Annotated in this window: 47 protein-coding genes and 1 tRNA gene (1 of these 48 running past the window's edge); 27 read left to right on the forward strand and 21 right to left on the reverse strand. The window is 69.3% G+C overall.

The window, feature by feature from the left end; translation table 11 throughout:
• Positions 1–87 precede the first annotated feature (87 nt).
• The 6 genes from AAEX60_RS11695 (at position 88) to mtnN (ending at position 8,910) form a co-directional block, all read left to right on the forward strand.
• Positions 88–591: a TOBE domain-containing protein gene (locus AAEX60_RS11695; protein WP_342103689.1), complete on the forward strand. Its 504-nt coding sequence runs from the start codon at positions 88–90 to the stop codon at positions 589–591.
• Between the two features lie 1,155 nt (positions 592–1,746).
• Positions 1,747–3,231, forward strand: a complete 1,485-nt coding sequence (locus tag AAEX60_RS11700) for a mycothione reductase (protein WP_342103690.1) — start codon at positions 1,747–1,749, stop codon at positions 3,229–3,231.
• Positions 3,228–4,436, forward strand: a complete 1,209-nt coding sequence (locus AAEX60_RS11705) for a glycoside hydrolase family 3 N-terminal domain-containing protein (protein ID WP_342103692.1) — start codon at positions 3,228–3,230, stop codon at positions 4,434–4,436. Before AAEX60_RS11700 ends, AAEX60_RS11705 begins: the two co-directional genes overlap by 4 nt.
• Positions 4,437–4,700: 264 nt before the next feature.
• A complete protein-coding gene (gene leuS, locus AAEX60_RS11710) occupies positions 4,701–7,628 on the forward strand; it encodes a leucine--tRNA ligase (protein ID WP_342103693.1) in 2,928 nt (975 codons plus the stop codon).
• Between the two features lie 140 nt (positions 7,629–7,768).
• Positions 7,769–8,227, forward strand: a complete 459-nt coding sequence (locus AAEX60_RS11715) for an S-ribosylhomocysteine lyase (RefSeq protein WP_342103695.1) — start codon at positions 7,769–7,771, stop codon at positions 8,225–8,227.
• The gene (gene mtnN, locus AAEX60_RS11720) at positions 8,224–8,910 is read left to right on the forward strand and encodes a 5'-methylthioadenosine/S-adenosylhomocysteine nucleosidase (protein WP_342103696.1); all 687 of its coding nucleotides are present in this window, start codon (positions 8,224–8,226) and stop codon (positions 8,908–8,910) included. The genes AAEX60_RS11715 and mtnN overlap by 4 nt, the downstream gene beginning before the upstream one ends.
• 201 nt (positions 8,911–9,111) lie before the next feature.
• Here mtnN and AAEX60_RS11725 read toward each other — a convergent pair whose 3' ends face one another.
• The 8 genes from AAEX60_RS11725 to mshD form a co-directional block, all read right to left on the reverse strand.
• A complete protein-coding gene (locus AAEX60_RS11725; protein ID WP_342103697.1) occupies positions 9,112–9,987 on the reverse strand; it encodes a sucrase ferredoxin in 876 nt (291 codons plus the stop codon).
• Positions 9,988–10,330: 343 nt separating this feature from the next.
• The gene (gene pstB / locus AAEX60_RS11730) at positions 10,331–11,107 is read right to left on the reverse strand and encodes a phosphate ABC transporter ATP-binding protein PstB (RefSeq protein ID WP_342103700.1); all 777 of its coding nucleotides are present in this window, start codon (positions 11,105–11,107) and stop codon (positions 10,331–10,333) included.
• A 21-nt stretch (positions 11,108–11,128) separates the two neighbouring features.
• The gene (gene pstA / locus AAEX60_RS11735) at positions 11,129–12,298 is read right to left on the reverse strand and encodes a phosphate ABC transporter permease PstA (RefSeq protein ID WP_342103701.1); all 1,170 of its coding nucleotides are present in this window, start codon (positions 12,296–12,298) and stop codon (positions 11,129–11,131) included.
• A complete protein-coding gene (gene pstC, locus AAEX60_RS11740) occupies positions 12,295–13,215 on the reverse strand; it encodes a phosphate ABC transporter permease subunit PstC (RefSeq protein ID WP_446721319.1) in 921 nt (306 codons plus the stop codon). Before pstC ends, pstA begins: the two co-directional genes overlap by 4 nt.
• Before the next feature lie 313 nt (positions 13,216–13,528).
• A complete protein-coding gene (gene pstS / locus AAEX60_RS11745) occupies positions 13,529–14,707 on the reverse strand; it encodes a phosphate ABC transporter substrate-binding protein PstS (protein ID WP_342103760.1) in 1,179 nt (392 codons plus the stop codon).
• Between the two features lie 168 nt (positions 14,708–14,875).
• Positions 14,876–15,757 carry an NUDIX hydrolase gene (locus AAEX60_RS11750; protein ID WP_342103703.1) on the reverse strand — a complete coding sequence of 294 codons (882 nt, stop codon included), beginning with the start codon at positions 15,755–15,757 and terminating at the stop codon, positions 14,876–14,878.
• A gap of 115 nt (positions 15,758–15,872) precedes the next feature.
• Positions 15,873–17,981: an RNA degradosome polyphosphate kinase gene (locus AAEX60_RS11755; RefSeq protein WP_342103704.1), complete on the reverse strand. Its 2,109-nt coding sequence runs from the start codon at positions 17,979–17,981 to the stop codon at positions 15,873–15,875.
• Positions 17,982–17,990: 9 nt separating this feature from the next.
• Positions 17,991–18,881 (reverse strand): mycothiol synthase, encoded by an 891-nt coding sequence (mshD, locus tag AAEX60_RS11760; protein ID WP_342103706.1) that lies wholly within the window; start codon positions 18,879–18,881, stop codon positions 17,991–17,993.
• A gap of 83 nt (positions 18,882–18,964) precedes the next feature.
• On the opposite strand from mshD, the gene AAEX60_RS11765 reads away from it, so the two are divergent.
• Positions 18,965–19,618, forward strand: coding sequence for a hypothetical protein (locus AAEX60_RS11765; protein WP_342103707.1), 654 nt, complete (start codon positions 18,965–18,967; stop codon positions 19,616–19,618).
• A 6-nt stretch (positions 19,619–19,624) separates the two neighbouring features.
• Here the strand turns inward: AAEX60_RS11765 and AAEX60_RS11770 are convergent, their stop codons facing one another.
• On the reverse strand, positions 19,625–20,602 hold the full coding sequence (locus tag AAEX60_RS11770; protein ID WP_342103708.1) for an NADase-type glycan-binding domain-containing protein: 978 nt from the start codon (positions 20,600–20,602) through the stop codon (positions 19,625–19,627).
• Between the two features lie 107 nt (positions 20,603–20,709).
• Here AAEX60_RS11770 and AAEX60_RS11775 point away from each other — a divergent pair, with 107 nt between their 5' ends.
• Positions 20,710–21,351, forward strand: coding sequence for a winged helix-turn-helix transcriptional regulator (locus tag AAEX60_RS11775; RefSeq protein WP_342103710.1), 642 nt, complete (start codon positions 20,710–20,712; stop codon positions 21,349–21,351).
• 130 nt (positions 21,352–21,481) lie between these two features.
• On the opposite strand, the gene dtd is transcribed toward AAEX60_RS11775, so the two are convergent.
• Positions 21,482–21,928: a D-aminoacyl-tRNA deacylase gene (gene dtd / locus AAEX60_RS11780; RefSeq protein WP_342103711.1), complete on the reverse strand. Its 447-nt coding sequence runs from the start codon at positions 21,926–21,928 to the stop codon at positions 21,482–21,484.
• A gap of 110 nt (positions 21,929–22,038) precedes the next feature.
• On the opposite strand from dtd, the gene AAEX60_RS11785 reads away from it, so the two are divergent.
• The 5 genes from AAEX60_RS11785 (at position 22,039) to AAEX60_RS11805 (ending at position 24,935) form a co-directional block, all read left to right on the forward strand.
• Positions 22,039–22,212 carry a hypothetical protein gene (locus tag AAEX60_RS11785; RefSeq protein WP_342103712.1) on the forward strand — a complete coding sequence of 58 codons (174 nt, stop codon included), beginning with the start codon at positions 22,039–22,041 and terminating at the stop codon, positions 22,210–22,212.
• 88 nt (positions 22,213–22,300) lie between these two features.
• Complete coding sequence (locus AAEX60_RS11790) at positions 22,301–22,429, forward strand: hypothetical protein (RefSeq protein WP_342103713.1); 129 nt, start codon at positions 22,301–22,303, stop codon at positions 22,427–22,429.
• Position 22,430: 1 nt separating this feature from the next.
• Positions 22,431–22,934 (forward strand): FABP family protein, encoded by a 504-nt coding sequence (locus tag AAEX60_RS11795; protein ID WP_342103714.1) that lies wholly within the window; start codon positions 22,431–22,433, stop codon positions 22,932–22,934.
• A 13-nt stretch (positions 22,935–22,947) separates the two neighbouring features.
• Complete coding sequence (gene ygfZ / locus AAEX60_RS11800) at positions 22,948–23,895, forward strand: CAF17-like 4Fe-4S cluster assembly/insertion protein YgfZ (RefSeq protein ID WP_342103715.1); 948 nt, start codon at positions 22,948–22,950, stop codon at positions 23,893–23,895.
• A 74-nt stretch (positions 23,896–23,969) separates the two neighbouring features.
• Complete coding sequence (locus AAEX60_RS11805; protein ID WP_342103716.1) at positions 23,970–24,935, forward strand: asparaginase; 966 nt, start codon at positions 23,970–23,972, stop codon at positions 24,933–24,935.
• A gap of 175 nt (positions 24,936–25,110) precedes the next feature.
• Here the strand turns inward: AAEX60_RS11805 and AAEX60_RS11810 are convergent, their stop codons facing one another.
• From AAEX60_RS11810 to AAEX60_RS11820, 3 genes are all read right to left on the reverse strand, one after another.
• Positions 25,111–26,367, reverse strand: coding sequence for a L,D-transpeptidase family protein (locus AAEX60_RS11810; RefSeq protein ID WP_342103718.1), 1,257 nt, complete (start codon positions 26,365–26,367; stop codon positions 25,111–25,113).
• A gap of 215 nt (positions 26,368–26,582) precedes the next feature.
• Positions 26,583–28,466 carry a translational GTPase TypA gene (gene typA / locus AAEX60_RS11815; RefSeq protein WP_342103719.1) on the reverse strand — a complete coding sequence of 628 codons (1,884 nt, stop codon included), beginning with the start codon at positions 28,464–28,466 and terminating at the stop codon, positions 26,583–26,585.
• Between the two features lie 96 nt (positions 28,467–28,562).
• Positions 28,563–30,062, reverse strand: coding sequence for an amino acid permease (locus AAEX60_RS11820; RefSeq protein ID WP_342103720.1), 1,500 nt, complete (start codon positions 30,060–30,062; stop codon positions 28,563–28,565).
• Between the two features lie 253 nt (positions 30,063–30,315).
• On the opposite strand from AAEX60_RS11820, the gene AAEX60_RS11825 reads away from it, so the two are divergent.
• On the forward strand, positions 30,316–30,756 hold the full coding sequence (locus AAEX60_RS11825) for a DUF3151 domain-containing protein (protein WP_342103721.1): 441 nt from the start codon (positions 30,316–30,318) through the stop codon (positions 30,754–30,756).
• A gap of 90 nt (positions 30,757–30,846) precedes the next feature.
• Here AAEX60_RS11825 and AAEX60_RS11830 read toward each other — a convergent pair whose 3' ends face one another.
• A complete protein-coding gene (locus AAEX60_RS11830; protein ID WP_342103722.1) occupies positions 30,847–32,280 on the reverse strand; it encodes an alkaline phosphatase in 1,434 nt (477 codons plus the stop codon).
• 274 nt (positions 32,281–32,554) lie between these two features.
• Here AAEX60_RS11830 and AAEX60_RS11835 point away from each other — a divergent pair, with 274 nt between their 5' ends.
• Positions 32,555–33,838, forward strand: a complete 1,284-nt coding sequence (locus AAEX60_RS11835) for an adenylosuccinate synthase (protein WP_342103723.1) — start codon at positions 32,555–32,557, stop codon at positions 33,836–33,838.
• A 40-nt stretch (positions 33,839–33,878) separates the two neighbouring features.
• On the opposite strand, the gene AAEX60_RS11840 is transcribed toward AAEX60_RS11835, so the two are convergent.
• From AAEX60_RS11840 to AAEX60_RS11850, 3 genes are all read right to left on the reverse strand, one after another.
• A complete protein-coding gene (locus AAEX60_RS11840) occupies positions 33,879–34,592 on the reverse strand; it encodes a hypothetical protein (RefSeq protein ID WP_342103724.1) in 714 nt (237 codons plus the stop codon).
• Between the two features lie 194 nt (positions 34,593–34,786).
• Positions 34,787–36,976: an NADP-dependent isocitrate dehydrogenase gene (locus tag AAEX60_RS11845; protein ID WP_342103726.1), complete on the reverse strand. Its 2,190-nt coding sequence runs from the start codon at positions 36,974–36,976 to the stop codon at positions 34,787–34,789.
• Between the two features lie 211 nt (positions 36,977–37,187).
• Positions 37,188–37,844 carry a TetR/AcrR family transcriptional regulator gene (locus tag AAEX60_RS11850; RefSeq protein ID WP_342103762.1) on the reverse strand — a complete coding sequence of 219 codons (657 nt, stop codon included), beginning with the start codon at positions 37,842–37,844 and terminating at the stop codon, positions 37,188–37,190.
• Positions 37,845–38,200: 356 nt separating this feature from the next.
• Between AAEX60_RS11850 and AAEX60_RS11855 the strand changes: the two genes are divergently transcribed.
• The 3 genes from AAEX60_RS11855 (at position 38,201) to AAEX60_RS11865 (ending at position 40,975) form a co-directional block, all read left to right on the forward strand.
• Positions 38,201–38,279: transfer RNA gene (locus tag AAEX60_RS11855), tRNA-Gln, on the forward strand.
• A gap of 288 nt (positions 38,280–38,567) precedes the next feature.
• Entirely contained in the window at positions 38,568–39,998 is a 1,431-nt protein-coding gene (glmU, locus tag AAEX60_RS11860; protein WP_342103763.1) for a bifunctional UDP-N-acetylglucosamine diphosphorylase/glucosamine-1-phosphate N-acetyltransferase GlmU, read from the forward strand.
• Positions 39,995–40,975: a ribose-phosphate diphosphokinase gene (locus AAEX60_RS11865; RefSeq protein ID WP_342103727.1), complete on the forward strand. Its 981-nt coding sequence runs from the start codon at positions 39,995–39,997 to the stop codon at positions 40,973–40,975. Before glmU ends, AAEX60_RS11865 begins: the two co-directional genes overlap by 4 nt.
• Before the next feature lie 267 nt (positions 40,976–41,242).
• Here AAEX60_RS11865 and AAEX60_RS11870 read toward each other — a convergent pair whose 3' ends face one another.
• Both AAEX60_RS11870 and AAEX60_RS11875 read right to left on the reverse strand, forming a co-directional pair.
• Positions 41,243–43,360 (reverse strand): helicase-associated domain-containing protein, encoded by a 2,118-nt coding sequence (locus AAEX60_RS11870; RefSeq protein ID WP_342103728.1) that lies wholly within the window; start codon positions 43,358–43,360, stop codon positions 41,243–41,245.
• Positions 43,357–44,382 carry a hypothetical protein gene (locus tag AAEX60_RS11875; RefSeq protein WP_342103729.1) on the reverse strand — a complete coding sequence of 342 codons (1,026 nt, stop codon included), beginning with the start codon at positions 44,380–44,382 and terminating at the stop codon, positions 43,357–43,359. The genes AAEX60_RS11870 and AAEX60_RS11875 overlap by 4 nt, the downstream gene beginning before the upstream one ends.
• A 135-nt stretch (positions 44,383–44,517) precedes the next feature.
• Here AAEX60_RS11875 and nagB point away from each other — a divergent pair, with 135 nt between their 5' ends.
• The 5 genes from nagB to AAEX60_RS11900 all read left to right on the forward strand — a co-directional run bounded on the left by nagB (position 44,518) and on the right by AAEX60_RS11900 (position 49,871).
• The gene (gene nagB, locus AAEX60_RS11880) at positions 44,518–45,306 is read left to right on the forward strand and encodes a glucosamine-6-phosphate deaminase (RefSeq protein ID WP_342103730.1); all 789 of its coding nucleotides are present in this window, start codon (positions 44,518–44,520) and stop codon (positions 45,304–45,306) included.
• Positions 45,307–45,436: 130 nt separating this feature from the next.
• Entirely contained in the window at positions 45,437–45,820 is a 384-nt protein-coding gene (locus AAEX60_RS11885; protein ID WP_342103731.1) for a cold-shock protein, read from the forward strand.
• Positions 45,820–46,605, forward strand: a complete 786-nt coding sequence (locus tag AAEX60_RS11890; protein ID WP_342103732.1) for a DUF3027 domain-containing protein — start codon at positions 45,820–45,822, stop codon at positions 46,603–46,605. The genes AAEX60_RS11885 and AAEX60_RS11890 overlap by 1 nt, the downstream gene beginning before the upstream one ends.
• Positions 46,606–46,829: 224 nt before the next feature.
• A complete protein-coding gene (locus tag AAEX60_RS11895; protein ID WP_342103733.1) occupies positions 46,830–48,227 on the forward strand; it encodes an alpha/beta hydrolase in 1,398 nt (465 codons plus the stop codon).
• Positions 48,228–48,452: 225 nt separating this feature from the next.
• Positions 48,453–49,871: an NCS2 family permease gene (locus AAEX60_RS11900; protein WP_342103765.1), complete on the forward strand. Its 1,419-nt coding sequence runs from the start codon at positions 48,453–48,455 to the stop codon at positions 49,869–49,871.
• A 301-nt stretch (positions 49,872–50,172) separates the two neighbouring features.
• Here AAEX60_RS11900 and AAEX60_RS11905 read toward each other — a convergent pair whose 3' ends face one another.
• Positions 50,173–50,571, reverse strand: a complete 399-nt coding sequence (locus AAEX60_RS11905; protein ID WP_342103734.1) for a cupin domain-containing protein — start codon at positions 50,569–50,571, stop codon at positions 50,173–50,175.
• 63 nt (positions 50,572–50,634) lie between these two features.
• On the opposite strand from AAEX60_RS11905, the gene AAEX60_RS11910 reads away from it, so the two are divergent.
• Entirely contained in the window at positions 50,635–51,468 is an 834-nt protein-coding gene (locus AAEX60_RS11910) for a class I SAM-dependent methyltransferase (RefSeq protein WP_342103735.1), read from the forward strand.
• A gap of 101 nt (positions 51,469–51,569) precedes the next feature.
• Positions 51,570–54,980 carry a pyruvate carboxylase gene (locus AAEX60_RS11915; RefSeq protein WP_342103736.1) on the forward strand — a complete coding sequence of 1,137 codons (3,411 nt, stop codon included), beginning with the start codon at positions 51,570–51,572 and terminating at the stop codon, positions 54,978–54,980.
• Positions 54,981–55,203: 223 nt separating this feature from the next.
• Here the strand turns inward: AAEX60_RS11915 and AAEX60_RS11920 are convergent, their stop codons facing one another.
• Complete coding sequence (locus tag AAEX60_RS11920) at positions 55,204–55,875, reverse strand: hypothetical protein (RefSeq protein ID WP_342103737.1); 672 nt, start codon at positions 55,873–55,875, stop codon at positions 55,204–55,206.
• 318 nt (positions 55,876–56,193) lie between these two features.
• Here AAEX60_RS11920 and AAEX60_RS11925 point away from each other — a divergent pair, with 318 nt between their 5' ends.
• Entirely contained in the window at positions 56,194–57,210 is a 1,017-nt protein-coding gene (locus AAEX60_RS11925; RefSeq protein ID WP_342103738.1) for a hypothetical protein, read from the forward strand.
• A gap of 42 nt (positions 57,211–57,252) precedes the next feature.
• On the forward strand, positions 57,253–57,671 hold the beginning of the coding sequence (gene nagA / locus AAEX60_RS11930) for an N-acetylglucosamine-6-phosphate deacetylase (RefSeq protein ID WP_342103739.1). Its footprint extends 706 nt past the window's final position; 419 of the gene's 1,125 nt are visible here — the first part of the coding sequence; its start codon is at positions 57,253–57,255; its stop codon lies off the right edge, out of view.

Consider the following 57,671-nt stretch of genomic DNA (forward strand, 5'->3'; position numbering starts at 1 on the left):
CCCCCCCTTTCCCCCTCCCCCCCCCCCCCCCCCCCCCCCCCCCCCGGTTTCCTGGCCGAGCTGAGCGGAACGAACCTGCTGCGCGGGGTGCTCGACGGTGACATCGTGCGGCTGGGGGAGTTGACCATCGTCGGGTTGTGGGAGGACATGGCCCCACCGGAACCGCCCGCCACCTTCCCCGTGGCGGGTGGTGGGCCCTCGTCCCGAGCTGCGGACTTCCCGGAAACGGTCTCCGAGCCCGATCCCACCCGCTTCTCCCTCGGGGCCGAGTCCACAGGCACGTCGCCCGAGCCGGTCGAGGAGGTCCTGGCAACCGTCGACCCAGCCGCGGTGGCACTGCACCGCGAGCCCCCGGGCGGCAGCCCGCGCAATGTCTGGCCGGTCCGGGTCACGGGCCTGGATCCGCGCGGGGCGACGGTGCGAGTTCGGCTGGCCCTGCCCGACGGGCAACCGCTGGCCGCGGACCTGACGGCCCAGGGGGTGGCCGCGCTCGGTCTGGCGCCGGGTGATCAGCTGCTGGCCCAGGTGAAGGCCACCCAGGTCCGGCTGCACCGGGGGATGGTGCAGCGGGGGATGGTGCAGCGGGCCTGACTGGCCCGGTGAGTTCCCCCAGAATCTGCTTGCACCGTGAGGTTGGGGTGCCGCGGCCTGACGTGCCCGGGCAAGGTCACCTGGATCCGGCTGCATCGTGAGGTTGGGGTGCCGCGGCCTGACGTGCCCGGGCAAGGCCACCTGGATCCGGCTGCACCGTGGGTTGGTGTACCGCGGGCCTGGCGGCCTTCCGGCTTGCCCACCGGCACCCCAGAAGCTGCTCTCCCCATCGTCGTCGTGCATCCGGGCCTTCGCCACCCTGGGCGCGGTGGCTTACCAAACGGTCAACCACAACAAATGCGGCAGGTCAGTTGTCCAAGGCGCCGGAGGGGCGCTTGGACAACTGACCTGCCGCATTTGTTGTGGAACCTCCCGGAGGCCTCCGGGCGCACCCAGGTGACCAGCCGGGTCTCGGCCTGGCCGTGGACGGCGGGCTCACGTCGAGCGTTCCCGGAAATGACCGAGGGCCGGGGAGCTGGTGCTCTCCGGCCCTGCTGGTGTGTGCAGCGTTCGCGCCCCCACGCGACCCTGCGGTGGTCCGACGCGGTGCGCGCTCCCGGGCGAACGCTCCCGGGAAGACCATGACGGGTGGCCCCGTCCAGGTGACTGATCAATTTCGTCGTATTGACATCGAAGCCGGACCGCGCATCCCGCGAACCCCTCCGATGTCCCAATACTTTCACCAATTGCTTCAGTGCAAAAATGAAATTGGGCCCAATGGCGCAACGCTTCAGACTCGATACAGGCAGGCTCCCCGATTTGTCCCCCGTTGAGGGGACATTCGCGGTGCGCGTCCTTCCTCCCTTGTCGCGCCGCCCTTGATTGGCGTCGCGAAATGTGGCCAAGGTCACTACGTGGCTCTGCTGGATCGCGAACGGCGAGCAATTCACCGGCTGCCGAATGGGTGCGGGAGTTGGTCGGCGAAATTTCAACGGTGGGCTCCCTTGGCGCCGGGTCTGGCTCCTTGGCGTCCGGCTGGGGCGGCGCCCGGTTCGAGTTGGCGCCCGGCTCGAGTTGGAGCGCGTCGGGGCACTGCCGCGGAGCTGGCGTCGGGAAAGCGCGGCGGGGTCTGGCGTCGGGGCAGCGCGCCCAGCAGTCTGCCCCCGCCGGAGCAGCCTGCGGGAATTGTCGGTGGCCGCCGGTAGTTTGGTGACCATGGAGCACTTCGACGTCGTCATCATCGGGTCCGGGTCCGGCAACTCGCTCATCGACGAGCGCTTCGACGGCCTGCGGGTTGCCATGGTGGAGCGGGGGGTCTACGGCGGCACCTGTCTGAACGTGGGCTGCATCCCCACCAAGATGTTCGTGCTGCCGGCCGATCACGCCGTCAGCCCGGAGCAGGCTCGCCGGATCAATGTGGACCTGCGGCTGGGCGGGGTGGACTTCCCCGCCATCCGGGACCGGGTCTTCGGCCGGATCGACCCGATCTCGGCGGGTGGCAGGCAGTGGCGCGAGCAGAGCGACAATGTGACCGTCTTCACCGGATCGGGTCGCTTTGTCGACAAGGACGTGCTGGAGATCGCCCTGCAGGGCGAGGATGAACCGGTTCGGATCAGCGGTGACCGGTTCGTGCTGGCCGCCGGTTCCCGGGCCACCCTGTTGGACGTCCCCGGCGCCGAGGACCCCTTGGTGGCGCCGTTGGTGCACACGTCGGACACCATCATGCGGCTGCCGGAGCTGCCCCAGAGCATGATCATCCTGGGCGGCGGCTACATTGCCGCCGAGTTCGCGCATGTCTTCAGCGCCTACGGCGTCGAGGTCACCATGATCAATCGCAGCGAACGCCTGCTGCGCCGGGAGGACGACGAGGTCAGCGAGCGCTTCACCAAGATCATTTCGGGTCGGGTTGCGCTGCAACTGAACCAGCGCGTCACCCGTCTGGAAGCCACGGATGGCCAGGTGACCGTGTTCACCGAGGATCCCAACGGGATCGAGTACGACCACACGGCCGAGCTGGTGCTGGTGGCCTTCGGCCGGGTTCCCAATGCCGACGGGCTGGACCTGGACAAGGCCGGGGTGACGGTGGATGAGGATGGCTATGTGGTGGTGGACGAGCACCAGCGCACCAGCCAGCCACACATCTGGGCGCTGGGGGATGTCTGCTCCCGCGACCAGCTGAAGCACGTCGCCAATCACGAGATGCGGGTGGTGCAGGCCAACCTGCTGCACGAGATCACCGGTGAGGGGGCGGTGCTGACGGCCGACCATCGCCACGTGCCGCATGCCATCTTCACCGAGCCGCAGATCGCGTCGGTGGGCCTGACCGAGCGGGAGCTGCAACAGGCCGGTACCGCTTACCTGGCCAAGGTCCAGGCCTATGGCGACGTCGCCTACGGCTGGGCCCTGGAGGACCAACAGCACTTCGTGAAGCTGCTCAGTGATCCGCGGGCGGAGCGGCTCCTGGGGGCGCACATCATCGGCCCCCAGGCCAGCACACTGATCCAGCCGATCATCCAGGCGATGAGTTTCGGGCTGGGCATCCGGGAGATGGCCCGCGGCCAGTACTGGATCCACCCGGCGCTGACCGAGGTGGTGGAGAATGCGCTGCTGGGTCTAGTGGAACAGGCCGACGCTCCCGCGCCCTCCGGGGAGCCGCCCCGGGAAGCCGGCGCCGGCCAGGCGGAGGGGGAGCACCAGTGAACCGCTTCCTGCCCACGGTCACCCTGCTCGCCTGCCTGGGGCTGGCCGGTTGCGCCCAGGGTCAGCCCGAGGCTGGCTCGAGTTCGTCGGCCACCACCCCGGACCCGTCGGCCGGGGCGAGTGCGACGCAGGCCGTCAGCCCTGGCCCCAGTGCCAGCCCCGGCCAGCAGACCTGCCTTGCGATGGCGCAGTCGCTCACGCAGGAGCAGCAGATCGGCCAGTTGCTGATGGCCGGCACCACGGATGCCGAACCGGGTGATGCCCTGAAGGAGGCGGTCACCCAGAGCAAGGTGGGCTCGGTGATCTACCTGGGCACCGAGCCGCGCAGCCTGCAGGACACCGCCTGGGCCAGCTCCCAGATCCAGTCCTGGGCCACCGCGAAGCTCCCGGTGCTGTTGGCCACGGATCAGGAGGGCGGCCAGGTGCAGCGCCTGCAGGGCGCCGGCTTCGCCGAGATCCCGTCGGCCACCAAACAGGGCAAGCTCACCGACGCACAGTTGCGCAAGCAGTGGAAGACGTGGGGCAAGCAGTTGCTGGCCGCAGGCGTGCGCTATGACCTGGCGCCCGTGGCCGACGTCGTGCCACCGGGCACGGATGCCAGCAATGCCGGGGTGGGTGCGCTGGACCGCAACTACGGCACCGACGACGCCACCGTCGCGGCCAAGTCCACGGCCGTGGTGCAGGGGCTTTCCGACGCCGGAATCGCGTCCAGCCTGAAGCACTTCCCGGGGCTGGGCCGGGCCGCGGTGAACACCGACTTCGGTGCCGCCACCGATGACCAGACCACCCTGGACATGGTGGATTCCTTCACCGGCCCGATGCAGGCCGGCGCCAGCTCCGTGATGATCAGCTCCACCATCTACACCAAGATCGATCCCGGGGTGCACGCGGTCTTCAGCAGCAAGATCATCAACGACGGGCTGCGGCAGAAGCTCGGCTGGCAGAAGGTGGTGGTCAGCGATGACCTGGGGGCCGCCGCGGCGGTCAAGGAGGTTCCGGTGGGCGAGCGCGGTGCCCGGTTCATCGCCGCCGGCGGTGACCTGGTGATCAATGCCGACGCGAGCTCCATCAAGGACATGGCCGACGGCATCCGAGCCAAGGCTGCCCAGGACAAGGCCTTCGCCGACCAACTGGACGACCACGCCGCCCGGGTGCTGGCCCTCAAGGCCGAGGTTGGCCTGGTCAAGTGCACCCCGGAGGCCTGACCGTCAGGGCCTGACCCAACCCCGGTGGCCAAGCCAGACCCAACCCCGACGGCCGAGCTTGTCGAGGCCCCTGAGCGTCGCACTCCACACCCCTCGACAGGCCCGGGGGCCGTGGGTGCGTGGGTGCCATCGTCACTGAGGAGGAGACGCGAGCCCACCGGCCGCCCCATTCGGCCACCCCGAGACCATTGAGCCTCACCGACCCGTCTGGGATAACCTCAGTGGGTACGTCGCAAGACGATTCCAGACGAGCTTGAGGACATGATGAACGAGCCGCAGTACCGCTACACCGCCGAGCTGGCCGACCAGATCGAGCTGGCCTGGCAGGACCGTTGGGAGACCGACGGCACCTTCCACGCCCCCAATCCCGCCGGCCCGTGGGCCGAGCCGGAGAAGGTGGCCGGCCGGGAGAAGATGCTGGTGCTGGACATGTTCCCCTACCCGTCGGGCTCGGGTCTGCACGTCGGACACCCGCTGGGCTACATCGCCACCGACGTCTTCGCCCGCTACCAGCGGATGCTGGGCAAGAATGTGCTGCACGCCATGGGCTACGACGCCTTCGGCCTGCCCGCGGAGCAGTACGCGGTGCAGACGGGCACCCACCCGCGCACCACCACCGAGGCCAACATCGTCACCTACAAGCGGCAGTTGCGACGGCTGGGCCTGGCGCACGATGACCGGCGCAGCATCGAGACCATCGACCCGGGCTACTACAAGTGGACCCAGTGGATCTTCTCCCAGATCTTCAACGCCTGGTACGACGCCGAGGCGGTGCGCGAGGACGGCGGGCTGGGCAAGGCCCGTCCCATCTCCGAGCTGGTCGACGAGCTGGGCTCGGGCGCCCGCGAGCTGACCGGTGAGTTCGCCGGCAAGCAGTGGGCCGAGCTGGACGCCAAGCAGCAGGCCGACTACCTGGACGGCTTCCGGCTGGCCTATGCCGACGAGGCTCCGGTGAACTGGGCCCCCGGCCTGGGCACCGTGCTGGCCAACGAGGAGGTCACCAATGAGGGCCGCTCCGAGCGCGGCAACTTCCCCGTCTTCAAGGCCAACCTGCGCCAGTGGAAGATGCGGATCACCGCCTATGCGGACCGGCTGGCGTCGGATCTGGACCGCGTGGAGTGGCCGGAGAACATCAAGGCGCTGCAGCGCAACTGGATCGGCAAGTCCCACGGTGCGCGGGTGCACTTCACCGGCCCGAACGGGGAGGACCTGGAGGTCTTCACCACCCGCCCGGACACCCTGTTCGGGGCCACCTTCATGGTGCTGGCGCCGGAGCACCCGGCCGTCGCCTCGCTGGTGGGTGAGGGCACCAGCTGGCCCGAGGGCACCCGCGCCGCCTGGACCGGTGGCGCCGGCTCCCCGCAGCAGGCCGTCGCGGACTACCAGCGTGAGGCCGGCCGCAAGTCCGACGTCGAGCGCCAGATGGATGACAAGACCAAGACCGGTGTCTTCACCGGCGCCTGGGCCACCAACCCCGTCAATGGCGCGCAGGTGCCGATCTTCATCGCCGACTACGTGCTGATGGGCTACGGGACCGGCGCGATCATGGCCGTCCCGTCGGGTGACCAGCGCGACTTCGAGTTCGCCCAGGCCTTCGACCTGGACATCATTGACGTGATCAGCCCCGTCGACGGCGACGGCAAGGCGCAGGCCGGTTGGCCGGGCACCGTAGCCGAGGGCAAGGCCTTCACCGGGGAAGGTGTGCTGATCAACTCCGCCGCCGACGGGCTGGACCTCAACGGCCTGACGGTGAGCGAGTCCAAGGCCGCCATGATCGCCCATCTGGAGGCCCAGGGAGTGGGCACCGGCACCATCAACTACCGGATGCGGGACTGGTTGTTCAGCCGGCAGCGCTACTGGGGCGAGCCCTTCCCGATCGTCTACGACGAGCAGGGCGTCGCCCACAGCCTGCCCGAGAGCATGCTGCCCCTGGAACTGCCGGCGGTGGACGACTATTCGCCGCGCACCTTCGACCCCGATGACCGGGACTCCCGGCCCGAGGCGCCGCTGGCCCGCGCCACCGAGTGGGTCAACGTCACCCTGGACCTGGGCGACGGCCCGAAGCAGTATCGCCGGGAGACCAACACCATGCCCAACTGGGCGGGTTCCTGCTGGTACTACCTGCGCTACCTGGACCCGGCCAATGACCAGGCCCTGGTGGATCCGGGCGTCGAGCAGTACTGGATGGGCAAGCAGGCCGCCGCAGTGGCCGGTGCTCCCGAGGGCACCCAGGACCCGGGCGGCGTGGACCTGTACGTCGGCGGCGCCGAGCATGCCGTGCTGCACCTGCTGTACGCCCGCTTCTGGCACAAGGTGCTGTTCGACCTGGGGCATGTCAGCTCCGAGGAGCCCTTCCGCAAGTACTTCGCGCAGGGCATGATCCAGGCCTATGCCTACACCGACCACCGTGGCCAGTACGTGCCGGCCGCCGAGATCGTGGAGAAGGGGGAGGGCAAGGACGTCACCTACTGGTATCAGGATGATCAGGTCAACCGGGAGTACGGCAAGATCGGCAAGAGCCTGAAGAACACCGTCAGCCCCGACGAGATGTATGCCGCCTATGGTGCCGACACCTTCCGGGTCTACGAGATGAGCATGGGTCCGCTGGAGCTGGGCCGGCCGTGGGACACCCGCGCCGTCGTCGGCTCGCAGCGTTTCCTGCAGCGGCTGTGGCGCAACATCGTCGACGAGCAGACCGGCGAGCTCGTCGTCGTGGACGCGGCCCTGGACGGCCAGACGGCCAAGGCGATGCACAAGACCATCGACGCGGTCCGCAAGGACTACCAGACCCTGGGCTTCAACACGGCGATCGCCCGGCTGATCGAGTTCAACAACGCCCTCACCAAGCTGGATGCGGTGCCCCGCGAGGCCGCGGAGGCGCTGGTGCTGATGGTGGCCCCGGTGGCCCCGCACATCGCCGAGGAGCTGTGGCGTCGGCTGGGCCATGACCAGACCATCGCCTACCAGGACTTCCCGGTGGCCGACGAGTCGCAGCTGACCGACGATCAGGTGACCTGCGTACTGCAGATCAAGGGCAAGGTGCGCGCCACCCTGGAGGTCTCCGCCGAGATCTCCGAGGAGGAGTTGAAGGCCCTGGCCCTGGCCCACCCCAAAGCGGTGGCCGCCACGGAGAACGGGGTGCGCACCGTGATTGTGCGGGCACCCAAGCTGGTCAACATCGTGCCCGCCTGACCCGGGAGACGCCCGGCCCGACGGGCCCCGAGCTGCCATGAGACCGATTCGATTCGCCCCACGAATCGAATCGGTCTCATCGTGATTGGGGAGCCGCACCGCGACCACCGCAACTTGTCGCGGCCCGATAGCCTTGCTGCATGCCGATGAATGTCGAGAGCTTCAACCTGGACCACACCCTGGTGGCCGCCCCCTACCTGCGCGTCGCGGACCGCAAGGTGCTGCCGCAGGGTGATGTGCTGACCAAGTACGACGTGCGCTTCTGCCAGCCGAACCGGGAGCACCTGGAGATGCCGGTGATCCACTCGCTGGAGCACACCATGGCGGAGAACTTCCGCAACCATGCCGATTACATCGTCGACTTCTCCCCGATGGGCTGCCAGACCGGGTTCTACCTGATCGTGGCCGGCGACCACGAGCAGGCCGAGATCGAGGAACTCGTCGCGGCCACCCTGAACGACGTGCTGCAGGCCACCGAGGTGCCCGCCGCCAATGAGGTGCAGTGCGGATGGGGCGCCAACCACACCCTGGCGGGCGCCCAGGCCGCGGCCCGGGCGATGCTGGACCGGCGCGCCGAGTGGTCCCAGGTGATGGCATGAGCGACGTGCTGCTGCTGGCCGCGATGGCCGAGGAGACCCGGCCGGTGCTGCACGGCCGGGAGGCCACCGAGCTGAACGTCCGGCGCGGCCGGGCCTGGCGGCTGGAATCCGACGGCCTGGTGGTGACCGTGGTCACCTGCGGGATCGGCCTGGTGAACTCCGCCGCCGCCACCGCGCTGGCCATCGAGACCTACCAGCCGAAGTACGTGATCTCGCTCGGTTCGGCCGGTGGGCTCGGCGTCGACGTCCGGGTGGGCGACATCATCGTCGGCGATTCCTACCGCTATGCCGACGCCGATTCCCGGATCTTCGGCTACGAGCTGGGTCAGATCCCCACCATGCCCAGGACCTATCCGGGCGACCCGGGGTTGTTGGGCCTGGTCCGCGCCGACGGCAGTGACGCGACGGTGCACGTCGGTGAGATCGTCAGTGGCAACTCCTTCGTCGCAGGGGAGCTCGCGCCGGTGGTGCGGGAACGCTTCCCCGAAGCGCTGGCGGCGGACATGGAGTCGACGGCGATCGCCCAGGTGGCGTGGGGCGCCAAGGTGCCCTTCCTGTGCGTGCGCTCGATCAGCGACCTGTGCACCCCGAATGCCGACGACGAGTTCAAGGGGAACATCGACGACGTGGCCCAGCGCTCCGCCGACGCCGTCTGGCGCCTGATCGCCCGCCTGCCCCGGTAGGTCAGCCCGGCCACTGTCGCACGGTCGGCTGGTCGTCGGGCCGGCAGCCTCTGGCGCTGCGTCTCGTCGACACTCGCTCGCTCGCGTCTCCTCGCGGAACCGCGCTGCGAGGCCCCCGGACCCGACGACCAGCCTCACCACGATCTCCGAGTTTGTCGCAACCGCGGTGGCCGAGCTGGTCGAGGCCTCCGGCAGTCCGGCTCACACCTCGTTGACGGCCCACCAGCTGACCGGGACGGGCGGCTTGCCGCAGCTTTCGGGCAGTTCAAGTTCCGCCGACGCGTGCTTGGTGACCCGTAGTGACCAGGTGCGGCCGTCGCGATGGGTCACGGTGACCAGGTCCTCGTCGACGGCGAAGTCCACGGCACCGGGATCGGTCTCGCTGGTGCGGCTGCGCAGCCAGCAGTCGGCCACCCGGGCGGGGCGGGGCAGGTCGGACCGGCCCCGGTCATGCTCCTCATCCAGCGCCAGCAACTTCCCGTCGAGCGCGCGGACGGCCAGGTCCCCGTCGACGAAGGCCAGCATCTGGCGCGACGGCAGCCCAAGAGCGGTGCTGGCAAAGCGGTGCCCACCCAGATGAGTGGCCTCCCAGACCCGGCCGGGGAAACGCCCCGCCAGCTCCCGGGCCAGTGGTGCTCCCTTGACGGCACAACACACGTCCCGCTTGCCATTGGTGCAGACCAGCAGCACGGGTTCGCAGGCTTCCAGGGGCGACGGGGGAGTGGGCGATTCGGCGACCTCACCCCACAGCTCCAACAGCCCCACCAGCTCCTCCGGCGACTCCAGCACCGTCGACGCCAGCCACGGAGCCGACGCCGGGCCTGCGCCCACCAGCACCCGTCGCGGACCCTGCTCGTCGGGGTGGGAGAGCGGGTCGCGCACCAGCAACAGCCGCCCCCCGGCCAGCGCGATGGTGCGCTCCAGCAGCGATCCCAGGTCCGCGTCCAGCCGGGACTGGGTGAAGGCCTTGGCGCCCCACGGGCCCGGCTGCTCCAACGCCACCCAGAAGTTCGCGTCGGGGGCGGTCCCGAAGGCGGGTACCCGTGCGGCGAGGAATCCGTCGGAGCAGGAAGTCATGCCCTCCACCCTATGCGGCCCAATCATCTGCAGTGGGGGCTTGGTCATGGTACTGAGGTTCGTTGTCGGGGCCGGAGCCTCGCGGCGCGGTTCCGCGAGGAGACGCGAGCGAGCGAGCGAGTCGACGAGACGCAGCGCCAGAGGCTGCCGGCCCGGCGGCGGGCCGACCGTGGAACTGCGGCTCAGGGCCTCGACAAGCTCGGCCGCCGTGGTTCGGTTCCTGGTCCCGCTTGGGGATCGTGGTTGGGTCAGGCTCGGGGATCTGGCTGAACATGACGGTGCCCCCGCGGGAATCCCGCGGGGGCACCGGTGTGGCGACGTGGCTTGCGCCAACGTTGGGGGATCAGCCGAAGCGGCCGGTGATGTAGTCCTCGGTGGCCTTCTCGTCGGGGTTGGAGAAGATCTTCTCCGTCGCGCCGATCTCCACCAGCTGACCCGGCTTGCCGGTGGCGGCCAGGTTGAAGAAGGCAGTCTGGTCGGACACGCGGGCGGCCTGCTGCATGTTGTGGGTCACGATGACGACGGTGAACTTCTCCTTCAGCTCCTGGATCAGGTCCTCGATCGCCAGGGTGGAGATGGGGTCCAGGGCGGAGCAGGGCTCGTCCATCAGCAGCACCTCGGGCTCGACCGCGATGGCGCGGGCGATGCACAGCCGCTGCTGCTGGCCGCCGGAGAGGCCGACACCGGCCTTGTCCAGACGGTCCTTGACCTCATTCCACAGGTTGGCGCCCTTCAGCGAGCGCTCCACCACCTCGTCGAGCTTCGACTTGTTGTTGACACCGTTCAGGCGCAGGCCGGCGGCGACATTGTCGTAGATGCTCATCGACGGGAAGGGGTTGGGCCGCTGGAAGACCATGCCCACCAGACGACGCACGGCCACCGGGTCCACCCCGTCGCCGTACAGGTTGACGCCGTCCAGCAGCACCTCACCGGTGCAGGAGGCGCCGGGGATCACCTCGTGCATGCGGTTCAGGGTGCGCAGCACGGTGGACTTGCCACAGCCCGAGGGGCCGATGAAGGCGGTGACGGTGCGGGGTTCCACGGTGAAGGAGACGCTGTCGACCGCGTGGAACTTGCCGTAGTAGATGTTGAGGTCCTTGACCTCGATGCGCTTGGCCATTGTTGTTCTTCCTTCTCGGGCTTACTTCTCTTGGAGCTTGCCCATGCGGGCGATTGCGCGAGCAATGAGGTTGAGGATCATCACGAGCAGTACCAGGGTCAGGGCCGCGCCCCAGGCGCGAGTCTCACCGGTGGTGCCCGTCGCAAAGCGACGGTCCTCGTTGATCATGGTCGGCAGCGAGCCCATGTTGGAGGCCAGCGGGCTCCAGTTGGTGCCGGTGGCAAAGGCCACCAGGATCAGCAGCGGGGCGGTCTCGCCCATCACGCGGGCCAGGCCCAGCACGATGCCGGTCAGGATGCCGGAGCTGCAGGTGGGGATGACCACCTTGAGGATCGTCTTCCACTTGGGCACGCCCAGCGCATAGGAGGCCTCGCGCAGGCTGTCAGGCACCAGTTTCAGCATCTCCTCGGTGGAGCGCAGCACGGTGGGCAGCATCAGCAACACCAGGGCCAGCGACGCGGCGAAGGTGGAGCGACCCATCCCGCCGATGGTGATCACCAGGGAGAAGACGAACAGGGCCGCGACGATGGAGGGCACACCGGAGAGGATGTCGATGGCGAAGGATACCACCTTGGCGGCCTTCTTGCCCCGGGCATATTCCACCAGCCAGATCGCGCCCAGCACGGCGATCGGAACGGCGATCAGGGAGGTGATCAGGCCGATCTCCAGGGTGCCGATGATGGCGTGCTTGGCGCCGCCCACCGAGGAGTTCTGGGTGGCCTGGCCCTCGTCATTGGTCCACCACTGCAGGCTGAAGTTGCGGGCGGTGCCGGCCTCGGCGCCCTGGGGCTCACCGATCTTGACGGTGTGCGAGACCGCGGTGGGTTCCTTGCTCTTGCTGATGCCCGAGAGCTTCTCCCCGACGCCGACGTACTTGCCGGATTCGGTGTAGCGGTAGGCCAGCGGCTCGGCCGGGTTGTCACCGCACTGGGACTGCTCGACGCGGATCCACTTGCTGCCGTCCTTCGTTGCGCAGGTCTTGATGTAGTCCGGCTGCGCGGAGACCAGCGGGGTGATGCCCTTGACGAAGACGGTGGTGAGGATCCACAGCAGGGGGATGATGGCCAGCAGGCCGGCCAGCCACACGAAGGCGGTGGCGGACTTGTCCATCATCTGTCGCTTGCCGCTGGGGGTGCGCAGCTGGACGCCGCCCCCCGACGGGGTCTGGGTGTTCTCGACGGCGGTGCTCATGCCTTGACCTTTCCGGCGTTCGCGAGGGTACGGGCGATGGCGTTGACGACGAAGGTCAGCACGAACAGCACCAGGCCGGCGGCGATGTACGCACCGGTCTTGTCCGCGCTGTCCAGCTCACCGGCGCCATTGGCGATCCGGGCGGCGAAGGTCTCGCCACCGTCGAAGATGCTGAAGCCCAGGTCCTGCACCGTGGACAGGATGATCATCACGGCGACGGTCTCACCGAGCGCGCGGCCCAGACCCAGCATGGCCGCGGCGGTGACGCCGGAGCGGCCGTAGGGGATCACGGCGGTGCGGATCATCTCGGTCTTGGTGGCTCCCAGCGCCCATGCGGCCTCGATGTGGTCCCGCGGGGTCTGCGCGAACACGTCGCGGCTGATCGAGGTGACGATCGGCAGGATCATGATCGCGAGCACGGTGGAGGCGGTGAACACGGTGCCCGGGGAGGGCAGCAGGCCCGGCTTGAAGATCGGGATCCAGCCCAGGATCTTGCTCAGGAATTCGCCCACCGGAACCAGGGTCGGGCCGAGCACCCGCAGGCCCCACAGGCCGTAGACGACCGACGGCACCGCGGCCAGCAGGTCAACCATGAAGCCGACCGTGTTGGCCAGCTTGCCCTTGGCGTAGTGGGTGATCAGCAGGGCGACGCCGATCGCGATCGGCACCGCGATCATCATCGCGATGATCGAGCTGAAGACGGTGGTCCACAGCAGGCCGGCGATGCCGAAGCTGAAGGCATTGCCCAGGTCCCACGAGTTCGAGGTGAGGAAGTTGGCATTGTTGCGGCCCAGCGCCGGGATGGCCAGCGCCAACAGGAAGACCGCGATGAAGCCGACGACGGAGACGATCAGGCCGGCGGACAGGCCGGTGGCACTCTTGAAGGCCAGGTCGGCGCCGCGCTTGACCTGGTCCAGGTGCACCGGGGCGGTCTCGACGGCGGTGGTGGCGGCCGCCGGCTTCTGGGAAGCGACAGCGCGACGCACGGTGGGCGTCGGGGCCTCGGCGTGGGGTTCGTGATGGGGTACGAGGTCCGCCGGCGACTCCGTGGCGTCGATGGGCGGCGCACCTCGGCGAGGTTCATTGCCGGGTGTGGACATGGGATTCCCTGTTCTCTCGGGCTGGCCGTGCTGGGATTGTTCGGTCCTCACAGTGACAGGGAGTGACCTTCTCGCCTTGGCGAGAAGGCCACTCCCGGATCAACTGCAGGTTGTCACTGCGTGGCGAGGATCAGGCGATGGCCTTGATGGCTTCCTGCACCTTGGTCTGCATGCTCTTGGGCAGCGGGCCGTAGCCCTCGTCCTCGAGCTTGCCCTGGGCCTCGTCGGAGGCCATGTAGGTGAGGTAATCCTTCAGCAGCGCGGTCTTGCCGGCGTCCAGGCCCTTCGAGCAGACGATCTCGTAGGTGACCAGGATGGCCGGGTAGGCGTCGGCCTCCTTGATGTCGTACTTCAGGCCCAGCTTGAGGTCGTGGCCCTTGCCCTTGATCTCGGCGCCCTCGACGGCCTTGCCGACGGTCTCGGAGTTCAGCTCCACGGCGCCGCCGCCATTGTCCAGCTTGGCCATGCCCAGGTCATTGGACTGGGCGTAGCTCAGCTCCATGTAGGAGATGGCACCCTTGGTGGACTTCACGGCCTCGGCAACGCCCGAGGAACCGTCCTTGCCCTCGCCGGCCTTCATCGGCCACTTCTTGCTGGGCTCGGCGGTGAAGGCGGCCGGGGCGGCGGCCTTCAGGTACTTGGTGACGTTCTCGGTGGTGCCCGACTCGCCGGAGCGGTAGAAGACGGTGATCTTGTCGCCCGGCAGGGTGGCGTCGGGATTGACCTTCTTGATGGCCTCGTCGTTCCAGGTGGTGATCTTGCCGGCGAAGATGTTGGACAGGATCTCCGGGGTCAGCACCAGCTCGTCGACGCCCTCCAGGTTGTAGGCGAAGGCGACCGGGCCGACGACCATCGGCAGGTTCCAGGCCTCGGCACCACCGCAGCGCTTCTTGGCGGCGTCGGTCTCGATGGTGCCGTCGTCCTTCGGCTTGTCCTTCAGTGCGGAGTCGGAACCGGCCCAGTCAACCAGCTTGGCGTTGAAGTTGGTGATGCCCTTGCCGGAGCCGGTGGGGTTGTACTCGATGGTGCCCTTGTTGCCGCACTTGTCCTGGTAGGACCGCTTCAGCGAGTCCATGGCGGTCTTCTGGGCGCTGGAGCCCTCACCCTTCAGGCTGCCAGCGGGGCAGGCCAGCTGGGCCTCGGCGCCGCCGGGGGCGGCGCTGCCGGCCGCACTGGTGGCCTGGGAAGCGGCGCTGCCGGCCGCGGAGGCGGCGCTGGTGGCGGTCTCCTTGGCGTCGCCGCCACCGCAGGCGGTGAGGCTCAGGGTGCCGAGGATGGCCACTGCTGCGAACTTGCCGGTGCGATTCATCGTCACGTTGTTCCTTGTGTGTGTCGCTCTCGCGGCAGCTGCCGCGCGGGAAACCGTGTGCTCCCCAGCCGTCAGGTTAGGGAGGGCACGTGTCCTGTTCAGCGCAACTTGGTTAACGGATGATGAACGTTGCTCCATTGCCTCGGTATTGCGGGGCATTGCCCCAAGTCATGCGGCACATTTGTGGGTTTCGATGGCCATCGGTTCACCGTCGGAATCCAGATGGACCACCAGGATCTCCGCCGTCAGCATCGGCGCATCCACGATGCCCAGCCCGGCCCGCATGTCCGGGATCACCGGCCGGTGGCCGCAGACCGCGACGGTGTTGCCCCGTTCGGCGGTGCGCCGCCGCAGGTCGGCCAGGTAGCGCTCAACCTGCGCCCCGTGGCCCTCGGCCTCCTCCTCGCTGAGCAGGCTGACGCCGGTGATGGCCAGCCGGTTGCGTTCCGCATAGGGGGTCAGGGTCTGCAGGCACCGGGTGGAGGTGGAGGAGATCAGGTCACTGGTGCCGTAGGCGCCCATCAGCGCGCAGATCCGCCGGGCCTGACGGCGCCCCCGGGAGGCCAGCGGTCGCTTGGCGTCGGTCCCCGTCCAGTGTTTGCGCAGCATCGCCTTGCCGTGGCGCACCAGCAGGATGGTGCCGGCCGACTCCAGCTCCAGCGCCGTGCGGAGAACCGCCACCTCACTGGGATAGCTCATCTTCTGCATGGCCTTGTCCACCGGCATCCAGACGGCCTTCTCCACCTCCTTGTCCGGGCGTCGGCGACGTTCGGAGTCCACCAGCCCGATCCACCAGCGCACCACCTTGTCCCGCTTGCCCACCGAGTACCGGGTGGTGCCCACCGGCAAGCCCAAGTGCACCTTGACGCCGGTCTCCTCATGGACCTCCCGCACGGCGGTGGCGGGAGCGTCCTCGTCGGGCTCCGGCTTGCCCTTGGGCAGCGACCAGTCCTTGTAGGTGCCCCGACGCACCAGGAGTACCTGACGCTTGTCCGGCGCCCCCCGCAGCACCACGGCCCCCGCCGCGGTGATCTTGCCCTTGCTACCCATGGAGTGTGATTCCTTCGATCTGGTCCGGTGATGCGGTTCCGGAGCCTGCTCCGGATGGGGGAAGGACCGGGCACGCCGTGGGGTGGCGTACCCGGTCCGGGAGGGGGTTGGGGGGTCAGTGGCGACGCTGCGCGGTGTGCTGGATCTCCAGTTCCTGCAGGTCAACCAGCGGTTGGCCGTACTCGTCGGTGGTGTGCGGGGTCCACTGGGTGTCCACCAGCTGCCAGGAGACGGTGCCCTCGTCGAAGGCGGTGGCGAACATCTGCTCGATCTCGGCGATGTGGCGGTGGTTGGTGATCCCCACCATCACCTCCACCCGGCGGTCCAGGTTGCGGTGCATCAGGTCGGCCGAACCGATGCCCACCGTCGGGTTGCCGTCATTGGCGAACCAGAAGATCCGCGAGTGCTCCAGGAAACGCCCCAGCACCGAGCGCACCCGGATGTTCTCGCTGAGCCCGGGCACGCCCGGCTTGATGGTGCAGATGCCACGCACCCACAGGTCCACCGGGACCCCGGCCTGGCTGGCGCGGTAGAGGGCGTCGGTGACGGCCTCGTCCACCAGGGAGTTGACCTTGATCTTGATCCCGGCGGTCCTCCCGGCCTGCTTGTTGGCAATCTCGTTTTCGATCCGCTCGATCAACCCCTTGCGGATGCTGTGCGGGGCCACCAGCAGTCGTCGGTAGTTGGTCTCCTGGGTCATCCCGGACAGGTGGTTGAACAACCGCGCGACGTCGTCGGTGATGATCGGGTTGGACGTGAGCAGGCCCATGTCCTCATACATCCGCGCCGTCTTGGGGTTGTAGTTGCCGGTGCCGATGTGGGCATAGCGACGCAGGCCGTCGCCGTCGTCGCGCACCACGAGGCAGAGCTTGCAGTGGGTCTTGAGGCCCACCATGCCGTAGACCACGTGCACGCCGTACTTCTCCAGCTTGCGGGCCCAGGCGATGTTGTTCTGCTCGTCGAAGCGGGCCTTGATCTCCACCACGGCCAGCACCTGCTTGCCGGCCAGGGCCGCCTCGATCAGGGCGTCGACAATGGGGGAGTCACCGCTGGTGCGGTACAGGGTCTGCTTGATGGCCAGCACCTTCGGGTCGGCGGCGGCCTGCTCCAGGAAGCGCTGCACGCTGGTGGCGAAGGAGTCGTAGGGGTGGTGCAGCAGCACCTCGCGCTTCTTCAGCGCTGCGAACATGTCGGCGGGCTTGGCGGTCTCCACCTCGGCCAGGTCCGGGTGGGTGATGGGCAGGAAGTTGGGGTACTTCAGGTCATCGCGGTCCACGTCGGCCAGGCTGAACAGGCCGGTCAGGTCCAGCGGGGCGGGCAGCCGGAAGACCTCCTTCTCCTTGACGTCCAGCTCGCTCATCAACAACTCCAGCATGGTGTCGTCGATGTCGTCCTGCACCTCCAGCCGCACCGGCGGGCGGCCCACCTTGCGGCGCAGCAGCTCCTTCTCCAGGGCGAACAGCAGGTTCTCCGCGTCGTCCTCCTCCACCTCCAGGTCCTCATTGCGGGTGACCCGGAAGGTGGTGTGCTCCAGCACCTGCATCCCGCTGAAGAGCTGGTCCAGATGCCGGCTGATGATCTCCTCCAGCGGCAGGAAGCGGCCCTCACCCAGCTTGATGAAGCGGCTCAGGATGGTGGGCACCTTGACCCGGGCAAACTGGCGCTGGCCGGTGAGCGGGTTCTTCAGCAGTACGGCCAGGTTGATGCTCAGGCCGCTGATGTAGGGGAAGGGGTGGCTGGGGTCGACGGCCAGCGGGGTGAGCACCGGGAAGATGCGCTCGCTGAACAGCGTGCGCATCTGGTCCTTCTCCGCGGCGGTCAGCTCGTCCCAGCGCAGGATCACGATTCCGTTGTCCGCCAGCTGCGGCCGCACCTCGTCGGCGAAGACCCGGGCCTGCTCGGCCACCAGCTCCTGGGCACGGGCCAGGATCGAGTCGTGCAGGTCCCGCGGCATCTGGCCCGTGACGCTGGGCACCGCGACGCCGGCGTCGATCCGCCGCTTCAGGCCGGCCACCCGCACCATGAAGAACTCGTCCAGGTTGGAGGAGAAGATGGCCAGGAACTTGGCCCGCTCCAGCAGCGGGATCCGCAGCTGGTCCTTGGCCAGGTCAAGCACCCGGTTGTTGAAGGCGAGCCAGCTCATCTCCCGGTCCGAGTAGCGGTTCGACGGCAGCTCGGCCCGACCCTTCGGGGAGTGGTCGGTGAGGTCTTCTGGAGCGTTCAACGGGGTCTCCTAGGAGGTGTAGCTGGCGTCGCGGGTGACAACCACAAACTTAGCGGACTCGTACATCTTCACGACCCTTTCCGAGCTCGCTTCCACATACAGTCGCACGCGGTTCACGCCCTTGTCAGCAAGGTGTGCCAAGCCCGCCGCCAGCAGGGCGCGGCCGATGCCCCGGCCACCGTGGTCCGGGTGGACGCCGATCACGTAGACCTCGCCGATCGGCTCGTCCGGATGGCTCGGGTCACTGCACTCGGTCTTGGTCCAGTGGAAGCCCACGAAGGCACCCGTCTCGTCGTCGATCGCCACCAGCAACCCGGCCGGGTCGAACCAGTCCTCGCCGGAGCGCATCCAGAAGTCCTCCAGGCTCATCTCCGCCTGCTCCGGGTGGTCGACGAAGGCGTCCTCGTTCACCTCCACCAGTGCCTGGGCGTCGGCCTCCTCGAAGGGGCGGACCACGATCCCCGACGGGGGCTCCTCCCGGGACGGCGGATTGGCCGCCAGATCCCGTTCCATGATCAACAGCTCGCGGGTGAGCGTGGCACCGATCCGGCCGGCCAGGGCCCGGGCGCCGGGCAGGTTCCCGAAGGCCCACCAGGTGGGCTGCTGCTCGACGCGGGTGATCTCCTGCACCAGGGCCAGCGCGACACCGGCCCGACGATGCTGGGGGGCCACCAGCAGCTGCACCGAGTGGTTCTCCCGGTCGCACTGGGCATATCCCGCCAGCTCACCCTGACGATGGGCCAGCCAGTGCACGGCGTGGCCCTTGCCCGCCAGCGCGAAACTCGCGGCCTCGTTCAGCGGGCGGACCTGGTCATGCTCGGTCACGGTGGCCACCAGCTTGTCGACGGCGGCCCGCTGCGGCGGGGTCAGGGCCCCGGTTCTGGTGATTGGCGTGTTCACCACGCTCACGCTACCCCCTGTCCGGCCGATCCGGGCCACCTCGCTCAGCGCCTTTGTCAGTGCCGCAGGCTAGGGTCTTGTGCATGCAATCCGGGCACACCGACGAACCCCTGCCCCGGCTCCCCCTGCCCGGGCTCCCCGTGCAGCGGCAACCGGCGGTGGCTGCGCGCACCCGGACCCTGCTGGCCCTGCTCTGGGCCGGGTTGGTGTTCTCCCTGATCGGCGCCGGCTCGGCGCTGATGGCCTCCCGCACGCTGCTGCGCTTCGACGAGACCTCCCGGCTGTGGCCCATGGTGGGCAATCTGGCCAGCGTGCTGCTGGCCCTGGTCTGTGCCGGGCAGCTGTACGTCTGGCGCCAGGCCCAGCTGGAGTGGACCGGGGTGAGGGACGTCGCCCTGGCCAATCTGGTGGCGCCGTCTGCCTTTGGCCGGTGGGTGGCGCTGCTCTGCGGCGTGGCGGGGCCCCTGGCCTGCCTGCAGGTGTCCCGGCAGACGGCCCCGGCCGAACAGGCGCACTGGTGGGCGGTGGCCGGCGGGGTGACGATGATCCTGGCGATGGCCTTCGGGGGGATCCACCAGTTCAACCCGGCGGGCCCGCGCGGCGTGCTGCCGCAGCGGCTCCGCGGTGGCCGGGTGGTCACCGCCGACGACGAAGTGCATGTGGACCCCGAGGCGGACACCGTCGTCCTGCGGCGCGGGGAGCCCGATGCCGCCGGCGGTCAGCTGCCCTCCCTGTGACCCCGCTCAGCCCGCGCGGACCAGGAATTCCACCTCGGTGATGATCACGGCATTGCGGGTGGCCAGCGCCCGGCCGGGCTCGGTGGTGGCGTCGATGGTCATGGTCAGGCCGCCCTGCGCGTCCACCTCCGGAATCCGGATCTCCTGGGGTGCCTCGTGGTCGGTGTCCAGGTCCTGCACAAAGTAGGCCCCGGCCAGGCTGGGCAGGCTCCAGGTCACCTTGCTGACCCGGCGGTACTGCGGGTAGAGGGGGCGCCCCTCCACCTGCTTGGTGTAGCCATTGGTCATCCGCACCCCAACCACCTTGGTGCCCTCGGGGAAGGTGAAGGTCAGGGTCCGGCCGGTGCCCTCGCCCTCACAGCGCCAGCCGGTCTTCAGATCCCCGTCCAACACCCGCTCCGCGTCGCTGAGAATGAGGTTTCCGTCATAGCCCGGCTGGGCGGCCGCCGTGCAACTGGCCTTGACCCCGGTGGCCGCGACGGTCTTCACCGCCCCCACCCAGGGCCCGGCGGGGGCGGACGTGGTGGCCGTGCCGGAGGCGACGCTGGTGCCCGCCACCGGCATCTGGGTGCCGGCATTCTCCTGGTCCGCGGTGGGTTGGCCCAGGTAGCGGCCGATGCCCAACCCACAGCCCAGCACCAGCAGGAAGGCGCCCACCAGCGGCAGCACCGTCCGGGTGCGGCTGCGGGGTTCCGGCTCGTCGAATTCCTCCACGGTGCGGGCCGTGCCCACTGAATGCTCCACCGGCCGATCCGGTCCGGGCAGCGGGGTGTCAGCGCTGGCGGCACTGGCGGCGCTGCTGGCACTCGATCCCAGGGAGGGCCGTCGCACCGGCCGGGTCGGCGCCGTGACATCGGGGCCGGGGGCGACGTAGTTCGGCTTGAACTGATCGGTCCAGCGCTCCTGGCCCGCCGCCTCGTCACGCGGCTCGGGAGGGGTGGAACGTGCGGGTCGGAACCACTCGTCGGGGAAGTCGCCGGTCATGATGCGACGAGTGTATCCACGGCCCGGACCGCCCGGCGCCCAGCCAGCAGTCCCCGTCCGGCGCACCCCTGCGGGAGCACTACGCTGGAACGGATGGAAGGGGTGACATGGCACGAATCGCGGTGGTCGGGACCGGGTCGGAGGCCCTCCTTCCCGACGCCTTTGCCCTGCTGGCGCACACCCTGCGCATCGTCGAGGAGGACTGGGCAACCGGTCTGGATGTCGACGTCGTCCTGGTGGACGGGCGACGAGACCTGGCGGAGGCGCGCGATGTCTGTCTGCGGCTGATGGGTGCCGACGTCGAGGCCCCCATCCTGATGCTGGTGGACGCCCAGGCCCTGGGGATCCTGGGCCCGCAGTGGGGCCTGGCGGACTTCGTGCTGGAGACCGCCACCGCCGCGGAGATCGAGGCCAGGTTGCGGTTGTTGGTCCGCGAGTCCAGCACCAGCTCGCTGATCACCTGCGGCCCGGTCACCATCGACGAGTCGGCCTACACTGCCACGGTCGGCGGCCAGCCACTGGAACTGACCTACACCGAGTTCGAGCTGCTCAAATACCTGGCCTTGCACCCCGGACGAGTGCTGGGCCGCGACCACCTGCTGAGCGAGGTCTGGGGCTACGACTACTACGGCGGTACCCGGACCGTCGACGTGCACATCCGCCGGCTGCGGGCAAAGCTGGGCCCGGAGTACGACGGGCACATCACCACGGTCCGCAATGTGGGCTACCGCTTCGCCGCCACCCGTTGAGTTCGCCGCCACCCAGGAGTGTTGCTGCATCACAAGTACTTGGCTTGGGCTGTGACCCGGGCCAAGTACTCCAAGATCAAGCCCCGTGCGGTCTGGGGGAAGGCGGGCAGAGCCGGCCGGTGTTCGGAGGCTACCGCGGGCCGAAGAGCTCGGCCGAGTCCAGCACCAGGGTGACCGGGCCGTCGTTGACCAGGCTGACCTTCATGTCGGCGCCGAAGATGCCGGTCTCCACCTGGGCGCCCAGACCACGCAGCGCCTCGACGAAGGCGTTCACCAGGGGTTCGCTCACCGGGCCCGGGGCCGCGGCGCTCCACGACGGGCGTCGCCCCTTGCGCGCATTGGCGTAGAGGGTGAACTGGCTGACCACCAGCAGGGGAGCGGCCACATCGCTGGCGGACTGCTCCTGGTCCAGGATTCGCAGGCCCCACAGCTTCTCCGCCATCCGCTGCACCGTGGCCTGGTCGTCGTCGTGGGTGATCCCCACCAGGACCACCAGCCCGGGCGACGGGAGCTCGCCCACCACCGCGCCATCCACCTCGACTCGCCCCTCAAGGGCCCGCTGCACCACACATCGCATGGCCCCGACCCTAGCCGCCCAGCGGTGGCGCCATTTCCTGCCCACGCGGACCCGAACCGGCCCTCCATCGAACGAGAGGGCCCGACGGACCCCCGTCGAAAGGCACCGTCATGACCACCATCCGATACTGGATCGCCCGACTCGTCACCCTGGTGATGACGCCGATCCGCCTGGTGCGGGAGGGCGCCGCGGACCTGGGCGGCGCCTGTCCCCGACCGTCGCAAGCCCACCGCCGAGGACATCTCCCGCCAGGGCAGCGTCACCACCGCCGTCCTGGGCAGTAGCGGTACGGGTGGCACCTGAGCGTTGTCGGGCCCGACGGGCGCGGTGCACCGGGAAGAAATGAGCGAGCCCGCTGGTTAGACTCTGCGAGTGGCCAACATCTCCGTGATCGTCCTGGCGAGCGCCTGCGCCCTGATCGGCCTGCTGGCGCTCGGAGTGCTGGCCGCCCTGCTGCTCCCACCGGAGTGGCGATTCCGACGAATGAAGCGAGACAGCTGAGATGGCCTTCCAGATCCCCGACGACCTCAACCCGGCCCTGTTCCCCCTGGCCTGGATGATTGGCCGCTGGCGTGGCAATGGGCATGGCACCTGGCCCGGCCACGGTGACTTCGAGTACGGCCAGCAGATCGACTTCGAGACCAATGGCGGGCCCTACCTGCACTACATCTGCCAGACCTACAAGACTGACGACCAGGGCACCCCGATCGAGCCGATCAGCATGGAGACCGGCTTCTGGCGCCCCAGCCTGGACAAGAAGAACCTGGAGGTGGTGCTGACCGCCCCCGAGGGCTGGGCCGAGGTGTGGACCGGCACCATCGACGGCGCCAAGATCGAGATGGTGACCGACGCGGTGGCCCGCACCAACACCGCCGACGTCGAGTACACCGGCGGCTCCCGGCTCTACGGTCAGGTGGAGGGCGACCTGCTGTGGACCTTTGACCGCGCCACCACCAACCACCAGCTCCAGCCCTACCTGTGGGCCCGGCTGCAGCGCGTCGCCTGAGCGGGGAGGACTCATGAGCGCGGTTCTGGTGGCCGACGGGATCGACGAGGGCCTGACCTGGCACCACGGCGACCCGATGCGCGAGCAGCGCACCATGCTGGCCGGCGGCGGGCAGCTCAGCCTGTCCAATCGGCCGGTGCTGCAGATCACCGGACCCGACCGGCTGGGCTGGCTGCACTCGCTGACCAGCCAGCACCTGACCGGACTGGCCGACGGCGAGTCCACCACCGCGCTGGTGCTGGACCCGAATGGCCGGATCGAGCACGTGCTGCACGGCGTCGACTCCGTGGCCGAGGAGACCTTCTGGGTCTGGACCGAGCCCGGCCGCGGCACCGAGCTGGCCGGGTGGCTGGACCGGATGCGCTTCATGATGCGGGTGGAGGTCACCCTGCGCGATGACCTGGAGTTGGTCTGGGGCGGCCGGGACGTCGTCGCGCCCGAGCAGGCCGTCGCCACCCGGCACAGTGGGGTCGCCGACGGCCTGGAGCACCTGGTTCCCCGCGGCACCATCCTCGACGGGGCGGACCCCGTGGGGACCTGGGCCTTCGAGGCCCTGCGGATCGCCGCCGGCGTCCCCCGGATTGGTCTGGACACTGACCACAAGACCATCCCCAATGAGCTCGGCCTGCTGGGAACCCACCTGGACAAGGGCTGCTACCGGGGTCAGGAGACGGTTGCTCGGGTGCACACCCTGGGCCGGCCACCCCGACGGCTGGTGCAGCTGCACCTCGACGGGTCGATGGAGGCGCTCCCGGAGCCCGGCACCACGCTGGAGCTCGACGGCCGGGCGGTGGGCTTCGTCGGGTCTGCGCAGCGCCACCATGAGCTGGGGCCGATCGCCCTGGGGCTGGTCAAGCGCAATGTCGCCGTCGACGCGGTGCTCCAGGCCGACGGGATCAGCGCCGCCCAGGAGGCCCTGGTGGATCCCGAGGTGGGCCTGCACGTCCGTCCTCGCCTCTGAGGTCCGGCGCCAACGGCATCCTCTCGTCCCCGGTGGCTGCTGCGCCAGAACTTGCGGCGGATAGGATCGGCCGCGTGAACAATGCGCAGCCTTCTCCCGTCCTCGTCCAGGTGATCCGGCACGACTTCCTGGAATGTGTGCACCGCGGCCGGGTGGTGTTGACCAATCCCGACGGCTCGGTGGCGCTGGCCCTGGGTGACGCCGAGGCCCAGCTCTACCCGCGCTCGGCCAACAAGCCGATGCAGGCGCTGGCGATGCTGCGCAGCGGGCTGGACCTCACCGACGAGCTGCTGGCCCTGGCCGGGGCCTCCCACTCGGGGGAGGGCTTCCACCTGGACGGTGTCCGCCGGATTCTGGCCGGCGTCGGGCTGGACGAGTCTGCGCTGCAGTGCACCCCGGACCATCCGCTGGACGAGCAGGCCCGCGGCGAATGGATCCTGGCCGGCCACGGCAAGGAGCCCGTCGCCATGAACTGCTCCGGCAAGCACGCCGCCATGCTGCGCACCTGCCTGCGGGCCGGTTGGCCCACCCAGGACTACCTGGCCGCCACCCATCCTCTGCAGCAGGAGGTGGCCCGGGTGATCACCGAGCTGGCCGGCCAGGCCAGCAATCCCACTGTCGACGGCTGTGGCGCCCCGCTGTTCTCCATGTCCCTGCGCGGGCTGGCGCACGCCTTCGGCCAGTTCGCAGGGGCCGACGAGGGGGAGTTGAAGACCATCGCCGACGCCTATCGCAACCACCCCGAATGGGTCTCTGGCACCCGTCGCGAGGAGGTCACCCTGCACCGAGCCGTGCCGGGCCTGCTGTGCAAGGGCGGAGCGGAGGGCTGCCTGGCGATCGGTCTGGCCGACGGCCGGGGGATTGCGATCAAGGCCGACGACGGCAGCGCCCGCGGCACCATGGCCGTCGCGCATGCCCTGCTCACCCGGCTGGGCCTGGGCAGCGAGCAGCTGGACCAGCTGGCCACCGCCCCGGTGCTCGGCCATGGCGAGCCGGTGGGTCAGGTGCGGGCCGTCCCCGGCCTGTTCGACAGCCTCTGACCCACCTCGGGCGCAGTCAGATCTGCAGAGTGTGGATGGTACCCACCGACTGCGGTGGGTACCATCCACACTCCATAGTGGGTGAGTCATCGAGGTCATGAAGGCAGCCCCCCGGACGCGGGAACGCCCGTCCTGACGGGGCAGGACGGGCGTTCCCGGTGTCGAGCTGGACGGACTACGAGGTGACAATCACCTTGTCGCCGACGCGGACCTGGTTGTACAGCCAGCGGGCGTCGGAGCGGCTGTTCATGTTCACGCAGCCGTGGCTGCCGGCACCCGAGTAGCCGATCCGAGCGAACTCGCTGGAGTAGTGCACGGCCTGACCACCGGAGAAGAACATGGTGTAGGGCATGTTCACGTGGTACAGGGTGGAGTACCAGTTGGGGTGCTTCAGGTAGACGTGGAAGGAACCCGAGCGGGTCGGCAGGCTGGGCCGGCCGGTGCGCACCTTGTAGCTGGCCTGCACCTTGCCATTGATCACCCAGTACATCTTCTGGTCGCCCTTGTCGATGCAGATGGCGCGGCCGGTCAGGCAGCGGCTGTCGAGCCGCACCGACGGACGGGTGACAGGCTTGCGGGTCTTGTACTTGGCGATGATCCGGTTGTTGGTGGTGACGTCCACGATGCCGGTGGCCTTGAGGCCGTTGTTGGCCTGGAAGCGCTTGACGGCGGCGGTGGTCTTGGGGCCGTAGATGCCGATGATGTCGCTCACCGCCAGGTAGCCCAGGCCGTTGAGGCGGCCCTGGATCTGCTGCACGGTCTTGTTCTTGTCGCCGGGGCGGGCCACGATCTTGGAGCCGGTGGCCGGCTTCGGGGCCGGCTTGCTGGCCTTGCGGCTCTTGTACTTGGCGATGATCAGGTTGTTGGTGGTTACGTCCACGATGCCGGTGGCCTTGAGGCCGTTGTTGGCCTGGAAGCGCTTGACGGCGGCGGTGGTCTTGGGGCCGTAGATGCCGATGATGTCGCTCACCGCCAGGTAGCCCAGGCCGTTGAGGCGGCCCTGGATCTGCTGCACGGTCTTGTTCTTGTCGCCGGGGCGGGCCACGATCTTGGAGCCGGTGGCCGGCTTCGGGGCCGGCTTGCTGGCCGGCTTGGGCGCCTTGCGGGCCTTGTACTTGGCGATGATCAGGTTGTTGGTGGTGGTGTTCACCACGCCGGTGGCCTTGAGGCCGTTGTTGGCCTGGAAGCGCTTGACGGCGGCCGTGGTCTTGGTGCCGTAGTAGCCGGTGATGGCGCTGACCGGCAGGTAGCCCAGGCCGTTGAGGCGGCCCTGGATCTGCTGGACGGTCTTGCTCCGGGTGCCGGTCTTGGCGATCACCGTGTCCGCGGCGGGCAGGGGAGCCGCGTGGGCGGGAGCGGTGAGAGCGGGTGTGGTCACCAGGGCCGCGGCAGCAGCCGCCGCGACGAGTGCACGCGAGATCTTGTGTGACATGGTTTCTTGCCCTCCGTGTGAGTTCCTACTCCCAATACGCCCGCCAGGCCGGGTTGGTTGCACGTGAATCTTGAGAGTCTTGCTGAGAATCCTTCAATCCTGACGGCATCATTCCACGGCTGGCGGGCCAATTGCCCCTGTCAACACGTTCTTGGACGATTGAACCGCTGACCTCACGGGAAACGGAGGCCAGCGGTTCAGCACAACTTCAGTATTCAGTTCTTGGCGGCGGCCAGCGCGGCGGCCTTGGCCCGGCTGCGCACCTTGGCCCGGTCATTCTGGCTCAGCTGCACCTTGCGGATCCGGACGTCCTTCGGAGTGACCTCCAGGCACTCGTCCTCGGCGCAGTACTCCAGGCACTCCTCCAGGCTCATCCGGCGCGGCGGGATCAGCCGCTCCAGCTCATCACCCGTCGCGGAGCGCACATTGGTGAGGTGCTTCTCCTTGGTGGGGTTGACGTCCATCTCGTCGGGGCGGGAGTTCTCGCCCACCACCATGCCCTCATAGACGTCCTCGCCGGGGCCGACGAACAGCGTGCCGCGCTCCTGCAGGTTGAACAGGGTGTAGGAGGTGGTGACGCCCATCCGGTCAGCCACCAGGGAGCCGGTGGGGCGGTTGCGCATCTCGCCCGCCCACGGGAAGCGGCCCTCGAAGACGTGGTTCATGATGCCGGTGCCGCGGGTCTCGGTGAGGAATTCGGTCCGGAAGCCGATCAGGCCACGCGCCGGCAGCACGAACTCCAGCCGCACCCAGCCGGTGCCATGGTTGACCATCTGCTCCATCCGGGCCTTGCGCACGCCCATCATCTGGCTGACCGCACCCACGAACTCCTCCGGGCAGTCCACGGTGAGCCGCTCGAAGGGCTCGTGCAGCTTGCCGTCGATCAGCGTGGTGACCACCTCGGGCTTGCCGACGGTCAGCTCGAAGCCCTCGCGACGCATCATCTCCACCAGCACGGCCAGCTGCAGCTCGCCGCGGCCCTGCACCTCCCAGGTGTCGGGACGGTCGGTGTTCTTGACGCTGATGGAGACATTGCCAATCAGCTCCTGGTCCAGCCGGGCCTTCACCAGCCGGGCGGTCAGCTGCTTGCCGACGCGGCCGGCCAGCGGGGAGGTGTTGATGCCGATGGTCATGGAGATGCTGGGCTCGTCGACGTGGATCAGCGGCAGCGCCTTGGGATCGGCCGGGTCGGCGATGGTCTCACCAATGGTGATCTCCGGGATGCCGGCAATCGCGATGATGTCGCCGGGGCCCGCCTCTTCCACCGGCTTGCGCTCCAGGGCGTCGGTCATCAGCAGCTCGGACAGCTTCACGGTCTGCTGACTGCCGTCGCGCTTGATCCAGACCACCTGCTGGCCGCGCGTGATGGTGCCCTCCTTGATCCGGCACAGCGCCAGCCGGCCCAGGTAGGGGGAGGAGTCCAGGTTGGTGACCAGCGCCTGCAGCGGGGCATCCTCGGTGTAGGTGGGCGCCGGGATGGTGTTGGCGATGGTCTCGAACAGCGGCTGCAGGTTCTCCGAATCCGGCATCTCGCCGTCCGCGGGCTGCTCCAGCGACGCGCGCCCGGCCTTGGCGGAGGCGAAGACCACCGGGAAGTCCAGCTGGTGGGCCTTCTCGTCGTCCACCAGGTCCATGAACAGCTCATAGGTCTCGTCGATCACCTCGGTGATCCGGGCGTCGGGCCGGTCCACCTTGTTGATCACGACGATCAACGGCAGGTTCTTGGCCAGCGCCTTGCGCAGCACGAAGCGGGTCTGCGGCAGCGGGCCCTCGGAGGAGTCCACCAGCAGGATCACGCCGTCCACCATCTCCAGACCGCGCTCCACCTCGCCGCCGAAATCGGCGTGGCCGGGGGTGTCGATGATGTTGATCAGCATCTCCTGGCCGTCGGTCAGGGTGTGCTTGACGGCGGTGTTCTTGGCCAGGATGGTGATGCCCTTCTCCCGCTCCAGGTCCATCGAGTCCATCACGCGGTTGTTGACGTCGGAGCCTTCGCGGAAGGCCCCGGACTGCCACAGCATCGCGTCGACGAGGGTCGTCTTGCCGTGGTCGACGTGGGCCACGATGGCGACATTGCGCAGGTCATTGCGGATCGGCATGCAGTTTTTCTCCGAACTAGCGAGGGGATGACGCGCTGAGTCTACTGCCCGGCCGCAGGCTGATTGACCGCCCGACAGCCCCGTCACAGGTGGCGCTCAGTGGTGGTCCGCCAGCGCCCTGGCCGGCTCCTGCGGCAATTGCTCCCCGGTGCCGACGCGGGAGTGGCGGTAGCCGAAGGCCGCATAGACGCCCAGCCCGGCCACCAGCCAGACCAGGAAGAACAGCCAGGTCTCCACCGCCAGGTTGAGGGAGAGCCAGATGCACACGGCCGCGGACAGCAAAGGCAGGGTGGGGGAGCCGGGCACCCGGAAGGGTCGGGGCAGGTCGGGCTGGCGTCGGCGCAGCACGGGCACGCCGATGCTGACCAGGATGAAGGCGCTCAGGGTGCCGATGTTGACCAGTTCCTCCAGCCGCCCCACCGGGGTGAATCCCGCCAGCAGCGCGATGGCGACGGTGAGGATGGCGGCGATCAGCCAGGGGGTGCGGTAGGTGGGATGCACCTTGGCCAGCCGCATCGGCAGCAGGTGGTCCCGGCTCATCGCGAACACGATCCGGGCGCAGCCGGTCAGCATGGTGAGCACGACGGTGGTCAGGCCCACCACCGCGCCGGCGGCGATCAGCGTCGCCATCCAGGTCTTGCCGTGGTGGCTGAAGGCCTCCGCCAGCGCCGCCGAGGGCTTGATCTGGTCATAGCGCACCATTCCGGTGACCACCACCGCCACGGCGCAGTACAGCGCGGTGCAGATCACCAGCGAGCCAATGATGCCGCGCGGCAGGTCTCGCTGCGGATTGCGGGTCTCCTCCGCCGCGGTGGCCACGACGTCGAAACCCAGGTAGGCGAAGAAGACCAGCGCGGCCCCGGAGAAGATCCCGCTCAGCCCGAAGGCGGACTGCTGCAGCCCCAGCACGGCCTGGATCAGGGGCTGGGTCAGGCCGCTGGCCTCCGCCGGCGCCGGGACGGCCGCCGGGATGAAGGGCCGGTAGTTGTCCGGATTGATGTAGCCGATGCCCGCCACGATCACGAACAGCACGATGGCCACCTTGAGGCCCACCAGCACGGTCTCCACCCGCATCGACTCCTTGATCCCCACCACGACCAGGCAGCCCAGCACCAGCACCAGGACGACGGCCGGAAGGTCAACGACGCCGCCGTGGCTGAACCGCGCGGGCAGGCTGAAACCCATGTGCCCCAGCAGCACGCTGACATAGGAGCTCCACCCCTGGGAGACCGCGGCCGCGGCCAGCACCAGTTCCATCACCAGGTTCCAGCCGATGATCCAGGCCACGAACTCGCCCATGGACGCGTAGCAGAAGGTGTAGGCCGAGCCGGAGACCGGCACGGCCGCGGCGAACTCGGCGTAGCACAGTGCGGCCGTCCCACAACAGAGGGCGGCGACGATGAAGGAGAGCACCACCGCGGGGCCGGACATGGTGTTGGCCACCCGGCCGGTCAGGGTGAAGATCCCGGCCCCGATGATGATCCCGACGCCGAAGACGGTCAGGTCCAGTGCAGACAGCGACTTCTTGAGCCGGTACTCGGGTTCATCGGTGTCCCGCAGCGACTGCTCGATCGACTTGGTGCGCATGATGTCCATGCAGGTTCTCCGCCTCACTGGTCCGGGGTCTTCCGGGGGACGGATCATTCTCCTGCCCGAGGGGTTCAGCTCCGACGGCTTCCGGATGCTGGGACAGGCTCAGTGGCTGGCCGATCCCCGACCGGTGGGCCAGCGCACCACGTCGAATCCGTGCCTGGCGGAAGGGAGCGGAAGGGGGTTCCACCGGCACTCGACGTGGTTCGCCCGTCGCCGAGCCATTTCCGGATCGGGCCGGCCTGCATACAGTGGGCTCATGGCTTCCGAGACGCACCCGAACCTGATGGCCACCGGCCCCGAGACCCTGCTGCCCACCGACCCCGCGCTGGACCTGCTCAGCAAGGACGGGCTGGGTGACTTCCTGGAGGTGGTGCGGGACCATCCCACCTCCAGCCTGTGCTGGGCCATGCTGGCCGAGGCAGCCCTGCAGGACGAGAACCTGGAGGACGACCTGACCGCCTACGCCTATGCCCGCACCGGCTACCACCGGGGCCTGGATGCCCTGCGTCGCAGCGGTTGGAAGGGCTCCGGCCCCGTGCCGTGGCGGCACGTGCCCAACCAGGGCTTCCTGCGCTGCCTGTGGGCGCTGAGCGTGGCGGCCGGCCGGATCGGGGAGACCGACGAGGCGGACCGGTGCGCCCAGTTCCTGCGGGACAGCTCCGAGGAGGCCTACCAGGTGCTCAGCCAGCAGGGCTGAGAACCCAGCAGAAGCTGGACAGATGGATGACCGCAGCTGGCACCGGCGTCGGTGCCAGCTGCGGTCAGTTCTGTTGGGGGCTGCCGGGGGTCAGCGCTTGGCGGGCTTGCCCTTGGCGCTCATGGCCTGGGACTTGTTGGCCCACAGGTCCTTGAGCAGCACATTGGCCAGGTCCGTGTTGTCCAGGTACTTGCCCCGGACCGGATCCCCGGCCACCGCGCGGGCGGCCAGCTGCTTGGAGCCGACGCCCTTGGCGTAGACCGGCACCAGCTGGTTGGTGTGGTCCCCGGAGTGCCAGGCGTGCTGCGGCAGACGGCCCTTGGTGCCGCGCAGCAGCGTCCAGTTCGGGTCGGAGACGGCGCCGGACAGGTAGCCGGTCTCATGGTCGGCGGTGACGATCACCAGGGTCTCGTCCCAGCTGGAGTTCTTCTCCACCCACTGGTTGACCGCGGCGACGGCCTTGTTGAAGTCGATCGTCTCCTCGATGTTGCGGGCGCCCTGGTTGCCGTGGCCGGCCCAGTCGATCGCGCCGCCCTCCACCATCAGGGTGAAGCCGTCGGGGTCGTTGTCCAGCACGTTCAGCGCACCCTTGGTCATGGTGGCCAGGTCCGGCACGTTCTTGTTCAGCGGCACGTCATAGGGCTGCTCGGACTCGCCGTCGCGGGACTGCTGCAGGGTGGTGGCCACCTCGGCGATGCCGAAGACCCGCTTGGGGGTCTTGCCCTTGGTCAGCTTCTGGAAGTCGCTCTTGCTCTCCACCAGCTTCCAGCCCTTGGTGCCCTGCTGCAGGCCCTTGTAGTCCGTCTCGGAGATGTAGCCGTACTTGGGGGTCTTGAGCAGCTTGCCGTTGTCGTCGAAGCGCGGGTTTCCGGCGCCCATCATCACGGTCATCTTGGAGGCGACCTCCTGGTTGGCGATGCCCAGGTAGTCATTGCGGGACTTGTTGTGCACCACATAGGAGGCCGGGGTGGCGTGGCTGAACTGCACCGAGGAGATGGAGCCGGCGGCCTTGCCCAGGGCGATGGCCCGCTCGGACAGGTTCTCCACCGGCTTGCCCTCGGGGTCGACGCCCAGGCCGGCGTTGTAGGTCTTCACGCCGGTGGACATCGCGGTGCCCGCGGCGGCGGAGTCGGTGGGGTCGGCCTTCACGTAGTCGAAGTCCCGCCAGGCCCGCAGCGGGTCGTAGGAGCCCTTGACCGAGTAGGTGGCCATGTCCACCTGCACCGGCCAGCGCTCCTGCAGGTTCACCGGCTTGCCCTTGACCTCGCGCACCGCGCCCTCCTGGCCGACGGCCTGCTTGTAGGAGCGGCCCTTCTGATACAGCGAGGCGGCGGCGATCTGGTTGTAGCCCATGCCGTCGCCGATCAGCACGATCACATTCTTGGGGGCCTTGGGCTTCTTGGTGGGCTTGACCTTCTTGGTGGGCTGGGCGGCGTCGGCCACCGGGCTGCTGGTGCCGGCGCAGGTGAAGCCGGCCACCAGGGCCAGGCTGCACAGGGAGGCGGCGATTCGACGGTTCTGCATGCTTCCTTCTCCTTTGAGGGGCTCCAGTGGGGGAGCGTGCTACGGGATGTAGTAGCTCCACCCAATCCGGCCGAGGTGGCATCGGCGTGACCCGCAGGTGACGGTCCGGTGACCCTTTGCGGGGCGGCGTGTCCGGTTGGACGCGGCGGGTGGCCACCGCGTGGGTGGGATAGAGTTGAGCAGCAAGAGCCCGCTTGCAACCATGCAAGGGGCTTCACCTGTTTTAGGCGTCGGCTGACCGGATGGACGGCACCGACCGGACTGGAGGGCTGCAATGCCTGGCATCGTGGTGATTGGTACCCAGTGGGGCGACGAGGGCAAGGGCAAGGCCGTTGACCAGCTGGGTGAGCGGGTGGACTTCTGTGCCCGCTATTCGGGAGGCAACAACGCCGGCCACACCGTCGTCGTCAATGGCACCAAGACCGTGCTGCACCTGCTGCCGTCGGGCATCCTCAATGACAACACCACCTGCGTGCTGGGCAATGGCGTCGTGATTGACCTGGACGTCCTCTACACCGAGCTGGACGAGCTGGCCGAACGCGGCACCCAGGTCAACCACCCCAAGATCTCCGCCACCGCGCACGTGCTGACCAGCTACCACCAGACCATGGACAAGGTCACCGAACGCTTCGCCGGAAAGCGCAAGATCGGCACCACCGGCCGCGGGATCGGCCCCGCCTACTCGGACAAGATCAACCGTATGGGCATCCGGGTGCAGGACCTGTTCGACACCGAGATCCTGCGGGACAAGGTGGCGGCCGCCCTGGCCAGCAAGAACAGCCAGCTGGTCAAGATGTACAACCGGCCGGAGATCCGCACCGACGAGGTGGTGGAGCAGCTGCTGGTGCACCGCGAGCGGATCCGCCCGCACGTCGTCGACTCCGCCCGGCTGCTGAACCAGGCCCTGGACGAGGGCAAGGTGGTGCTCTTCGAGGGCGCTCAGGCCCACCACCTGGACGTCGACCACGGCACCTACCCCTACGTGACCTCCTCCAACCCCACCGCTGGCGGTGCCTGCACCGGCACCGGCGTCGGACCCACCCGGATCGACCGGATCGTCGGGATCGCCAAGGCCTACACCACCCGCGTCGGCGAGGGGCCCTTCCCCACCGAGCTCTTCGACGCCGACGGTGAGCGGCTGCGCAGCGAGGGCGGCGAGTTCGGCGCCACCACCGGCCGGCCCCGCCGCTGCGGCTGGTTCGACGCCCTGGTGGTGGAACAGGCGACCACCTTCAACGGCTGCACCGACATCTTCCTCACCAAGCTGGACATCCTGTCCGGCTGGGACCAGATCCCGGTCTGCGTCGCCTACGAGATCGACGGCAAGCGGGTGGAGTACTTCCCGGTGGACACCAACGAGCTGGCCAAGGCCACGCCGGTCTACGAGATGCTGGACGGCTGGCACGAGGACATCTCCGGCGCCCGGCGCTTCGAGGACCTGCCCGCCAACTGCCAGGCCTACGTCAAGCGCCTGGAGGAACTGATCGGTTGCCGGATCTCCGGGATCGGGGTGGGCCCCGGCCGCGAACAGACGGTCACCATCAACGACCTGCTCTGACAGTTGAGGGGACGACCCCCCCTCAAAATCCCCGGCCGGTTCAGGCCTTGCGGCAGTCCCCGTCCCGGGTCCGGCCGTGCGGGCAGCCGGGCTTGTCGGTGGGGGCCACCGCCTCCACCGTGGTGTGCGTCGGGCGGGCGGTCGGCTGACTGGTGCTCGGCCGGGGGTCGTGGCTGGCGCTGGGGCGCGATGTCGGCTGCTCGGAGTGGGTCGGCGTGCTGGGCCGCTGCGACGGCGGGGTGGCCGGCGTCGAGTGCTGGCCGGTCGGCTGGGCACTGTGGCTCGGCTGCTGCCCGGGAGTGCTGGCCGTTCCGGTGGCCGAGGGGCTCACCGACGGGCTCTGGGGCGGGGTGCTGTCCGTCGCGCTGGGCGACGGGCTGGCGGTGGTCTGCCAACTCTCGTCGAGCGGGGCCGGCGGGGTGCTCTGCGACGGGCTGGCCGACGGGCTGCTGCTCTGGGCCGACGGGGTGGGCGTCGCGCTGCCGCTGGCCGACGGTTGCGGACTCTCGCTCTGCGGCTGGCTGTCGGTCGACTGCTCGGCCGGAGCCGGGGCCGGGGAGGTCTCGCTCGTGGCGCTGGCCGACGGGTGGGCGAGGCTCGCCGTCGGCGCCGGGCTCGAGGGAACGGCCGGGGCGCTGACGCTGGGCGTGGCCTCGGGCGGGGTCAACGAGTGCATGGGCACGAAGTTGTTCACGATGGCGGAGGCGACCACGGCCGTGATGAAGACGGCCGAGCCGGTGCGCGCGATGCTCATGGGGCTCTACTTTCGTCTCGGCCTAGGTGTGGGGGTCGAGCGCGGGGCTCCCTTGGCCTCAAGGCACTGTATCGCGTCGCTGAATGATGGCTGAAGACGGCGTGGGGTGATTCTTGCGCAGGGACAACGAGGCCCGGGCGGATCGCCCGGGCCTCGCTGAAGGTCAACCGCTCACGCGGTGATCGGGGCTGTCATCAGGACAGGGTGGCGAGCACCTCATTGAAGGTGGCCGACGGGCGCATCACCGCGCTGGTCTTCTCCTCGTCCGGGCGGTAGTAGCCGCCGATGTCGGCCGGCTTGCCCTGCACCGCGAGCAGCTCATCGGCGATGGTCTGCTCCTTGTCGGCCAGCTGCTGGGCCACGTTGGCAAAGGCCTGCGCCAACTCGGCATCCGCGGTCTGGGCCGCCAGCTCCTGGGCCCAGTACAGCGCCAGGTAGAAGTGCGAACCGCGGTTGTCGATCTGGCCCACCTTGCGGGCCGGCGACTTGTTCTCGTTCAGCACGGACTCGGTGGCCTTGTCCAGGGCCTCGGCCAGCACCTCGGCGCGCTTGTTGCCGCCGGTCAGGCCCAGGTGACGCAGGCTCTCGGCCAGCGCCAGGAACTCGCCCAGCGAATCCCAGCGCAGGTAGTTCTCCTCCACCAGCTGCTGCACGTGCTTGGGGGCGGAGCCACCGGCGCCGGTCTCGAACAGGCCGCCACCATTCATCAGCGGCACCACCGACAGCATCTTGGCGCTGGTGCCCAGCTCCAGGATCGGGAACAGGTCCGTGTTGTAGTCACGCAGCACATTGCCGGTGACGCTGATGGTGTCCTCGCCCTTGCGGATCCGGTCGATGGAGAACTTGGTGGCCTCCACCGGGCTCATGATCTGGATGTCCAGGCCGCTGGCGTCGCCCACAACCTCGGGATCTGCCAGGTACTTGTTGACCAGCTCGATCAGGTTGCGGTCATGGGCGCGCTCCGGGTCCAGCCAGAAGACCGCGGGGGTCTTGGACAGCCGGGAGCGGGTGACGGCCAGCTTCACCCAGTCGCGGATCGGGGCATCCTTGGCCTGGCAGGCGCGCCAGATGTCACCGGGCTCGACGTCGTGCTCCATCAGCACCTCGCCGGCGGAGTTGACCACCTGCACCTTGCCGGCGGCCGAGATCTCGAAGGTCTTGTCGTGCGAGCCGTACTCCTCGGCCTTCTGCGCCATCAGGCCGACGTTGGGCACCGAACCCATGGTGGTGGGGTCGAAGGCACCATTGGCCTTGCAGTCGTCGATCACGACCTGGTAGATCCCGGCATAGGAGCTGTCCGGGATCACGGCCAGGGTGTCCTGCTGCTGACCGGCGGCATTCCACATCTGGCCCGAGGTGCGGATCATGGCCGGCATCGAGGCGTCGACGATCACGTCCGACGGGACGTGCAGGTTGGTGATGCCCTTGTCCGAGTTCACCATCGCCAGCGCGGGACCGTTGGCCAGCTCCTCGTCGAAGGAGGCCTTGATCTTGGCGCCATTGGGCAGCGCGTCCAGACCGGCGAAGATACCGCCCAGGCCGTTGTTGGCGCTCAGGCCAGCGGCCTCCAGATCCTTGCCGAACTTCTCGAAGGTCTGCGGGAAGAAGGCCTTGACCACGTGGCCGAAGATGATCGGGTCGCTGACCTTCATCATGGTGGCCTTCAGGTGGGTGGAGAACAGCACCCCCTCGTCCTTGGCGCGCTTGACCTGCTCGGTCAGGAAGGCATCCAACGCCTTGGCGCGCAGCACGGTGGAATCGATCACCTCACCGGCGAGCACCGGCAGCGACTCCTTCAGCGCAGTGACGCTGCCGTCGGTGGCCACCAGCTGGATCTTGAGGGTGTCGTCGGCGGGCATGATCACCGACTGCTCGTTGTGGCGGAAGTCGTCGGCGTCCATGGTGGCCACATTGGTCTTGGACTCCGGGCTCCAGGTGCCCATGGAGTGCGGGTTCTTCTTGGCGTAGTTCTTCACGGCCTGAGGCGCGCGACGGTCGGAGTTGCCCTCGCGCAGCACCGGGTTGACCGCGGAGCCCTTGACGGCGTCGTACTTGGCCTTGTCCTCGGGCGAGGCGGACTCGTAGTCCGGCACGTCGACGCCCTGGGCCTGCAGCTCCGCGATGGCGGCATTCAGCTGCGGCATGGAGGCGGAGATGTTGGGCAGCTTGATGATGTTGGCCTCGGGGGTCTTGGCCAGCTCTCCGAGCTCGGCCAGCGCATCATCCTGCTTGCCGAAGGCGGCGGCGATCCGGCCAGCCAGGGAGATGTCCCGGGTCTCCACCTCCACTCCGGCGGTGCTCAGGTAGGCTTGGATGACCGGGAGCAGTGAATAGGTGGCGAGCAGCGGTGCCTCGTCGGTGTGGGTGTAGATGATCTTCGCCATGTGCTGGGGCTTCCCCTCAAATCGTCTGGACGCTGGGCGTCGATGGCTGGGAAACGCTGCTCGGTGGCTGCCTCCGGATCTTCACCAGAGCGGCCGTGACCAGTGCTTCCCCTGGGCTGGCTGCCGTGCCAGCCTTCGTGGTCACCCTATCGGACCCGTCCGACAGTTTCCGGGCGTGCAGCCGCGGGCGAAACGACTCCCCGGTGGCCGCTCAGGCCGACGGGCGACGGTTGCGCCGCCGGGAGGCTGACTCCGCAGCGGGGCTGTCCCCACGGACCGTCAACCGCGGGTTCGGGTCCAGATTGGCCATCCCATTCCAGGCCAAGTTGACCAGGTGGGCAGCCATCACCTCCTTGGCCGGTTCCCGGGTGTCCAGCCAGCTCTGCCCAGCCATCGCCACCAGACCCACCAGAGCCTGGGCATAGGTGCCGGCGAAGCCCGGGTTGAAGCCGTGCCGGGCCAGGGGAGCGGCCAGGAGCCCCTCCACCCGGGTCACGACGTCGGACAGGATGCTGGCAAAGGACCCCTGGGCGGCCACCACCGAGGAGTCCCGGGCCAGGATCCGAAAGCCGTCGGGATGCTCGTCCAGGTAGTCCATCAGGGCCAGGGCGCCGTACTCGATCAGCTCCCGGGAGCTGGCGTCGGGCGTGGTCAGGGCGGTGCGGATGGTGTCGTGCAGGCGCATCACCTCACGGTCCACGACGACGGCGTACAGCCCCTCCTTGCCGCCGAAGTGCTCGTAGACCACCGGCTTGCTGACCTCGGCGGTGGCGGCAATCTCCTCCACGCTGGTGCCCTCGAAGCCCTTCTGGGCAAACAGGGTGCGGGCCACGCCGATCAGCTGTTCCCGGCGCTCGGCGCTGGTCATCCGGATCCGGCCCCGGCGCGCGCGGCCGGGGGTGGTGCGGGTGGGCCGGTTGGTCCCGGAGTCACTGGTCTGCGGATCTACCCTGTGGTCCTCACGCTCCGGCATGTGGCCATGGTCCCACACCGCGCATACGTGCTCCCACCCGGAAGGGTGTGGTGTCGCTTCGGATCTCGGCGTCGTGCCCTTCCGTTCTCCCGTGCCCTTGCGTGTCCCGTGGCGGGCGGTGATGGCCGAGGCCTGCGCAACGACAATCCCCGCGCCTGCTGAAGCCGGTCTGTCATCGCCCGGCCTCGCCGGACTGGGCCCACCGGGCCGGGGTGCCGTAGAGTGTCCGGAGTCCGTTTCGCGACGGGCGTTCCCCGGTTGGTCTGCCGGCAGGGCCCGCCTGACTTTGAATCAGGATTAGCGACAGTGGTTCGACTCCACTCCGGGGAGCTGGTTTCGACAGGCTCCGCCCCGTTCCGGGGTGGGGCCTGTTTCGCGTGGCGGGCTCCCCGTCGTCGGTTCTGCGACGGTGCGAAGGCGGTAGAGTTCACGAGGAGCACTGAAGAGCAGCCTCGCGGCCGGTCCACCACGGGTCACGTCGCTACGGGGCGCAGCAGGTTCCACCTGCCGTTGGCGGGAATCTGCCGAACCAGAAGGAGCCACGTGACCAGTCAGCAGCCCGAATCCGCCCAGCGTGTGTCGGCCGTCGTCGTCCTCGCCGCCGGTGGCGGCACGCGTATGAAGTCCAACACCTCCAAGCTCCTGCATGAGGTGGCCGGCCATTCCATGCTCAGTTACGCGGTCAACGCCGCCGAAGAGGTGGAGCCCGAACACCTCGTCGTGGTGGTCGGCCACAAGCGGGAGCAGGTGCTGCAGCACCTGTCGGAGATCGCCCCCAATGTCACCACCGCGGTGCAGGACCAGCAGCTGGGCACCGGCCACGCCGTCCAGTGCGGCCTGCAGGGTCTCGGCGAGCTGCGCGGCGAGATCCTGGTCACCTATGGCGACGTCCCGATGCTGACCGGCCAGACCCTCGTCGAGCTGGTGCAGGAGCACCGCGCGCAGAGCAACCACATCACCGTGCTGACCGCCAACGTCCCGGAACCCTTCGGCTACGGCCGGATCATCCGCGACGGGGACCAGATTGCCCGGATCGTGGAACAGAAGGACGCCAACGAGGCCGAGCAGGCCGTCACCGAGATCAACTCCGGGATCTACATCTTCAATGCCGAGACGCTGTACGAGGGCCTGAAGCACCTCAAGACCGACAATGCGCAGGGCGAGCTGTACCTGACCGACGTCATCTCCACCGCCCGCGCCAATCAGGAGCGCGTCGGTGCGCACCTGATCGAGGACCTGTGGCAGACCGAGGGCGTCAATGACCGGGTCCAGCTGGCCCGGATGAATGCCGAGATGAACCGCCGCATCGTCGAGAAGTGGATGAAGAACGGCGTCACCATCCAGGACCCGAAGACCACCTGGATCCAGCAGGGTGTCGACATCGCGCAGGACGTCACCATCCTGTCCGGGACCCACCTGGAGGGCGCCACCAGCATCGCCAGCGGCGCCGTGATCGGGCCGGACACCACCCTGACCGACGTCGAGGTGGGAGAGGGCGCCAGCGTGATCCGCAGCCACGGCTCGCTCAGCGTGATCGGCGCCGGCGCGCAGGTTGGTCCGTTCAGCTTCCTCCGCCCGGGTACCGAGCTGGGCGTCAAGGGCAAGATCGGCGCCTTCGTCGAGACCAAGAATGCCCAGATCGGCGACGGCTCCAAGGTGCCGCACCTGACCTACTGCGGCGACGCCCGGATCGGTGAGGGCGTCAACGTCGGCGCCGGTACGATCTTCGCCAACTACGACGGCACCAACAAGTCGGTCACCCACCTGGGTGACAACGTCTTCATTGGCTCCAACTCGGTGCTGGTGGCCCCGGTGGACATCGCGCCGGGCGGCTTCGTGGCCGCCGGCTCGGCCGTCGTCGAGGACGTGCCCGCCGGTGGTCTGGCCGTCGCCCGCGGCCGTCAGCACGTCAGCGAAGGCTGGGTGGGCAAGAAGCGCCCGGCTTCCAAGGCCGCCGGTTCCGCGGCCCAGGCCAGCCCCGAGATCCACCCGGACGTGGCCGCGTCCCGGGAGAAGCTGAACAATTGCAAGCCGGAGGACTACAAGTGAGCGGTGTCAAGCGCCCCAATGACAAGCATCTGATGCTCTTCTCGGGGCGTGCCTACCCCGAACTGGCGCAGGAGATCGCGGAACTGACCGGGGTGGACCTGGTGCCCACCAAGGCCATCGACTACGCCAACTCGGAGACCTATGTGCGCTTCGAGGAGTCGGTGCGCGGTGCCGACGCCTTTGTGATCCAGAGCCACTGCTCCCCGGTGAACCAGTGGATGATGGAGCAGTTGATCATGGTGGACGCCCTGAAGCGGGCCTCCGCCAAGCGGATCACCGTGGTCAGCCCCTTCTACCCCTACGCCCGGCAGGACAAGAAGCACCTGGGCCGCGAGCCCATCTCCGCGCGGCTGATGGCCGACCTGTACAAGGCGGCCGGCGCGGACCGGATCATGTCCGTCGACCTGCACGCCGCCCAGATCCAGGGTTTCTTCGACGGCCCGGTGGACCACCTCTGGGCGCTGCCGGTGCTGGTGGACTACGTCAAGGAGAACTATTCCACCGACGAGATGGTCGTCGTCTCGCCCGATGCCGGCCGGGTGCGGCTGGCCGACATGTTCACCGACCGGCTGGGCTGCCCGCTGGCCATCATCCACAAGCGGCACGACGTGAACGTCGCCAACCAGGTGAAGGTGCACGAGGTGGTGGGCGCCGTGGAGGGCAAGACCTGCCTGCTGGTGGACGACATGATCGACACCGCCGGCACCATTTGCCAGGCCGCCGATGCGCTGATGGAGCACGGCGCCAAGCAGGTGATCGCCGCCGCGACCCATCCGGTCTTCTCCGGACCGGCCAAGGAGCGGCTGGAGGCGAGCGCCTTCAGCGAGGTGATCGTCACCAACACGCTGCCGTTGCCCGAGGGCTGCCGGGACCTGGACAAGGTGAAGGTGCTGTCCATCGCCCCGCTGATTGCCAAGGCGATCCACGAGGTCTTCGAGGACGGCTCGGTCACCAGCCTGTTCGGCGGGAACGCCTGAGCACGACGCCCGTGCACGACCACTGAACACGACAACTGGACACGACGGAGCCGCTGCCCCCTGCGAAGGGTGGGTGGCGGCTCCGTCGCATTTGCCGGCTCGGCTCCGTCGTGGTCAAGTCGGCCCCCGGACCGTCCTGCTGAGTCGAGGCACGTCGTCGGGTCCGGAGCCCTGCGGCGCGGTTCCGCGAGGAGACGCGAGCGAGCGAGTGTCGACGAGACGCAGCGCAAGGGGTTGCCGGGCCGGCGGCGGGCCGACCCCGGAGATTCAGGCGGGGCGGACCGAGACCATGCGGCTCACGGGCAGGGTGAACGGGCCCTCCGCTTTCTTCATCAGCCGGGCGGTGCCGCCGGACAGCGCCAGCACCCGGACCTCGGCGCTCTGTGGGGTGCCGTCGTTGGCGACGTATTCCAACCGCCACCAGCCGGGCTTGCCGATCGAGTCCGTCAGGGTGGTCAGCAGGCTGCCCGCCGCCAGCGCGTGCTTGCGTCCCTCGTCGCGCGCCAGCAGTTCGGCCACCACCGCTTCCGCATCCACCCGCTGTGCGGGCTGCTGCAGCGGTACCAGCGTGGTCCGGGCGCGGCGCGGCGGTGGGGTGGTGTATCGGCTGCCGGTGGCGTCCTGGGCCACGGGTGCCAGGCCCATGTCCCGCAGGAAGGCCACCAGCTCGACGGGTTCCGCCGCGGCCGCCAACACAGTGGGGGCCAGTTTTCGCAGACCCAGCACCCGGGCGTCGGGATGGCCAAGGATGGCGTCGACCGTCACCGGGTCGTCCACGGTGACCACGCTGGCCACGGCGCTGACCTGCACCTGTCCGTGCTTGCGGGCGACGTCGTCCACCAGGTAGCTCAGCGACTGCGGCACCGGCGTGATGGAGTGCTCGGTGATCCAGGCCCGGATCTCGTCGGCGGTCCAGCCGGCATCCAACCCGCGCCGCACGCTGTCCGCCGTGAACCGGTAGACCCCGGCGCCGCCGCTGGACTCGCGCTGGGCCAGGAGCCCCATCACCTGTCCCACGTCGGCCCGCAGCGGGGCGGGGGTGACGGCGGTCAGGTCGGACTGGATCACGAAGTCGGTGACCGGTTGGGGAAAACCGGGGTCCTCGTCGGCGTCGGCCAACTGGCTGCGTTTTCCCAGCGCCACCAGCCCGAACCAGCCGAATTCGGTGAGGAACTGCCGGCACAGCGGCTCCAGGTCCAGCGTGGCCCAGGCCGGCCGCAACCAGGCGATCCGTTCGGCCAGCCGCTCGGCCTCGACGGGTGCTCCGGGGGCCGCGGCCTGCACCTGGGAGGCTGCCAGCCGGCGCAACGCACCGGCCCAGGCGACGGTGTTGCCGGGGGCCAGCGCGGGGGCGGCGGCATCAGCCAGCGAGTCCAGCGCCAGCCAGGCGTCACGCAGCCGCTGCCAGCGTTGCCAACCGTCCAGCTCCAACCACTGGTCGAAGTGGTGGGTGGGCAGCCAGGCACTGGCGGCGTTGGCAATCAGCCCGGCCCGCTCGGCCACCAGCAGCAGGAACAGGGTGCGCTGGGCGCCGCCGGCCTCCCGGGACAGGGCGGTCAGGTCCCGCTTGGCCAGGCCACCGGTGGCCAGCGGCCGGGGCTGCATCCGGCCCAGCGCGTCGATCAGCACCTCGGTGGTGGACACCAGCTCGAAGGCGCTGCCCAGCCCGGCCTGGTCCACCAGGCGGGAGTCGCCACCCGCCGGCCAGGGCGGGACGGCGGCGGGCACCTCGTCGTCGAACAGCCGGCCACCGCGTAGCCGCAGCGCCACCTCCCGGGGCAGCACGATGGTGTCGGAGTCCAGGGGACGAACCAGCTTGTGGAAGAGCAATTGATCCACCGGGCGGGGGGAGTGGGCGGACCCCCGGCGGTCGGCCTGGGCCACCCGGCCGGTGGGATTGGCCCACAGCAGCCGTTCCAGAACCTGGCGCCCGGGCTCCCCGACGGCGCTCAGCGCGGCGTCGATCTCGGCGTCGGACAACGGCATGGAGGACTCGCCGGCCAGCCCGGCCGGGTAGTGTCCGAAGGCGGTGCGGGCGCTGCGGGTCAGGTGCCAGCTGCGCTCACTGCCCCAGACCAGGGCGCGACGTCGCAGGGCGCGGACGGCCTGGTCCACCGCGCCCCGGTCGGCGGCCATCAGGGCGGCCAGCCGACGGGTGCTGATCGCATCGGGGCAGGCGGCCAGAGCCAGCGCCACCCGTCGCTGCCAGGCATCCAGCCCTTCCAACGCCAGCTGGGTGGAGGCCGGCCCGAGCGCCCGTTCGATCAGCTCGGACAGGTCCTGGGGCCGGGGAATGGCCAGATCCGGGCGGAGACTGACCAGGTCGGCGAGTTCGGCCGCGCTCTGGGCACGGATCACGTCGGCAATGGATCGGGCGCCGCTCACCGCTGCATCCGCTTGCGCAGGTCCTGGTACACGCAGGCCAGACTGACCGGGATCATCAGGCCACACAGGAATTGGCCCAGGGTGTTGACGTGCGGCCAGGCCTGGTGCACCACCGTGTCATAGAGCACGGTCAGCAGCAGGACCGCGAGGGCCAGGCTGAACAGCTGGCGCAGCAGCTGCCCGCCGGCGTTGAGGCGACGAGTGAGGATGGAGCCCAGCACCAGCATCAGGTAGCTGAGGACGGGCACCAGCACGCCGAAGGCGAGCACGGCCAGGGCCAGCGGGCCGGTTTCCCGCAGCACGGTCTGGGCATTCAGCGTGCTGGGCGTGGGCCGGGGTGACGGCGGCTGCGGGCCCCATTGCCGGGGGTCGAGTTGCTGGCCCGGGTTGCCGGCCTGGCCCGGACGGGGCGCCGGGTCAAAGGGGTTGGCGGGCCGCTGCACCAGCGGTGGTTGCGGTGGCATGCCCGGCTGCGCCGAGGGTGACTGGGGCGCGCTGCCCGGCTGCGGGAGCCCCGCGGGCCGGCCCGGTGGTGGGGGCAGCGGCGCGGGCTGGCCCGATGGTGGTGGGAACTGGCCCGGCAACGGTAGCTCGCGGGTGGCCGGCGGGGCGGCCGGGGAGGCTCCGGGGGGCGGGAACTGTGGGCTGGGGAAGGCCGGCGTGGCCTGGCTGGGCGCGCCGGAGGGCGGCGGGAAGTCCGGGGCCTGCGGATCCGGAGCCGTCGGGCCCAGCGGCATCCGCGGATTCCAGCCACCCCCGGCATGGACCGCACCCCAGGCAGAGTCCGCGGCCACCACGGTGTTGAACGGGGTGGTGGGATCCCGCGGATCCGACACTCGCGGGGTCAACTCCTCCAACGGCGCGACCTGGGGCTGCTGGTAGGTCTGCGGCGGCTGGACCGGCTTGCCCTCGGCGGGGCTGGGCGGCCGCTCCTCGACGCCCAGCGCGGCGGCCCGCGGCGTCGCGAACGCGTCGGGACGCTCCACCGGTGCGTACTCCGCGCCATCGGTCCAGTCAGCCATGCCCTCCAGTCTAGGAGACTGCCGAAGAGCCGTCCCCGGCCCACCGGACCACATCGCTCACGGCCGCTGTCCATCCGAACGGGGCGGGTGAGCGAATGGGCCTGCCCGGCCGGTATCAGGCCTAGTCTCGCCGTCATGGAGATCATCATCGTCGACAATGCCGAGCAGATCGGCCGGATGGCCGCAGCCCAACTCACCCACTGGATCCGGGGCATCGAGGCCCCCGTGTTGGGGGTGGCCACCGGCAGCTCCCCGCTGGGCATCTACACCGACCTGGCGCGCCGCGTGGGCGCGGAGGAGTTGGACCTCTCGAAGGCCAGCGCCTTCGCCCTGGACGAGTACGTCGGTCTGCCCGCGGACCATCCGCAGAGCTATGCCGACACCATCCGGCGCACCGTCACCGAGCCGCTGCGGATGGATCCGGCCCGGGTGCACGTGCCGGACGGCATGGCCAGCGACATCGCGGCCAGCTGCCAGGCCTATGAGGAGGCGATCCAGCAGGCCGGCGGCGTCGACGTGCAGATCCTGGGCATCGGCCCCAATGGGCACATCGGCTTCAACGAGCCGGGCAGTTCCCTGGCCAGCCGGACCCGGATCAAGACGCTCACCAAGTCCACCCGCCAGGCCAATGCCCGCTACTTCGATGACGAGTCCCAGGTGCCGACCCACTGCCTCACCCAGGGGTTGGGCACCATCCTGGCCTCCCGCCATGCGGTCCTGGTGGCCGACGGGGAACGCAAGGCCGCGGCCATCGCGCAGATGGCGGAGGGCCCGCTGGGAACCCACTGCCCGGCCACCGCGTTGCAATTGCACCAGCACGTCGTCGTCGTGGTGGACGAGGCCGCGGCCAGCCAGCTGCAGCGCGCCGACGAGTACCGCGATGTCCAGCGGCTCAAGCCTGAGTGGCAGAGGATCCAGCCCTGAGGCACCGGGTGCCGGGGCGGGTCCCCGGCACCCGGTGGGGGTATTACGGTGGTTTGTGGAGCGCAGGCCAGATATCCTCTTGTGAACCTGTGCCCATCGGTACAGGCGACATCGACCAAGCGAGGATGAAGTGCCCATCGGCAAGGTGCGTTTCTACGACGCGGAGAAGGGTTTTGGCTTCCTGAGCAAGGAGGACGGCGGCGACGTCTACGTGCGCGCCAATGTGCTGCCGGAGGGAGTCACGTCGCTGCGGCCGGGCCAGAAGGTGGAGTTCGGCATCATTGAGGGGCGACGCGGTGAGCAGGCGCTCAGCGTGCGCCTGATCGACACGCCGCCCTCGCTGTCCAAGGCCAGCCGCAAGAAGCCCGAGCAGCTGGCCGTGATCACCGAGGACCTGATCAAGCTGCTGGACGGGATCGGCAATGGCTACCGCCACGGCCGGCACCCCGATGCCAAGCATTCCAAGCAGATCGCGATGATGCTGCGCAAGGTCGCCGACGAGCTGGAGCTGTGATGGCGGCAGTGCGCACCGCCAAGGCCCCCAAGCTGGACGCCGTCACCTCTGCGGCGGTGGACCAGGCCCGCGAGGCCGCGCTGGAGGAGGCGAAGGACTTCGGCGTCGGTGACCACCTGGGCACGGTGGCCGAGGAGGACCGCGTCGTCACCCACCTGTTCGACTGCCCGCACCCGGCCTATGCCGGCTGGCGCTGGGCGGTCACCATGGTGCGCGCCTCCCGGGCCCGGGCCGCCACCGTCAACGAGGTGGTGCTGCTTCCCGGCGAGGAGGCCCTGCTGGCGCCCCAGTGGGTGCCGTGGAGTGACCGGATCCAGGCCGGCGACGTCGCCCCGGGCACACTGCTGCCCACCCCGGACAATGATCCGCGGCTGGAGCCCGGTTTCACCGGCGGCGAGCTGGCCGCCGACGCCGGCCCGGCCGAGTGGAGCGCCACCCGGGCCGTCGTCCATGAGCTGGGGCTGGGTCGTGAGCGGGTGCTCTCCCAGCACGGCCGCGCCGTCGCCGCCGAGCGGTGGAATGCCGGCGAGGCGGGTGCGGACAACCAGTCCACCCGGCTGGCCCCCGCCAACTGTGTCACCTGTGGCTACTTTGTCCGGCTGCAGGGCGGTCTGGGCACCATGTTCGGGGCCTGTACCAATGAGTTCTCGCCCTTCGATGCCAGCGTCGTCGCCATCGACCATGGCTGCGGCGGGCACTCCGACGTCGTCGCGGAGGAGCGCGGGGTGGAGCTGGCCGAACCAGTCTTCGACACCATCAGCATCGACGACAACCTGTTCGACTGACCTCGGCGGGTTGTCCCCAGGGCGTCACCGACCCATGGCTTCGGCCAGGGCGGTGACGCTCGTGCATTGTGGGAGGCTCCGCGCACCGGCGTAGGGGCAGCGCCGCTGCCTGCGTCCACGGACCATGAAGAGTGGCCGGGAGTCGCACAGGAACGCAGACCGGACCCAGCTGCCCTCTGCGGGGGAGGATCATCGTCGGGTTGGACACGACGGAAAGTGGTGGGATGCTCGGGAATCACGTGGGTGCGGGGGGTCTGGTCTGGGGCGCGCGGCCGATGGACGTCAACCTGCTGGACGCCAATGTCCAGTGGTTGGCGGGTGCGCTGCTGGTGCTCTCGCTGGTTGGGGGTACCTGGCTGAGCATGCTGCGGCTGCGTCGCCGCTGGCTGATGGCGCTCAAGAATGTCGCCGTGATCGCGCTGTCCATCGGCCTGGCCATGGCCGCCGTGGCGCTGCAACTCAACCTGCGCAATGCCTGGTTCCCCAAGGTCTCCGATCTCTACGAGGAGCCGGCGCCGGTGGAGGACACCTCCGTCGGCGCCCGGACGGACGACCGCACCTTCGGCAGGGTCGCCCTGACCCGCGTCGATGACCGGGTGCTTCCGCTCCTGCCCAAGCCGGGTCAACGGCTGCAGAGCTTCACCGTCACCACCAGCCAGGGCCGTCGGGGCTGGCCGGTCGACGTGCTGCTGCCCGAGGGCTACTTCGACCCGGCCAATGCCCACCGCGCTTATCCGGTGGTGATGGCGCTGCACGGCGTGCCCGGCAGCGTCTCGGTCTGGCAGGGAAGGATGTCGCTCACCCGGCTCACCGATGACCTGGTCCGCCAGCACCGGGTGGCGCCCTTCATCACCGTGATGCCGGAGGTGACCCCGTCGGGAATGGACACGGAATGCCAGCTGGGCCCCGACAGCACCAACCAGTCCAAGACCTGGCTCAGCAAGGACATCCCGGACTTCCTGTCCGCCCGCTTCCGGGTGATTCCGCAACGGGAGGCGTGGGCGACGGCCGGCTACTCGGCCGGCGGGTGGTGTGCTGCGGCGCTGCCGATGCTGCACCCGCAGCGCTTTGGCAGCGGGATCGTGCTGGGAGGCTACTTCCGCCCGTGGTGGGGCAATGCCAAGCCGCCGGCCAGCGCCGTCGCGGAGCTGGGCAACCGGCTGGACCTGCCTGCGGTGGCCCGACGCGCCAAGCCGCCCGTCGCGCTCTATGTGCAGACCGCCAAAGATGACCCGAACTCCTGGCCCAGCACGCACGTCTTCCTGACCCGGGTGAAGGCCCCCGCCATGGTCACCGCGGAGATCAACACGCAGGGCGGGCACACCTTCCGGCTGTGGATGCCCGGTCTCACCCGGCCTGGCTGGGCCGAACCGTGCCCGGCTTCAAGCCCTGACCGGCCTCATCCCCGGCGGGCTCGACGGCGGGAACACCACCAGATCCCGATCAGGCCCAGCATCGTCCCGCTGACCCCCACCCACAGCCACCAACCCTGCCCGGCGCTCGCCAGGGAGTCGCGACGCAGCCAGAACAGCAGCGTGAGCAGCACCCACAGGGCCGTGCCGAACCGCGCCACCGTCACCCCGTCCTCGTCGAGGGGACGGATGGGGGCCTGCACGAAGTGATGGTGCTCGGGGCCACGCGACTCGCTCATGGACGCAATTCTAGGCGGCCGGGGCCGCGGCAATACCATGAGCGCCATGGTCATGAAATCCCCTCGACCGGCGGCCCGGCCGTCCGGTCAGAACCCCGCCGCCCAACTCTCCTGGCTCGACCGCTGGTTCGAGATCACCCAGCGTGGCTCCGACGTCGGACGGGAGGTGCGCGGTGGCCTGGTGACCTTCTTCACGATGGCCTACATCATCGCCCTCAACCCGATCATCATCGGCTCGGAGGCCGATGCCAACGGCAACCTGCTCTCCGGCGCCCCGAAATTCCTGGACGCGGCCCACACCCAGGTGGACTGGGCCGCCGTCGCGGACTCCAAGATGATGGTGGCGGCCGGAACCGCCCTGATCGCGGGCCTGATGACCATCCTGATGGGAGTGTGGGGGCGCTACCCGCTGGGTCTGGCCACCGGCCTGGGGCTGAACGCGATGCTGGCCTACGCCATCGCGCCGCAGATGACCTGGCCGCAGGCCATGGGCCTGGTGGTCTGGGAGGGCATCCTGATCACCCTGCTGGTGATGACCGGCGTCCGCACCGCCGTCTTCCGGGCCGTGCCGCCGCCAATGCGCACCGCGATCAGCGTCGGCATCGGCCTGTTCGTCACCTTCGTCGGCCTGATGGACGCTGGTGTGGTGCGCAAGCCGGCCGGCGCCCCACCCGTCGAGTTGGGAATCAACGGCTCCCTGATGGGCTGGCCGATTGCCGTGTGCATCTTCGGCTTCCTGCTGCTGGTGCTGCTGTACACCCGCAAGGTGCGGGGCGCGATGCTGCTGAGCATCCTGACCACCTCGGTGGTCGCGGTAATCGTCGAGGCCATCTTCAAGGTGGGCCCCACCTTCCTGCCCGACGGCAGCAAGAAGGCCACCGGCTGGGCGCTGAACGTGCCCTCGCTCCCCAGCGCCGCCGACTTTGCCAGCCCCAACCTGGGCACCCTGGGCAAGGTGGACATGCTGGGCGCCTTCAGCCCGGGCGGGCACTTCTCCTGGAAAGTCTTCCTGGGCCTGCTGCTGTTGACCTTCAGCCTGCTGTTGGCCGACTTCTTCGACACCGTCGGCACCGTGGTGGCCATTGGCCAGGAGGGTGACCTGCTGCAGGACAACGGCAATCCGCCGCACCTGCAGCAGATCCTCACCGTCGACTCCCTGGCCGCGATGGCCGGTGGCCTGGGTGGCGTGTCCTCCAACACCTCCTACATCGAGTCCGCGGCGGGTGTCGGGGAGGGGGCGCGCACCGGTCTGGCGTCGGTGGTCACTGGCCTGGCCTTCCTGGCGTCGATCTTCCTCACGCCGATCGTGGACATGATCCCGTCGGAGGCGGCGGCGCCGGTGCTGGCCTTCGTGGGCTACCTGATGATGAGCCAGGTGGCGCACGTGGACTGGGACGACGTGGAGGACGGGATCCCGGCCTTCCTCACCATCGTGCTGATGCCCTTCTCCTACTCCATCACGACGGGGATCGGCGCCGGCTTCATCGTCTACTGCCTGATCAAGCTGATCAAGGGCAAGGCCAAGCAGGTGCACCCGCTGCTGTGGGGTGTCTCCGCCCTATTCCTGGTCTACTTCGGCCAAGGCATCCTGATGAGCCTGATCAACCGGGTCTGACGCGGCCCCGACACGTCGACTACACGGTGTAGTCGAAATCGGGCTAGAATCCAGTCCTGGACACAGGTCTCCGGCCGGATGGGCCGGTACAGGGCCGGGCGCATTCACCCTCGTGGTGGGCGCCCGGCCCTATGTTCTGCCCCGATGCTTCACGTCTCAGGCGTGTGCCGGCCCCTGGCCGCACTCAGCTCGATCTTGGAGTACTTAGCTTGGGCTAGAACCCGAGCTAAGCACTCCAAGATCGAGCTGAGTCGGATGGGGGGCGGCGGATGAGGTCCGCCGCGTTTCCCGGTCGGGGGCGTCAGCTGTGCGGCAGCAGCATGGTCACCGTCAGGGTGGTCGGCTCGGTGGCCCGGACGGCGTGGCGCAGCATGGGGGTCAGGTGCAGCAGGGAGCCGGGGACCAGCTCGACGGTGCGGTCGGGCAGCGTGAAGTCCACCCGACCGCGGAGCACCTGGATGATTACCGGATGGCGTGCGGCGTGCTCCTTCAGCTCGTCGCCCTCCGCGAACTCGAAGGCCACCACCTTGGTGGTGTCCAGGTCCAGCACGGCCTTGGCGCCGGGCCGGCCGCCGCGGGATTCGGACTGGCTGCGGGCGTCGACGACGTAGGTGGAGATGCCGTCCTGCTGGCCGGCGTCGGAGCCCTGGTCGACGTGGCCGATGGTCGGGTCGTCGGCGGGGAGTTCTGTATTTGACACGGATTTCTCCTTAGTAAAAGCTTGAGGAAAGGCTAACCTAAACAACCGGTGAAGGGAAGGGCAATGGAGCACGAAACCCTGCAGGCGAAGACCAACCAGCCGATCGTCGACGGCTGTGTCCAGGCGGAGTCGCGTCCGGGAGGTGGGCAGCAGGGGCACTGGGTGCTGGCCTCGCTGGGCAAGCGGGTGCTGCGTCCGGGCGGTCGGGAGCTGACCGAGGCCGTCCTGGCCGCGGCGGCTCCGGCCGGCAAGCGGGTGGTGGAGTTGGCGCCCGGGATGGGCGTCACGGCCCGTCGGCTGCTGGAGATGGATCCGGCCAGTTACTCCGCCGTCGAGCGCGATCCGCAGGCCGCCACCACTGTGGAGGGGGTGCTTGGTGGGCGGGGACGGGTTCACCGGGGCAGTGCCGAGGCCACCGGGCTGCCGGATGCCAGTGCGGATCTGGTGGTGGGGGAGGCGATGCTCACCATGCAGTCCGAGCGGGGCAAGCGGGAGATCCTGGCCGAGGTCCACCGGGTGTTGGTGCCGGGAGGAAGCTACGCCATTCACGAGCTGGGCCTGTGGCCGGACCGCCTGGCCGATGAGCGCAAGGATCAGGTGCGCAAGGATCTTGCCCGGGCGATCAAGGTGAATGCCCGGCCGCTGACCGTCGCGGAGTGGACCACGCTCTTCGACGAGGCGGGCTTTGACGTGTCCTGGCACCAGACCGCTCCGATGGCCTTGCTGGAGCCCAAGCGGATGCTGGCCGACGAGGGTCCGCTGGGTCTGGCGCGGATCCTGCTCAACCTGGCCCGCAAGCCAGAGGCCCGGCGTCGGGTGCAGCAGATGCGACGCACCTTCGCGCAGCATCGCCAGGAGCTGTGTGCCGTCGGGCTGGTGGCCACTCGTCGCGCCTGAGCTGTGCGGGGCGGGCGGCACGCCTGGTCGGGCGAGTGTGGCAAATGTCACAGCGGTGAGACGGGTCCGGAATTGTCGGACCCGGCCGCTAGGTTGGCGGCATGTTCTCCAAAGTGCTGGTTGCCAACCGTGGCGAGATCGCCGTCCGCGCCTTCCGGGCCGCCTATGAGCTGGGGCGAAAGACCGTCGCCGTCTACCCCTATGAGGACCGGGCTTCCGAGCACCGGCTCAAGGCCGACGAGTCCTACCTGATCGGCGAGCAGGGGCACCCGGTGCGGGCCTACCTGGACATCGCCGAGATGATCCGGGTGGCCAAGGAGTCCGGCGCCGACGCGATCTACCCCGGCTACGGCTTCCTGAGCGAGAACCCGGACCTGGCGCAGGCCTGCGTGGACGCCGGGATCACTTTCGTCGGGCCGCCGCCGCAGGTGCTGGAGCTGGCCGGCAACAAGGTGCGCGCCCTGGCCGCCGCCAAGGCCGCCGGGATTCCGACGCTGCGCTCGTGCGAGCCGTCCACGGATGTCGAGTGGTTGACCGCCCAGGCCGATGAGATCGGCTTCCCGATCTTCGTCAAGGCCGTCGCGGGTGGTGGCGGGCGCGGCATGCGTCGGGTCAACAGCGCAGCGGACCTGGCCGAGGCGCTGGGCGCCGCGATGCGGGAGGCGGAGAGCGCCTTCGGTGACCCGACGGTCTTCCTGGAGCAGGCCGTCGGGCGGCCCCGGCACATCGAGGTGCAGATCCTGGCCGACCAGCAGGGCAATGTGATGCACCTGTTCGAGCGGGACTGCTCCATCCAGCGCCGTCACCAGAAGGTGATTGAGATTGCCCCCGCCCCGCACATCAGCGACGAGCTGCGCGCGGCGCTGTGCAATGACGCGGTGAAGTTTGCCCAGTCCATCAACTACTCCTGCGCTGGCACCGTGGAATTCCTGGTGGAGACGGAGGGTCCGCGCGCGGGGGAGCACCACTTCATCGAGATGAATCCCCGGATCCAGGTGGAGCACACCGTCACCGAGGAGATCACCGACGTCGACCTGGTGCAGGCCCAGATGCGGATCTGCGAGGGCGAGAGCCTGGCCGATCTGGGGCTTTCCCAGGACAGCCTGGAGATCCGCGGCGCCGCCCTGCAGTGCCGGATCACCACCGAGGACCCGACCAACCAGTTCCGCCCGGACACCGGCACCATCACCGCCTACCGCTCCGCCTCCGGGGCGGGCATCCGGCTGGACGGCGGCACGGTGGCCACCGGCGTGGAGATCAGCGGCCACTTCGACTCCATGCTGGTCAAGATGACCGCCCGTGGCCGGGACTTCCACACCGCGATCAGCCGTGCCCGCCGCGCCCTGGCCGAGTTCCGGATCCGCGGTGTCAGCACCAACATGCCCTTCCTGCGGGCGGTGCTGGACGAGCCGGACTTCGAGGCCGGGCTGATCTCCACCGGCTTCATCGATGAGCGGCCCTACCTGCTCAGCGCCCGCACCCCGGCCGACCGCGGGACCAAGATGCTGCGCTGGCTGGCCGACGTGACGGTGAACAAGCCCAATGGGGAACCGATCACCACCCTTGACCCGGCGGAGAAGCTGCCGGCGGGGGTTGACCTGGGCGCTCCGGTGCCCGACGGGCCGCGCACCCGGCTGCTGGAGCTGGGGCCGCAGGAGTTCAGCCGCCAGCTGCGCCAGCAGAGCGGAGTGGAGGTGACCGACACCACCTTCCGCGACGCCCACCAGAGCCTGCTGGCCACCCGGGTGCGCAGCCGTGACCTGCTGACCGTCGCCCCCTACTACGCCCGGATGCTGCCGGAACTGTACAGCGTCGAGTGCTGGGGCGGCGCCACCTATGACGTCGCGTTGCGCTTCCTGGGCGAGGACCCGTGGGAGCGGCTGGCCAAGCTGCGTGAGGCCATGCCCAACACGCTGCTGCAGATGCTGCTGCGCGGCCGCAACACCGTCGGCTACACCCCGTACCCGGTCGAGGTCACCAAGGCCTTCGTGCAGGAGGCCGCGGCGACCGGCGTCGACGTCTTCCGGATCTTCGACGCGCTGAACGACGTGGAGCAGATGCGCCCGGCGATCGAGGCGGTGCTGGAGACGAAGACCGCGATCGCCGAGGTGGCCCTGTGCTACACCGGCGACCTGAACGACCCGGCGGAGACCATTTACACGCTGGACTACTACGTGGAACTGGCCCGACGGTGCGTGGAGGCCGGGGCGCACATCCTGGCCATCAAGGACATGGCCGGCCTGCTGCGCCCGCCGGCCGCGGTGAAGCTGGTCACCGCCCTGCGCGACGAGTTCCCGGACATCCCGCTGGCCCTGCACACCCACGACACCGCGGGCGGCCAGCTGGCCACCCTGCTGGAGGCCATCCGGGTGGACGTGGACATCGTCGACGTCGCCAGCGCCCCGATGGCGGCCACCACCAGCCAGCCGCCGGCCTCCGCGCTGGTGATGGCCCTGGCTAATACCGGCAAGCAGACCAAGCTGGACCCGCGGGCGGTCACGGAGCTGGAGCCCTACTGGGAGGCGGTGCGCAAGGTCTACCACCCCTTCGAGTCCGGCCTGCCGTCGCCCACCGGCCGGGTCTATGACCACGAGATCCCCGGCGGCCAGCTGTCCAACCTGCGCCAGCAGGCGATCGCGCTGGGCCTGGGGGAGAAGTTCGAGCAGATCGAGGCGATGTACGCCGCCGCGGACAAGATCCTGGGCCGTCCGACGAAGGTGACGCCCAGCTCCAAGGTGGTGGGTGACCTGGCGCTGCACCTGGTGGCCGTCGGCGCCGAGCCCGCCGCCTTCGAGGCCGATCCGCACGCCTTCGACATCCCGGATTCGGTGATCGGCTTCCTGAACGGGGAGTTGGGGCAGCCCGAGGGCGGCTGGCCGGAGCCCTTCCGCAGCAAGGCGCTGGAGGGTCGCAAGCAGCCGGTCCGGATCACCGACGTGTCGCCGGAAGACCTCGACCTGCTGGCCGAACCCGGCCGGGTCCGGCAGGAGACCCTGAACCGGCTGTTGTTCGCCGGCCCGACGAAGGACTTCGAGACCTATCGGGAGACCTATGGCGACCTGTCGGCGATGCCGACCCTGCCCTACCTGTTCGGGTTGCGCCATGGCGAGGAGCAGGTCGTGCACCTGGACAAGGGCGTCAGCCTGATCTTCCAGCTGGATGCCATCAGCGAGCCGGACAAGAAGGCGAAGCGGACCGTGCACGCCCTGCTCAACGGGCAGATGCGGCCGGTGCGGGTGCGGGACAACTCGATCAAGGCGGAGGCGGCCACGGTGGAGCGGGCGGACAGGTCCAACCCGGGCCACGTCGCCGCGCCCTTCGCCGGGGCGGTCACGGTCAGTGTCAGCCAGGGTCAGCAGGTGGCCGCGGGCGAGACCGTCGCCACCATCGAGGCGATGAAGATGGAGGCCGCCATCACCACCCCGGTGGCCGGCACGGTGCAGCGGATTGCCGTGGCCACCACCACCCAGCTGGAAGGCGGTGACCTGCTGCTGGTGGTCGACCCGGCCTGATCCGGCTGGGCCACGGTCGCCGAGCTTGTCGAGGGGACATGGTGTTGCGCCGTCGAATGGCCTCGACAGGCTCGGCCGCCGTGGTTGCGTGGGCTGTGTCCTTCGCCGCGGTGGCTGATCGAACCCAGCCACGGTGCCCGAGCCGAACCCAACCACGGTCCCTGAGCTTGTCGAGGGGTTGTCGGGCCGGACCCACACCCGGTCGTCGGCCGTCGTGGCCCGGTCAGGGAGGGCTGTCGTCGCGGTCGAAGGTGACGAACAGGTCGGGCGCCGGGCGCTGATCGGCCTGGGCCTGCCCGGCGAGGGATTCGAAGCCCAGCAGGAAGTCCGCCAGTCGCTGGGCGCGTTCCCGGCTGTGCTGCTGCACCTGGGGCAGGCAGTCGGACAGGGCCCGGCCGCTGGCCAGCACATGGGCATGCTTGCTGTAGCCCACCGTCATCCCGGTGGCGGGGCGCAGCGGTAGCTGGGCGTCCAGGGCCATCAGCTTGCGCACGCCGTACTGGCTGGGCAGGCCGGCCCGGGTGAGTTCGAACTCCAGCTGGTCGATCTCCGGTGCGCTGCGGTCCAGGCTGTGACGGGCCCAGCTGCGTTCCGCCAGCCAGACGTCGACCACTCGCCAGCTGACCCGCAACCGCTCCGGGGCGACGAAGCGTCCGGCCAACAGGGTCTCGATGTCCGACGGCAGGGGAGTGCCCGGCGGGATCACCGGGGCATCGGGCGCTCGCCGGAACAGCGGCCCGAGCTTGCCCAGGCGCCCGGGAGAGGCCTGCCCAACCCGGGGCACCCGGAAGGCCTCCGAGGCGATCGTGCGCAGCCGGCCGGCCACCTGTGGGGTGGCGCCGAACATGTCGCGAACCTCGTCGATCCCGATGGCATACATCCGCAACTCGCCCATGGCACCCAAGCTAGCCGCTCAGGCTCCCCTTTGCTCCCGTGCGCTGCGTCCACCTGCTGTTCTCCCCGGGCTGTTCGCCCATCATGCTGCTGGGCCACCGTGCCGTTCGCTCAGTGGCGCTGTTCGGTGGCCGTCGGTGGCTCCGCAACGGGCATAAGGTGTCAGTCGTGAATCCGCGCTCCCGTCGTCTGGTCGTCTCCGGGGTGCTCGCCGCCCTGGTCCTGCTGGTGGTCCTGGGTGCGGCGCTGCAGTGACCGGACCGGCCGGGAGCGGCATCACCGACGCCGTCGGGTGGCGTCCCTGGATGAAGGAAGAAGCATGGCTGAACCCTCGCGACGTCGTGGGCCGCGTCCCGCGGTGCCCGTGCGTGTGCTGACCGCCGGGGCCCCGGCCGCCAGGGCACTGGGTGCCGGCCTCCTGGGCGTTTTGCTGGCGCTCGGGGGCACCCCGTCGGCCCGGGCGGCCGACGGGTTCACTGCGGACGAACAGCTCACCCAGGTGGTGGGGATGGCCGCCGACCCGGAACACGGCCAGTACTGGGTGCCGGAGCGCACCACCGGCCGGGTGCAGGCCCTGGGCGGCGACGGCACCCTGCGGGGCAATGTGCGCTACGGCGCCAGGCCCGTGGACGTGCAGGCCATTGCCTATCGCAGTTCCCGGGTCTGGGTGGGCGACGTCGGTGACCCGGCCGGCAACCGGCCGAAGGTGAGCGTCTATCGCTTCGGGGACCTGACCCTGGGTGGCGAGGCCCAGTACCGGCACTACACCCTGACCTATCCCGACGGCCCCCACGACTGCCGGGCGATGGCGGTCAGCCGCACCAACCGGATCTACCTGGCCACCCGGGGTGAAAGGCCCGGGCTCTACCGCACCGAGGCCGAACCCGTCCCCGGCGGGGTGGCCAACAAGCTCACCCGGGTGGCCGATCTGGTGCCGGAGGTCAGCGACATGACCTTCAGCGCGGATGACGCCAGCCTGGTCTTGCGCAGCGATGTCGGGCTGCACGTCGTCGACGTCGAGCGGGTGGCGCAGACCGCCTCCGCGCCCCTGCCCGCCGAGGCCCAGGGCCGCGGTCAGGCACTCACCCTTGACCTGGCCGGCAGCGGGCTGCTGGCCTCCGGCCCGGACTCCCCGGTGGTGATGGCGGCGGTGACGCAACCCACCACCCAGGAGCCGGTCACCCCCAGCCCGACGCCGGCCGCCAGTGCCCCCGCTGGCGGCGCCCCCGGTGACACCGGCAGCGCCCTGGCCAAGAACCGCGGCACCCTGTGGGCCCTCGCCCTGGCGGGGCTGATCTCGGCGGCCGCGGGAGCCGTCGTCGCGCTGAAGCGCTGACCGTCCACCACACCCATCACAAGACACGAGCAGGAGACCACAATGTTGTTGGCCAGCCATCAGGTGGTGACCGGCGTCCACGACGCCGAGGGCCCCCACACCCTGGAGATCGTCGACGGGAGGATCGCGTCAGTTCGCGACGGGGTTGATCCGGCGGCCGAACTGCTTGACGGACATCTGGTGCCCGGCTTCGTGGACACCCACTGCCATGGCGCAGCGGGCGCCGACTTCACCAGCCCGGACCAGGACCAGGTGGCCGCGGCCATCCGGCACCACCGCGGGCACGGCAGCACCACCCTGTTCGCCTCCACCGTCACCGCCCCGATGCCCACCGTCGTGGAGCAGATCACCCGGCTGCGCGCGGTGGTGGAGGCGGGGGAACTGCAGGGCATCCACATCGAGGGGCCCTTCCTGGCCGAGGAACGCAAGGGGGCCCACCCCACCGAACTGCTGATGGACCC

The organism is Luteococcus sp. H101, assembly GCF_038433155.1.
Taxonomy (GTDB): domain Bacteria; phylum Actinomycetota; class Actinomycetes; order Propionibacteriales; family Propionibacteriaceae; genus Luteococcus.

Coding starts and splice junctions, on each gene's coding strand:
- AAEX60_RS11700 (WP_342103690.1), top strand. CDS start 1,747: ATGGAGCACTTCGACGTCGTCATCATCGGGTCCGGGTCCGGCAACTCG.
- leuS (WP_342103693.1), top strand. CDS start 4,701: ATGAACGAGCCGCAGTACCGCTACACCGCCGAGCTGGCCGACCAGATC.
- AAEX60_RS11715 (WP_342103695.1), top strand. CDS start 7,769: ATGCCGATGAATGTCGAGAGCTTCAACCTGGACCACACCCTGGTGGCC.
- mtnN (WP_342103696.1), top strand. CDS start 8,224: ATGAGCGACGTGCTGCTGCTGGCCGCGATGGCCGAGGAGACCCGGCCG.
- AAEX60_RS11725 (WP_342103697.1), bottom strand. CDS start 9,987: ATGACTTCCTGCTCCGACGGATTCCTCGCCGCACGGGTACCCGCCTTC.
- pstB (WP_342103700.1), bottom strand. CDS start 11,107: ATGGCCAAGCGCATCGAGGTCAAGGACCTCAACATCTACTACGGCAAG.
- pstA (WP_342103701.1), bottom strand. CDS start 12,298: ATGAGCACCGCCGTCGAGAACACCCAGACCCCGTCGGGGGGCGGCGTC.
- pstS (WP_342103760.1), bottom strand. CDS start 14,707: ATGAATCGCACCGGCAAGTTCGCAGCAGTGGCCATCCTCGGCACCCTG.
- AAEX60_RS11750 (WP_342103703.1), bottom strand. CDS start 15,757: ATGGGTAGCAAGGGCAAGATCACCGCGGCGGGGGCCGTGGTGCTGCGG.
- AAEX60_RS11765 (WP_342103707.1), top strand. CDS start 18,965: ATGCAATCCGGGCACACCGACGAACCCCTGCCCCGGCTCCCCCTGCCC.
- AAEX60_RS11770 (WP_342103708.1), bottom strand. CDS start 20,602: ATGACCGGCGACTTCCCCGACGAGTGGTTCCGACCCGCACGTTCCACC.
- AAEX60_RS11775 (WP_342103710.1), top strand. CDS start 20,710: ATGGCACGAATCGCGGTGGTCGGGACCGGGTCGGAGGCCCTCCTTCCC.
- dtd (WP_342103711.1), bottom strand. CDS start 21,928: ATGCGATGTGTGGTGCAGCGGGCCCTTGAGGGGCGAGTCGAGGTGGAT.
- AAEX60_RS11785 (WP_342103712.1), top strand. CDS start 22,039: ATGACCACCATCCGATACTGGATCGCCCGACTCGTCACCCTGGTGATG.
- AAEX60_RS11795 (WP_342103714.1), top strand. CDS start 22,431: ATGGCCTTCCAGATCCCCGACGACCTCAACCCGGCCCTGTTCCCCCTG.
- ygfZ (WP_342103715.1), top strand. CDS start 22,948: ATGAGCGCGGTTCTGGTGGCCGACGGGATCGACGAGGGCCTGACCTGG.
- AAEX60_RS11810 (WP_342103718.1), bottom strand. CDS start 26,367: ATGTCACACAAGATCTCGCGTGCACTCGTCGCGGCGGCTGCTGCCGCG.
- typA (WP_342103719.1), bottom strand. CDS start 28,466: ATGCCGATCCGCAATGACCTGCGCAATGTCGCCATCGTGGCCCACGTC.
- AAEX60_RS11820 (WP_342103720.1), bottom strand. CDS start 30,062: ATGGACATCATGCGCACCAAGTCGATCGAGCAGTCGCTGCGGGACACC.
- AAEX60_RS11825 (WP_342103721.1), top strand. CDS start 30,316: ATGGCTTCCGAGACGCACCCGAACCTGATGGCCACCGGCCCCGAGACC.
- AAEX60_RS11830 (WP_342103722.1), bottom strand. CDS start 32,280: ATGCAGAACCGTCGAATCGCCGCCTCCCTGTGCAGCCTGGCCCTGGTG.
- AAEX60_RS11835 (WP_342103723.1), top strand. CDS start 32,555: ATGCCTGGCATCGTGGTGATTGGTACCCAGTGGGGCGACGAGGGCAAG.
- AAEX60_RS11840 (WP_342103724.1), bottom strand. CDS start 34,592: ATGAGCATCGCGCGCACCGGCTCGGCCGTCTTCATCACGGCCGTGGTC.
- AAEX60_RS11845 (WP_342103726.1), bottom strand. CDS start 36,976: ATGGCGAAGATCATCTACACCCACACCGACGAGGCACCGCTGCTCGCC.
- AAEX60_RS11850 (WP_342103762.1), bottom strand. CDS start 37,844: ATGACCAGCGCCGAGCGCCGGGAACAGCTGATCGGCGTGGCCCGCACC.
- glmU (WP_342103763.1), top strand. CDS start 38,568: ATGAAGTCCAACACCTCCAAGCTCCTGCATGAGGTGGCCGGCCATTCC.
- AAEX60_RS11875 (WP_342103729.1), bottom strand. CDS start 44,382: ATGGCTGACTGGACCGATGGCGCGGAGTACGCACCGGTGGAGCGTCCC.
- nagB (WP_342103730.1), top strand. CDS start 44,518: ATGGAGATCATCATCGTCGACAATGCCGAGCAGATCGGCCGGATGGCC.
- AAEX60_RS11890 (WP_342103732.1), top strand. CDS start 45,820: ATGGCGGCAGTGCGCACCGCCAAGGCCCCCAAGCTGGACGCCGTCACC.
- AAEX60_RS11895 (WP_342103733.1), top strand. CDS start 46,830: ATGCTCGGGAATCACGTGGGTGCGGGGGGTCTGGTCTGGGGCGCGCGG.
- AAEX60_RS11900 (WP_342103765.1), top strand. CDS start 48,453: ATGGCCTACATCATCGCCCTCAACCCGATCATCATCGGCTCGGAGGCC.
- AAEX60_RS11910 (WP_342103735.1), top strand. CDS start 50,635: ATGGAGCACGAAACCCTGCAGGCGAAGACCAACCAGCCGATCGTCGAC.
- AAEX60_RS11915 (WP_342103736.1), top strand. CDS start 51,570: ATGTTCTCCAAAGTGCTGGTTGCCAACCGTGGCGAGATCGCCGTCCGC.
- AAEX60_RS11920 (WP_342103737.1), bottom strand. CDS start 55,875: ATGGGCGAGTTGCGGATGTATGCCATCGGGATCGACGAGGTTCGCGAC.
- AAEX60_RS11925 (WP_342103738.1), top strand. CDS start 56,194: ATGGCTGAACCCTCGCGACGTCGTGGGCCGCGTCCCGCGGTGCCCGTG.